Here is a 55,524-nt window from a genome sequence, read left to right as displayed (position 1 = left end):
CGGGTGCCGAACGTGAAGAACAGCCCGTCCGACTCCAACGAGAACCCCCACAGCATGGTCGTCGCCGTAGCGAGCAGCCATGGCACCACGACCACCCAGACGACCAGCGGAAGCACCACACGCCTGACCGGCATCTCAGCACACCCCCGAACAGCATTGACACGAAACTCACGCTACCGTCGGCCCCCGACCCGGCTCCCTCCCCGCCACCACGCCAGGGCCCCGGAAGCGGCCGCCTACGGGCCACTGGCCGTTCGTGTCCGACTCGGCGCCCCCCCCATGCGACCCGGCCGGCACGTCATGGCGGACGAGGGTGCGAGCGGTCGGGTTCGTCGACGAGGGGCGGCACCACCGCGGTGATCGATGGTGCCGCCCTGCACCGGCCGGACGTATCGCGCCCGCCGCGCCATCGCCGGCCTTGATCCACGAGCCGGAAGCTACCTGTACGTGCCGTAGTAGCCGGTCTGGATCAGGCACGCAGGGGGTGCGGACCAGGGCTTCCCAAGGGTGACTGTTCCTTGCCTCACAGTCGCCGCTTGTCTCTGAGGTAGGGCACCACAAGGAAACGCGGCCTGTTGAAGATCCCGATCAGGGTGATCAGCAGCCAGCAGAGGATCACCCCGCCGCCTGCCACCAGCGAAATCGCCCACCAAGGCTCAGCCGGTTTCTTCGTCTGCGTGACCGCGGTTCCCAGCGCGATCACCGCGATGGCCATCAAAACGAAGTGGGCCGCCACGACCACGATGCCCCGTGTGATGACCCACCCTGGCGCCCCTCTCACACTGAACGACCGCGCGGCTTCGGAAGCACGCTCGGGATGCCTCCAGAGCCGGACGGCCACCACGACGTACCGGACAGCCAGCGCCACGAGCACGGCTAGCGCAATCAGGCCCCCGATCACTTGCCAACTCCGCTCATCGTCCCCCTGCACACGGCTCGCTTGAGGATAGATCGACACCTCACCGGCGGGACAGCCGTGTGCTCGTGATTGCCTCCGGCAGCAACCACCCCCGGCTCCCATCCCGTCCGCCGTCGACCCACATACCGTGGAGCGGGCGTGGTCCATGGCGTCCAGGTGGAGCGCGCCACTGTACGAACGACCTGCCTCCGCCGTGATTCGCTTCGACGGCCCCGACGGACCCGACGATCCGCCCCCGGCCCGGGCCACCCTCGACCTGCTCACCGACGCCATCCATGCCGCTGCCGCACGTGTCGCGGTCGACGTCCCTCCGGCCCGGTATCAGGGGGACCCCGATCAACCGGCACGAACTGAGCCCGGGCGCACGCTCCGCTGGGGCATTCAGCTCGACGTGCAGCCGATCGGCGCCTTCGGCCACGGTGAGGAGATCACCGAACAGGCCGTCGCCTCCTATGTCGCCAAGTACGCCACCAAGGCCGCCGAGACCACCGGCACCGTAGACCGCCGCATCAGCAACAAGAGGCCCTGGCCCTCCTCGAGGTGCCCGAGCACCCGGCCCGGCTCATCGCCGCATGCCTCGACCTCCACCCGCTCTACCCGGACCGGAAGTTACGCGACGATCAAGATCGACGGCGCTCGCCGCATCCCCGCCGACGCCCTCCAGGACTTCGTCCTCGGCCAGCTCGAGGAGGCTGCCTGATGGCCAGTGAGCGCAAGCGCAACCCGAACGGCGCGGGCACCATCACCAAGCGCAAGGACGGCCGCAACCCGTGCGCGGTGTACGTGCTCCAGCCCGACGGCACCCGTGCCCGTAAGTTCGCCTATGGCAAGACGTGGGCCGAGTGCGACATCAAGCGCCGGGAGACCAGGGCGTGCCCGTGCCGACCCGGTCGGCCAAGTTCACCGAGTGGCTGCCGTATTGGCTGGAGCAACTTCATCAAGCCGAACCGCAAGCGGACGATAGCAAGTACGCGATGCATGTGCGCCTCTACCTCGTGCCGCTGCTCGGCTCCAGCAGCCTGGAGGCACTGGGTCGCCGCCATGTGCGGACGTTCGTCGCCGACATGTCTCCCAGCGCCTCCCCGGCCACGGCCAAAGAGGCACACCGCGTGCTGAGGACCGCCCTTACCGCAGCCTGCCGTGAGGATCGTTCTTCCGCATCACCGACGCCGCCGGCCTTCGGCGCATCCGTCTGCACGACGCCCGGCACGGCTGCGCCACGCTCCTCACCGCGGCCGGTGTCGCGCCCCGCGTCGTGATGGAGATCCTGGGCTACAGCCAGATCAGCATCACGATGGACGTCTACACGCACGTGACGTCGGACACGCAGCGCGAGCCCATCAGCCATATGGACCGCCTGCTCAGGCGCCGTGTCGACCGTGAGTGACCGCCCGCGTTGATGTCACCCGTGGATGTCGAACGCCCCGGACCGATCATCGGCCGGGGCGTTCGCGCTGTTCAACCCAAGAGCCCCCTGTCGGATTCGAACCGACGACCTTCGCTTTACAAGAGCGGCGCTCTGACCAGCTGAGCTAAGGAGGCCTGCACGGGCGCGTGGCGCGTGGGTGCGTGTGCAGTGTACCCACGTCCCGGCCGGGCCCTGTCGAGAATTTCGGCGAAGTTCACACGGGTCCAGGTGCTGACAGGGCGAGTGAACGCCAGGTACCGTCTCGATCCAGTTCGCTCACGTGGACTACACCAACCACCTTCCTACAACGGATCGTCCGGCACGTTCCTGCCGGTAGAAGGGGGCCCATTCACCATGGCCACTGTCACGTTCGACAAGGCGACCCGGATCTACCCGGGTTCCACCAAGCCCGCCGTCGACGGCCTCGACATCGCGATCGAGGACGGCGAGTTCCTCGTCCTGGTCGGACCGTCGGGCTGCGGCAAGTCCACCTCCCTGCGGATGCTCGCGGGCCTGGAGGACGTCAACGGCGGCGCCATCCGCATCGGCGACCGCGACGTCACGCACCTGCCGCCCAAGGACCGGGACATCGCCATGGTGTTCCAGAACTACGCCCTGTACCCGCACATGACGGTCGCCGACAACATGGGCTTCGCGCTCAAGATCGCCGGCGTCAACAAGGCGGAGATCCGGCAGAAGGTCGAGGAGGCCGCCAAGATCCTCGACCTCACCGAGTACCTGGACCGCAAGCCCAAGGCGCTCTCCGGCGGCCAGCGCCAGCGTGTCGCGATGGGCCGCGCGATCGTCCGTGAGCCGCAGGTGTTCCTCATGGACGAGCCGCTGTCCAACCTCGACGCCAAGCTGCGCGTGAGCACCCGCACGCAGATCGCCTCGCTGCAGCGCCGCCTCGGCATCACCACCGTCTACGTCACCCACGACCAGGTCGAGGCCATGACGATGGGCGACCGCGTGGCGGTCCTGAAGGACGGCCTGCTGCAGCAGGTCGACTCGCCGCGGAACATGTACGACAAGCCCGCGAACCTCTTCGTCGCCGGCTTCATCGGCTCCCCCGCCATGAACCTGGTCGAGGTGCCGATCACCGACGGCGGCGTGAAGTTCGGCAACAGCGTGGTGCCGGTGAACCGGGACGCGCTGGCGGCCGCCGCCGACCGGGGCGACCGCACCGTGACCGTCGGTGTGCGGCCCGAGCACTTCGACGTGGTCGAGCACAACGGCACCGTCGCCGCGTCCCTGTCGAAGGACAGCGCCGACGCCCCGGCCGGTCTCGCCGTCTCCGTGAACGTCGTCGAGGAGCTGGGCGCCGACGGTTACGTCTACGGCACCGCCGAGGTCGGCGGCGAGGTCAAGGACCTGGTCGTCCGGGTCAACGGGCGCCAGGTGCCGGAGAAGGGCTCCACGCTGCACGTGGTGCCGCGGCCGGGCGAGATCCACGTGTTCTCGACGTCCACGGGCGAGCGGCTCTCCGACTGACCGGACCGGGGCGACCGGGCCCAGGCCGGCCGAATCGGCCGACCGGGCCGGGCCGACGGACCAGCCGACCGGGCCGGCGGGATCAGCCGACCGGACGGGGCCGACCCGTCCGAGCTGCGCTTCGGCGCCCACGTTGACGAAAGGGGCCCCGCGGACCACCGCGGGGCCCCTTTCGCCGTGGCCGTATACCCCGGCACAGCGATCATTTCGGGCGGGGTGCGTCAACCCTCTACCCAGAAAGAGACGCCGTCTCATCCCCCGAAAGGGTGACTAAATGTCGCCAAATCATCACCCCGCGCTACTCTCACACGCGTGAAGCACTCCACCAACCCTCAGACGCGACGCGGCCACCGGGGCGGCCCTGCCCGCCGGATCGGCCGCACTCTCGCCCTCGTCCTGCCCGTCGTCCTGGTGCTCTCCGGAACCCTCGCGGTCACCCGGGTCAACTGGACGGGGAGCTCCTCCGGCTCGTTGCTGGCCGCCTCGGACGTCTCCCCGGCGGAGGTCTCCTCCAGGGCGGTCTCCCGCGCCCCGCAGGACGTGCTCCGCGACCAGCTGATGGACGAACTGCAGGAGAAGAGCCCGGGGGTGGTCCTCACCCACCTCCAGCAGGCCGTCAACGGACACCCGTCGCTGGCCCGGCACTGCTCCTCCATCGCCCGTGCCCTCGGCAAGGCCGCGGTGCGCATCTACGGCGCCCCGCGCGCGCAGTCGTACGCCCGCCCGGTGTGCGACACGGCCTTCGCCTCGGGCGTGCTGGCCGCGCACAGCTGAGCCCCGGCTCCGCCGGCGCCCGCCCCTTCCCGGCCGGGCGCCGGCCGTGGTGGCGGTGACGGCTCCTCCGGGAGAGAGCACGTCGCCGTGGGCGGGGAGCACGTCGCCGGGGACGGGGAGTACGTTGCCGGCGACGAACGACGGTGGGGCGCCACGTACAGTGCGGGCATGACCCATCCGAACGCCGCGTCGCGCCCCACTCAAGCCGTGGTCCTGGCCGGTGGCCAGGGCTCCCGGCTGCGTCCGTACACCGACGACCGACCCAAGCCGATGGTGGAGATCCCCGGCACGGGCACTCCGATCATCGGCCACCAGCTGGCCTGGCTCGCCGAGGAGGGCGTGACGGACGTCGTGGTCTCCTGCGGCCACCTCGCCGACGTCCTGCAGAAGTGGCTGGACTCGGCCGACCTGCCCGTCTCCGTCACCACCGTCGTGGAGACCGAGCCCCTCGGCCGCGGCGGTGGCCTCAAGTACGCCGCCGCGCATCTGCCCGACCCCGACGGCCCCTGGTACGCCACCAACGGCGACATCTGGACCCGCTTCTCGCTGCGGGACATGGCCGACTTCCACGCCGAGCGGGACGCCATGGCGACCCTGGCGCTGGCCCGTCCGCGTATCCCCTGGGGCGCGGTGAAGACCGACGGGTTCGGGCACATCACCGACTTCATCGAGGCCCCGCCGTCGACGTTCGAGATCAACGCGGGCGTCTACGTGTTCTCGCCGGGGTTCTCCGAGCTGCTGCCGGAGCGGGGGGACCACGAGCGTACGACGTTCCCCCGGCTGGCCCGGGAGAAGAAGCTCGCCGGTTTCTCCCTTCCGCAGGGGGCGTACTGGCGGGCCATCGACACGGCGAAGGACCTGACCGAAGCGGCCAAGGAACTGGCGGCACCGGGCCGCTGAGACACCGGGTACCGACGGAGCACCACAGCACCCGGCCGCTGAGACACCCGGTACCGCCCGAGCACCACAGCACCCGGCCGCTGAGACACCGGGTACCGCCCGAGCACCACAGCACCCGGCCGCTGAGACACCCGGCACCGCCCGAGCACCACAGCACCCGGCCGCTGAGACACCCGGCACCGCCCGAGGACCACAGCACCGCCAGCACCGGGACTCCGAGGTGCTGTGAGCGCTGACGGCGCTGACGGCTGACGGCGCGCACGAACGCCCACGCGCCGAGCGCCTCGCGGAACGGTCGCGCGGAGAAGGCCAGGCGCCCGGGCCCGCGCCGTACGGCTGCGCCGAGAAGGTCCGGCCGTACCGGCCGAACGGAGAAGGGCCCCGTACCTGTGGCGGTACGGGGCCCTTCCTGGTCTCCGGCCGGTCCGGGGCGTCAGCCCAGCAGGCCGCCCACCAGGCCCGGCTGGCCCGTGGAGGAGGAGCTGGTGCCACCGCCCGTGGACGAGCCGCCGCCCGTCGTCGAGCCGCCGGTGCTGGTGCCGCCCGAGCTGGTCGGTCCGGCCGTCGTGCTCGGGACGCCGCCCACCGGGGAGCTCGGGCGGGACGGGGTCCGGCCCATGGTGCCCTGGGTCTGGCTCGGCGTGGTGGTCGTACCGCCCGCGCTCCGGGTGGCGCCCGGGGTGGTCGCCGCGCCGGAGGGGCTCGCGCCGGCCGTGGCCCCGCCGGACGGCGAGGTGGAGGCGGCCGGGTTCTTCTGATGGCGCTTGCCCGGTTCCTGGGGGAGCGGAGCCCCGGGCAGGTTGTTGCGGGGGGCCTCGCCGGGGCCGGGGACGACGACCCGGCTGGAGTCGCGGACCGCGCCGCCCAGCAGGGAGCCGGTGAGCAGGGTCAGGCCGACGGTGACGGCCGTGACCAGCGCGCCGCGGCGCAGGACGAAGCGGCGCAGCTCCCAGATGTCGGAGCGGGGGCCCAGGCGCCGCCACGCGCTGCCCGCGAGGCGGCCGTCGATGGAGTAGACGGGGGCGCCTGCGATGATCAGCGGGGACCATGCGGCGAGGTAGATGATGTCGGGGGCGTCGTAGGCCGAGACCGTCTTCCAGCTGACCGTGACGATGAGGGCGGCCGAGAGCAGCGCGCCCACCACCGCGGCCACGCGCTGCCAGCAGCCGAGCATGGTCAGGACGCCGACGACCACCTGAAGGAAGGCGATGACCAGACCGGAGCCGACCGGGTGGTGCAGGGCGAACTGGCGAAGCGGTTCGGCCACGTCCCACGGGTGCAGGGTGTTGAGCCACTTGACCATGGAGCCGCGCTTGCCGCCGTCGAAGTAGACGGGGTCGCACAGCTTGCCCATGCCGGCGTAGACGGAGATGAAGCCGAGGAAGATGCGCAGCGGGAGCAGGACGACGCCGAGGTTCATCCTGCGGCCGGGGTAGTAGGCGTGCCGGGCCGGGTCGTCGCCGTGGCGCCTGGCGGAGTGCGGGCTGTCGCCGCGGCTGCCGGACGGCTCCGCGTAGGCCTCGTACGGCTCGAAGTCACCGCCCTCGTAAGAGGGTTCGTCGTAGGCGCCGCTCACCGTGCGCATGTGCGGGAGCAGGCGGGTGCCGTCGGCGTCGGGGGCGGTGCGCTGGTGGCCGACGAGGGGTGTCTCGACGGTCTGGTCGAGTACGTCGTAGGCGTCCGCGTAGCCGGTCCCGAGACGCGGGATGACCTGGGTGGCCCCGGCCTCGGGCTCTTCGGCGTGGCGGACGCTGCCCCGCACGGCCTGGAGGAGCCGGTGGGCGCCGGTGTCGTCGGGGGCGGACTTGCCGCTCCACACGACGGGGCGGCGGCGTCCGGCCGCGGCGGACCGGCCCGCGGCGCTCGCGGCCGGTACCCGGGCGGTGTCCTGGGTGGCGCTCAGGTGCCGGTCGATCCGCGGGGATTGGCTGCGCTTCGCCGACGCGCCCAGCTGCACGCGGAAGCTGGCGTGATTGACGATGACCTGCGCCGGATCGCTCGGCACCTTCACCATGCTCAGCGCGGGAGCGTCGTCGAATCCCGACGAGCGGTCCCCCGTGGGTGTGCGGGGTGTTCTGGTGTCCACACTCATCTAACCGAGTGACATGGAGTTAGGACACTGCTTTGACCGCCCGGATGTGTCCGGACCGCGTCAAAGCCGCCTATGCCACCCCAGGGGCACCGGATTCACCCCGCACGGGTGAGCCATCGGACGGGCGTTCAGGCCCGCCGGCGCGCCGCCTCGTACAGCACGATGCCCGCCGCCACACCGGCGTTCAGCGACTCGGCGCCGCCCGGCATCGGGATGCGGACGCGGTGGTCGCACGTCTCGCCCACGAGACGGGACAGACCCTTGCCCTCGCTGCCGACGACGATGACGACCGGGCCGTCCAGCGCTGCCAGTTCGCCCACTTCGGCCTCGCCGTCCGCGGCCAGGCCGATGACCGTGATGCCGGCCTTCTTGTAGGCCTCGAGGACGCGGGTGAGGTTGGTGGCGCGGGCGACCGGGGTGCGGGCGGCCGCACCGGCGGAGGTCTTCCAGGCGCCCGCGGTCATGCCGGCCGAGCGGCGCTCGGGTACGACCACGCCGTGGCCGCCGAAGGCGGAGACCGAGCGGACGACGGCGCCGAGGTTGCGCGGGTCGGTGACGCCGTCCAGGGCGACGATCAGCGGGTCGGCGCCCTCGTCGTAGGCGGCCGCGGTGAGGTCCTCGGGGTGCGCGTACTCGTACGGCGGGACCTGCAGGACCAGGCCCTGGTGGTTGAGGCCGTTGGTCATGCGGTCCAGCTCGGGGCGCGGCGCCTCCATGAGGTTGATGCCGCCGCGGTCGGCGACGAGCTGCAGGGCCTCGCGGACGCGCTCGTCGTTGTCGATGAACTGCTGGACGTACAGGGTCGAGGCGGGGACGCCCTCGCGCAGTGCCTCGACGACCGGGTTGCGGCCCACGACCAGCTCGGAGGAGGACTTGCCGCCGCGGCCCCGGGGCGCGGGGCGGCGCACGGCCTGCTTCGCCTTGGCGTTGGCGACGCGGTTCTTCTTGTGGCCCTTGCGCATCTCGGCCGGCGGGGTCGGTCCCCTGCCCTCCAGACCCTTGCGCCGCTGGCCGCCACTGCCGACCTGCGCGCCCTTCTTGCCGGACATGCGACGGTTGTTCGCGGCCATGACCTACCTGTCTCTGTGGTGCGTGCGGATGCGTACGTCTATGCAGTGTGCCGCCCGGAGGGCCGGGCGGCACAATCGATCATCGGATCGTCGGACGGCTCAGCGTGAGCCGAGGCTCCAGCGGGGGCCCTGCGGGCCGTCCTCGATGGTGAGGCCCGACTGGTTGAGCTGGTCGCGGATGGCGTCGGCGGTGGCCCAGTCCTTGCGGGCGCGGGCGGCCTCGCGCTGGTCCAGCACGAGCCGGACGAGGCTGTCGACCACGCCGTGCAGGTCCTCGCCCCGGTCCGCCTCGCCGGCCCAGTGCGGGTCGAGCGGGTCGAGACCGAGGACGCCGAGCATGGCCCGCACCTCGGCGAGCCGGGCCACGGCCGCCTCCTTGTCGTCGGCGGCCAGCGCGCTGTTGCCCTGCCGGACCGTGGTGTGCACGACGGCGAGGGCCTGCGGGACGCCCATGTCGTCGTCCATGGCCTCGGCGAAGGCGGGCGGGACCTCGGCGGCGGGCTCGACCACTCCCCCGGCCTTCTCCACCACGCGCTGCACGAAGCCCTCGATCCGCGCGAACGCGGACTCGGCCTCGCGCAGGGACTCCTCGCTGTACTCGATCATCGAGCGGTAGTGCGGGGTGCCCAGGTAGTAGCGCAGCACGATCGGGCGCCACCGCTTGACCATCTCGCCGACCAGGACGCTGTTGCCGAGCGACTTGGACATCTTGTCGCCGGCCATGGTGACCCAGGCGTTGTGCACCCAGTACTGGGCGAAGTCGTCGCCGAAGGCCTTGGCCTGGGCGATCTCGTTCTCGTGGTGCGGGAAGATCAGGTCGAGGCCGCCGCCGTGGATGTCGAAGGCGCTGCCCAGGTACTTGTGGGCCATGGCGGAGCACTCCAGGTGCCAGCCGGGACGGCCCGGCCCCCACGGCGTCGGCCAGGTCGGCTCGCCGGGCTTGGCGGACTTCCACAGGGCGAAGTCGCGCGGGTCCCGCTTGCCGGTCTCGCCCTCGCCGGACGGCTGGAGCAGGTTGTCCAGCTCCTGCCGGGACAGCTCCAGGTACCGGGGGAAGGACCGCACGTCGAAGTAGACGTTGCCGTCCGCGGCGTAGGCGTGCCCGCGCTCGATGAGGACCTGCATCATCTCGATCATCTCGGTGATGTGGCCGGTCGCGCGGGGCTCGTAGGTCGGCGGGAGGCAGCCGAGGGCGGCGTAGCCGTCGTTGAAGGCGCGCTCGTTCTCGTAGCCGATCGACCACCAGGGCCGGTTCTGCTCGTGGGCCTTGGCGATGATCTTGTCGTCGATGTCGGTGACGTTGCGGATGAACGTGACCTCGTGGCCGCGGTACTCGAACCAGCGGCGCATGATGTCGAAGTTGAGGTAGGAGCGCACATGCCCGATGTGGGGTGCCGCCTGCACGGTGGCACCACAGAGGTAGATCGAGACACAGCCCGGCCTGAGCGGGGTGAAGTCACGGATCTGCCGGGCGTTGGTGTCGTACAGGCGAATAGTCACGCCACCAGGGTAGTGGGCGCCGGGCACTGCCTCACGCCCCTTCTCCCCGAAGCCGCGGTCACAGGTTCCCGACGACCTTGCGCGGGTGGATCCGTACGACCACCCGCTCGGCGTCCTGGGCCGAGGACGGGTTGAAGTCGGCGTACTTCTTGCCCGTGTACTTGACGCTCAGCTCGTCGATGAGGTCCTGCCCGCCCTCGGTCGTGAGCTCGGCGGTGCCGCGGATCTCCGCGTACTCGTAGGGCTGCTCCGGGTTCATGACGACGACCGTCACCCGGGGGTCGCGCCGCAGGTTCTGTTCCTTGCGGCGGCCGACCGTGGTGGAGAAGAGGATGTCGTCGCCGTCCCGTTTCACCCAGACCGGGGACATCTGCGGGCTGCCGTCGGGCTGAATGGTGCCCACGACGATGAACACCTTGTCGTCGAGCACCGACTTGAGCTTGTCGGACAGGGCTACGGACACGGGTACCTCCAGGAGACCTCGGTCGAGGGTGACTGTGCGGGTACCCTCGCACGCTCTCCGCTCACTCGCAGCACAGGACACGGCGGCCGACGTCAGCCCGTGCGGACCACCAGCGCGGTCGCCACCGCCATCAGGCCCTCGTCGCGGCCCGGGAAGCCGAGCCCGTCGGTGGTCGCCCCCGAGACCGACACCGGGGCGCCGGCCGCCTCGGAGAGGATCTTCTGGGCCTCGTCCCGGCGCTTGCCGATCTTCGGGCGGGGGCCGACCACCTGGACGGCGATGTTGCCGATGGTGAAGCCCGCGTCGCGGACGATCCGCGCGGCCTCCGTGAGCAGGGTGACCCCGGCGGCGCCGGACCACTCGGGGCGCCCGGTGCCGAAGTGCTGCCCCAGGTCACCGAGCCCGGCGGCGGAGAAGAGGGCGTTGCAGGCGGCATGCGCGACGACGTCCGCGTCGGAGTGGCCGGCCAGCCCGGGCCCCTCGCCCTCCCACTTCAGGCCGGCGCACCACAGCTCGCGGCCCTCCTCGAAGGCGTGGACGTCGGTGCCGATGCCGACCCGGGGAAGCAGGGGTGCCTCAGAAGCCATGGGTGAGCCTCCTGCGGGCCAGGACCGCCTCGGCGAGGACCAGGTCGAGGGGTCGGGTGACCTTGAAGGCCTCCTCGTGACCGGGTACGGCCACGACCGTCAGCCCCAGCTGCTCCACCATGCTCGCGTCGTCGGTGACGTTCCCGGTGACGGTCTCGTGGGCCCGGACCAGGGTCGTCCGCTCGAAGCCCTGGGGCGTCTGCACCGCGCGCAGCCGGGCGCGGTCGGGGGTGGCGACGACCGGCTCCGGCCGGCCGGGCCCGGTCGCGGGCTCGACCTCCTTGACGGTGTCGGCGAGCGGGAGGGCGGGGACGACGGCCGGGGCGCCGTCGCGTACGGCCTCGATGACCGCGTCGACCGTGTCGACCGGGACGAGCGGGCGGGCCGCGTCGTGGACGAGGACCACGCCGTACTCGGGGGGCAGGGCGGCCAGGCCGAGCCGGACCGACTCCTGGCGGGACTCCCCGCCCGGCACCACCGCGAAGTCGGTGCGCTCGGGGAGGGCGTGCGCGTCGAGCAGGGACTTGACCTCGGCGGCGCCGTCCGGCGGAGCAACGACGATCACCAGGGAGACCTGGCGGGACGCGGCCAGGGCGCGGACCGCGTGGATGAGCATGGGCGTGCCGTTCAGCGCGCGCAGCGCCTTGGGGGCGCCCGGACCGAGGCGTACGCCGCGCCCGGCGGCGGGAATCACGGCGGCGACGGGGGTCTGCGCGGGCGAAGGGCGCGATTGGTCAGACATCGGTTCCTGTCAGGTTTGTGTGCTCGACCCAGGTGGGTATGGCCTGGAGGAGTGCCGGGCGCTAGGCCTTGACCGGACCCTTCCGTGACCCTGGTCGAGCCGTTCGCCCGGGCCCGGCACGTCAAGTATCGGGGGGCATACCCCGAGGTGTGCGGCAGGCTCCGCCCGCGGGTGCACGGCGGGTCGCCGGAGTCGACGGCAGATGCCTCGGGGACGAACATGCCGCAGCGCCCGGCGACAGGGTCGTCATCGGGCACCGCGGCATTTCAGTGTGCTGAGCGCGCTGCGGGCGGAGGATCGCCGCCGCGCCGCGCGTCAGGAGACGTGCGTCTCGTCGGGCCGCGTCAGGACGCGAGCACCTCGTCGAGCAGGGCCTCGGCCTTGTCCTCGTTCGTGTTCTCCGCGAGGGCCAGCTCGCTCACCAGGATCTGGCGCGCCTTGGCGAGCATGCGCTTCTCACCGGCGGAGAGTCCGCGCTCGCGCTCACGACGCCACAGGTCACGCACGACTTCCGCGACCTTGATGACATCGCCGGAGGCGAGCTTCTCCAGGTTTGCCTTGTAACGACGGGACCAGTTCGTGGGCTCCTCGGCGTACGGCGCGCGCAGCACCTCGAAGACTCGGTCCAGCCCGTCCTGACCGACCACATCCCGCACGCCGACGAACTCCGCATTGTCCGCTGGCACACGTACCGTCAGGTCGCCTTGGGCGACCTTCAGCACCAAGTAGGTCTTGTCCACGCCTTTGATCTGGCGAGTTTCGATAGCCTCGATCAGCGCGGCCCCGTGATGGGGATAGACCACGGTGTCGCCAACCTTGAACGTCATGTGACAGGTACCCCTTCCGTGGCTATCCAGGGTAACACGGATACGGCGTCTTCTGAATGGCGTTTTCGCAGGTCAGGGCATATCTCGGGGCTTGACAACAGCAACCGGAACGTGCTGCGCGCGGCCTGCGGAAGCGGGTATTCGCAGGTCGGAGGGGCTCTTCGGGCGGGACGAAACGCCTGCGTCACACAGCTCACGGGTCCGCCCCAAGTGGCGGAACATCCCGATTTGTCTGGTTCCAAGCGTACGACTTCCGCTACTCCGTTCGGTGACCGGAGGCGGATGTGAGCCGAATCCGGAATTGATCAACGGCGGTCGGCGTGGTGCCCCGTGATCAATATCCGGAGCGGCCGCATATTCCTGCACAGAAAATGTGCGGGCGGGTTCAGGGCTCAGTCGCGGACGATGTCGCGCGCCGCGTTACGCGCGTGCCGGGGTCGCCTTGAGGGGCGCGGAGGAGGGCCTTGCGAGATGCCGTCGGCGTGTTTTCCGAATGCCGGACGGGCGCGCGCAATGTGACCACCGAGTCACCTGTGCCTCCTGGAGTACCCCCACCCGGAGGGAACGCCGGTGCTTGGGGGAGGGTCGGGTGCGGTCGCCCGGGAACGGCTCGGTAACCTAAGGCCGCTGACAGACACTTAGGGTGGCTTTACAAGAGAGTCGCCCGTGCGTTCAAGGAGTTGCCGCCGCCGTGAGCAGCAGCCTTCGACGCGGCGCCCTCGCCGCCTCCGCCATCGTCTTCTCGATCGCCTCGCTCGCCGCCTGTGGCGCCGGCAACAACGCCCAGACCCTGGAGATCAAGCCGGACAACGCGGCGACCAGTGTCGGCGACATCAAGATCCAGAACGCTCTGGTGATCACCCAGCCGGACCGGAAGGCCACGGGTCCGGCGGTGATCTCCGCGACCGTGTTCAACACGGGCAACACCGACCAGACGCTGCAGTCGGCCTCGGTCGAGGGCTCCCGTGAGCCCGTGAAGCTGTCGCCCGCCAAGGGCCAGAGCCTGACCGTCCCGGCCCACGGGTCCCTGATCCTCGGCGGCAAGGGCAACGCCTCGGCCGAGATCCCCGGTGGCCGTGAGGCCGTCCAGGACGGCAACGTCCAGAAGGTCACCTTCACCTTCAGCAAGACCGGCGCGGTGAGCGTGCTCGCCTTCGTGGTGCCGGCCACCAGCTACTTCGACAAGTGGGGCCCGAGCAACATCCCGTCCGCCTCGGCCTCCGCCTCCTCTTCCGCCTCCGCCTCGGCCTCCGGAGCCCCGGGCGCGAACGCCTCCGGCAGCGGCAAGCCGGGCAAGGGCGGCAAGGCGTCCTCGTCCGCCGGCGCCACGGCGTCGGGGTCCCCCGCGACCGGGGCCACCCCGAGCGACTCGGCCTCCCAGTCGGCCGCCGGCCACTGACCGCCTCGTTCGTGACGGAGGGCGGCACCCCGGCCGGGGGGCCGCCCGCCCGCACGAAACGCGCGGCCGCGGCCCGGGTCCCCGGCGCGCCCGGCGCCGCCGCCCCCTCCCCCCCTGGTTCGCGACGGGGGGCCCCCCCCCGGCCGGGGTGCCGCCCTCCGTCACGAACCGCGCGTCCTGAGCCCTGGACCGCGTCGCGGCCTGCGCCTGCGCCCTGCGTCAGAACCGGTGTGCACCACGCGACGGACCGCAGTGGTCCCGGCCGGTGTGCCCCCGCGACGGGCTGGAGTGAGTGCCCCCTCGACGGTCCGGTGTGACCCACGCGACGGGCCGGAGTGGCCCCCCGACGGTCCGGTGTGACCCACGCGACGGGCCGGCCGGTGTGGCCTACGGCTCGAACTTGTAGCCCAGGCCGCGGACCGTCACCAGGTAGCGGGGCGCGCCCGGGTCCGGCTCGATCTTGGCGCGCAGGCGCTTGACGTGGACGTCGAGGGTCTTGGTGTCGCCCACGTAGTCGGCGCCCCAGACCCGGTCGATGAGCTGCATCCGGGTCAGGACGCGGCCCGCGTTGCGCAGGAGCATCTCCAGCAGGTCGAACTCCTTCAGCGGCAGGTCGACCTTCGAGCCGGCCACCGTCACCACGTGGCGGTCGACGTCCATGCGGACCGGACCCGCCTCCAGCGCGGCCGGGGTGACCTCCTCCGGCTCGCCGCGGCGCCGCAGCACCGCGCGGATGCGGGCGACCAGCTCGCGGGAGGAGAAGGGCTTGGTGACGTAGTCGTCGGCTCCTATCTCGAGACCGACCACCTTGTCGATCTCGCTGTCCTTCGCGGTCACCATGATCACGGGGACGTTCGAGCGGCCGCGCAGCTGGCGGCACACCTCGGTGCCGGGCAGCCCCGGCAGCATCAGGTCGAGGAGCACGAGGTCGGCGCCGTTGCGCTCGAACTCGTCGAGTCCGTCGGGGCCGGTGGCCGCGACGGCGACCTCGAAGCCCTCCTTGCGGAGCATGTACGACAGGGCGTCGGAGAAGGACTCCTCGTCCTCGACGACGAGCACTCGGGTCACGGAAGGACCTCCGGGGCGGGAAGCGGTTCGTACGGGGATGACTCGCTGGTCCCGGCCTCGTCGTCGAGGTCGGGGTGTTGTTGCGCGCGGTCGCGGGCCGCGCCCGCCTCCGGCAGCCTGAGAGTGAAGGTGGAGCCCTGGCCTTCGGCGCTCCACACCGTGACCTCCCCGCCGTGCGAGGCGACCACGTGTTTGACGATCGCGAGACCCAGACCGGTGCCACCGGTGGCCCGCGAGCGGGCCGGATCGACGCGGTAGAAGCGCTCGAACACGCGCTCCTTGTCCTTCTCCGAGATGCCGATGCCCTGGTCCGTGACGGCGAGTTCGATCATGTCGCCGCCGAGTGCGGTGACATGGCGGGCGGCTATGCCGACGCGGGTGCGGGCCGGGGAGTAGTTCACGGCGTTCTCGACGAGGTTGCCGAGAGCGGCGGCCAGCTGGCCCCGGTTCCCCCAGACGTGCAGATCCGCCGTACCGCCGGCGGCCATGGTGATCTGCTTGGCGCCCGCCTGGTGGCGGCAGCGGTCGATGGCCTCGGCGACCAGCTCCTCCACCCGGACGGGCTCGGCGTCCTCGAGGGGATCGTCGTTCTGGATCCGGGAGAGGTCGATCAGCTCCTGGACCAGGTTGGTCAGCCGGGTCGCCTCGATCTGCATGCGGCCCGCGAAGCGCTCTACGGCCTCGGGGTCGTCCGAGGCGTCCATGACGGCCTCGGACAGCAGGGACAGCGCGCCGACGGGCGTCTTCAGCTCGTGACTCACATTGGCCACGAAGTCACGTCGTACGGCCTCGATACGGCGGGCCTCGGTCAGGTCCTCGACCAGCAGCAGGACCAGCCGGGAGCCGAGCGGGGCCACCCGCGCGGAGACGGCGAGGGCCTCGCCCCGTCCGGTGCCGCGCCGCGGCAGGTCCAGCTCGACCTGGCGTATCTCACCGTCCCGTCTGGTGTCACGGGCCATCTGGAGCATCGGCTCCACGGCGAGCTTGCCGCCGCGGACCAGACCGAGGGCGTAGGCGGCCGAGCTGGCCTTGACGACGGCGTCGGCCTCGTCGAGGACGACGGCCGAGGAACGGAGCACGGACAACACGGTGTCCACGCCCGGCGGAAGTACGGGATCGGTGTGCAAGGAAGTCCTGGTGGGTCGCTTCTGGTCGCGTTCGCTCCAGCGGAACGCCAGCATGGCGATGACGCCGGTCAGCACCCCGGCGATCGCTGCCGCTGCGGCGACCGCCGCGTTCACGTCCATGCCTCAAGGTTAGGCACGGGCTCCGACATGGCTACACCCGTCCGGGGGCGACCTCGAACACTCGTCGCCCAGAGTTCACCTTGGAGCCAGTGGTGGTTCATTTGCGGTGGCAGAAACGGACGCGTACGAGGCCGACCGTGGGAGCGTGGGGGGAACGTGGGGTCCGCGCCCCGCGATTTTCGGCCACGGAGCAGGGCGAGAGGTGTCACAGCCCTTACTCCCTGAAGACACGTACGAGAGGGAATCCTGATGCGGGACGCGTACCACGAGGAACTGGACTCGATCGGCGACGGACTGGTGGAGATGGCCCGGCTGGTCGGGTCGGCGATCGGGCGCGCCACGACCGCGATCCTCGACGCCGACCTGAAGCTCGCCGAGAGCGTCATCGAGGCCGACAAGAAGGTCGACGAACTCCAGCACGACCTCGAAGCCCGTGCGATAGCCCTGCTCGCCCGCCAGCAGCCGGTCGCGACGGACCTGCGCATCGTCGTCACCTCGCTGCGTATGTCCGCCGACCTGGAGCGGTCCGGTGACCTCGCCCAGCACGTGGCGAAGCTCGCCCGGCTGCGCTTCCCGGCCCGGGCGGTCCCGCAGGACCTGCACGCCACCATCCTGGAAATGGGCCAGCTCGCCCAGCGCCTGATGGCCAAGGCGGCCGAGGTGATCATCACGAAGGACGTCGACCTCGCGCTCCAGCTGGAGCAGGACGACGACGAGATGGACCTGCTGCACCGCACCCTCTTCCAGCACCTGATCGACGACCGCTGGAAGCACGGCATCGAGACCGCCGTCGACGTCACGCTGCTCGGCCGCTACTACGAGCGGTACGCCGACCACGCCGTGGCCGTCGCCAAGCGCGTCGTCTACCTGGTCACGGGTGAGCACGCGGACGAGCTCCAGGCGGACCTCCACGCGAAGGGCGTCGACGGCGCGTGACCCCCGCGGGGTCCGGCCGCCGGCGGGTCCCACCGTGGTGGGGCTCGCGGATCGCCGGGTACGGCGCATGGACGCCCCCGTGCGCCGTTGATGCGCCCAGCAGAACGGGCATGGAATGGGCGAGGGCATCCCTGCCCCAGCGTCTAGGAGGGACCCATGGCCGAATCCCCCGGCACCACACCCGACCCCACGCAGGAGCGCGAGACCGAGCAGCAAGCCGACATCAGAAGCCTTCCGCTGTTCGGCGCGTGCGGCTGCGGCTCGGGTTGCGGTTGCGGATGCCAGTCGGGCAACCCCTGCCAGTGCGGCTGACGGCGCGACCGCTCGCCGGCTGACCTGACGACAGCCCACCGAAGGGCCGGTGCGCACCACCTGTGCACCGGCCCTTCGGCGTACCCGGCAGGGGTGTGGCCCGGCTGGGTGCGGTGGGCGCACACCATGCCCTGCGGACGGTCGGCCCGGCCCGGGATGGGCGTGCACCGCACGGAGCGCTGCAAACGGCGAGGGTCGCGGCCCGCGCGGGTTCGTCGAGGTCCGGTGCGGTCGCCACGTCGTCCACCGTGACCCGTTCACCGCCGGCGGCGTGACCGCAGACCGCGCCGGTGGTGCCGTCGGTCACCGCGAAGAAACGTACGAAGGCGGCGGAGAAGCCGCAGCGGGGCGCCGGCCGGAGCGTGTGCCCGTCGGCGTCCATCGGCTGCACGCCGGCCATGTCCGCGCGCGTGAACCCCGCACACCGCGTCGCGCAGCGCGGCGAGGAAGACGGACAGCACCGACGAGCGGTCACGTGGCGCGGCGATGCCGTCACGACCGTCACTGCCGTCGACCCCGTCACGACCGTCGATGCCGTCACTGCCGTCACTGCCGTCGATGCCGTCGATGCCGTCGATGCCGAGAACGCCGGAGCCGTCCTCGCTCTCCGACTCCGGGCGGAACCGGGTTTTCCGGGCCAGGACCTCGCGGGCCAGCTGGCTGACCGTACGGCCATCCGCGTAGGCGCGGCCCCGCAGCCGGTCCAGTGCCTGCTCCGGATCCACGTCCAGCTGCACCATCACCATGCCGACCGCCTGGTAGACCTCGGTGTGATCGGCCTCCGAAGCCGCTACCCAGGCCGCCACCTCGCCCTCCGGGTCTTCCTCGGAGTAGGCGGGGGCGGCGGCCTGGAGGTTCATCAGCGCGTAGGTGACCGCGTCGCGCACCCACAGCGCGGTCCGCAGATCCTGCTCCCCCAGTCCGCCCGCGCACTCGCTGTAGAGGTCGAGGGTGCCGATCACGGCGCCGCTGACGCCGAGCGGCAGGGAGAACACGGCACGGACCCCGAGGCCGACGGCCTCGTGCGCGAAGATCGGCCAGCGGCGGGCGTCGAAGCCCCCGGTCAGGTCGGCGGCGATGACCGGCGCGTCCTGTTCCAGGGCGGTCTGGCAGGGGCCGTCGCCCACGGTGTACTGCAGTTCGGCCAGCCGGGCGGCCACCCGGTCACTGGCGCACCACGTGATGCGGACGCCGTTGCCACCGGAGATCGACACGGAGGAACCGGTGATCGGCAGCAGCCGTGCGCAGGCCTCGCAGAGCGCGCCCGGCACCCGCCGGGGGTCGTCGTCGGCGCCTCGCGCGGCGGCGGCCAGCGTCTCGTGGACCCGCAGTCGCACCTCGGCGTCGGGCGACGGATTGCCGCCGGCCCTCTGGGACTCCTCGGGAGGCACGGTCAGCACCCCCGTCGCCATGCGCGATCAACAGACATGATCCACCAGCATCCCGCGGCTCGCCGAGCCCGACCGTTCCGCATACCGGGTTCCCCGCCTGAGCGAAGCAAGCACCGTCTCCCGCCGCCGGCTCCCGCCGTGGCCCGGTGCCCCGGGGCGCCAGGCCTCCGCTTCGGGCCTCCGGCTGCGGTGCCGCCTGCTCCGGTGCCACCCACAGCAGGCCGCCTGCTCCCGGCGCCGCCTGCTTCAGGCCTCCCGCTGTGGTGCCGCCTGCTCCGGTGCCACCCACAGCAGGCCGCCTGCTCCCGGCGCCGCCTGCTCCGGTCCCCACGCCCGCTCCGGACCCTGCTCCGGTCCCCGCGCCCGCTTCGGACCCTGCTCAGGGCACCGCCCGCTCGGTCCCCGCCCGCTGCGTACTGCCCGCTCCGGACCCCGCTACTTCAGGTGGTCGCGTACGACGTCGAGGAAGATCTTGCGGCTGGGGCGGATGCACGCCCAGATCTTCTCGTCCCGCGGCTCACCCGGGTCCTCGGGACCTTTCCTGATCACGTCCTGAACGGCGTAGGCCAGCTCGCGGGCCGCATCGTTCACCTCGGGCGCGCACAGCATGTGGATCGTCTTCTGGGCCACCCACATCCGGTCGACGGACTGTTTCGACTGGGCCTGCCACTGCTCGTCGGTCTGACCGTGGTGGTGGCGCTCCACGGCGATCCGTTCGGCCTCCTGCACCGCGGCCAGGAAGGCGACGAGGTGGGTGACGCGTTCGTTGCGGCGCGCCTCGGCACGCTCACGAGCGCTCCGCCGCACTTCCACCCGCTCGGACGCGCGTCCCAGGAAGTACTGGGTCAATGTCGACACGAGGCCGCCCAGCACAACCCCGAGGAACGGCACGAACGTTGACGATGTCACGCCCCCACCGTGGCACCGGCGAGCCTGCCGTCCCCACTTTTTCCGATATTTCAGATACAGCCCGTTCTCATGGTGTATCCACCACACCCCCTGGTGGATTCACCCCGTCACGAACGGCGACGGCACGGGACGCACCCGTGGGAGCTAGGCCGCCTCGGGTCGCGTGGCATGCATGCCCGAGGCGGGCTCCTGTGCGTCCTCGAACAGGAAGTTCTCGTCCTCCCCGAAGTCCGGGGCCTGGAAGGGGTTCGTCACCGGAGGCGGCGATGCCGCGGCGGAGCAGCGGGTCTGCCCTTCCGGGGCGGAGAACAGCGAGGTCAGATCGATGGGAGTCTCTCTTTCGGTACAGGCCCCCGAAGGGACCTGGTGTGTGCCGTGGCGGGCACAGCGGTCCTACAGCTTGGTCATCTTGGCGTACGGGCTCAGAATCCGTATCTGCGCGGAGCCGAAATCGACCAGGGCGGCGATTCCCTCCTCGATACCGATAACGCGGCCGAGGCCGTACATGTCGTGGGTGACCTTGTCGCCCACGGCGAACTGCTTGGGAGCAGCCGTGACCGGGGCCTTGAAGGGGCTGGTGGGCAGATGGCGCTTCGGCGCGGCAGGCTTTGTCATCGTCACCAGTATGCGCCTACCCGGGCCCATCCCGGTCGCCCTGTCCGCCCCGGCATTGCCCGGCACCGACCCGAACGGGACGCACCACCGGTCCTACCTGGGCCTTACCGAGCGGGCGACGAGAATCCGATCGCGCACTGAACGCGGAAAAGCCGGTACCGCGGCGGCCGCGTCCCGCCTTCGCCGGGGCCCCGGGGCAGCACGCGTCCCGGTCGCCGGGGTCGCCACACCCCCGGGTCGCCGGGGCCGCCGTACAGGACGGTCCGCCGGGGCCGCCGTACAGGACGGTCCACCGGGGCCGCCGCACAGGGCGGTCCGGCGGGGCGCCGCACAGGGCGGTCCGCCGGGGTCGCCGTACAGGGCGGTCCGCCGAGGTCGCCGTACAGGACGGTCCGCCGGCGTTCCCCCTCCCCGCCGGCGGGTCCGTATGCGGACACGCGGAAGCTGGCCCTCCGCCCCCCGTCCAAGCCTCCTGAGCGGGAGGCCGGCGGACCGGCAGACCGGCAGGCCGACAGACCGGCAGGCGGCGTCCAGGGCGGGGCAGAGAACGCGTCGATCGTGCTCTGCCCCGCGGCTCCCGGGCCGCCGTCGCGGAACACGACGAGAGCCGCGGGTTCCCTCAGCGCACCGTGACCGATGCGGTGGTGGCCGATCCGTTGGTCCAGCCGTAGCGGTGCGCGGTCACCGTCACGCTGATCTTCTGGCCCTTGTCGGCTTTCGCGAGCAGATAGGTGGACTTGGTGGCCCCGGTGACGGCCTTCCCGTTGCGCTTCCAGGAGTAGGTGTACGAGGTGGCCGACGGCGACCAGGTCCCGTGTGCGGCGGTCAGCCGGTAACCGACCTTCGCGGTGCCGCTGAGGGAGACCGCCTTGGTGACTTTCAGGGACGGGCCGACGCCGACCGCGACGGCCGGCGCCGTGGAGGTGACCGAACCGGCTCCGTTGGTGACCGTGACCTTGCAGGCGACCTTGTGGGTGTAGTCGTCCGAGGTCAGGGTGCGGGTCGTGCCGGTGGCGCCGGAGATGGTCTTGCCGTCACGCGACCACGACCATGCGGCGGTCGCGTTGTAGCCGGACCAGGCGGCGGAGCACGTCAGTCGCGAACCGGTGCGGGCTGTCCCGGTCAGCGTGGCCTTCCTGGTGATGTCCGGCTTGGTCAGCAGCGTCTGCGACCGGCTCCAGACCTGGGAGGTGTAGCGGTCGGGGGTACCGGGGGCGTACCGGGCCGTGCGTCCCAGCACGGTGGCCCGGCCGTCCGGTCCTGCCGCGACCTCGGCCGTCAGGGCGTCCATGTCGGGGACGTCCGCGACGGGCGTGGCGTCGAGCGCGGTGGCCTTGCTCCAGGTGCCGCCGGTGCGCACGGCCCACTCCAGGTAGTGGTCGTCGCCGTTGTCGATGCCGGGTGTCTGCGGCCACACCACCTGTACGGTCCCGTCCGCCCCGATGGACGCGTCGACCTGCCAGTCGACGTAGCCGGTGGACAGCGTCTTCGGCGCGGACCAGGTGCCCGTGCTCGCGCTCCGGGTGACGGCCTGGACGATCGGCATGCCCGCGCTGCCGGTCCAGCCCGCCCACACATAGGTGACGTCACCGTTGGGAGCGGTGAGCGGGCCGCTGTCGTCGTTGTCCTGGAGGACCGGCACGGCGGTCTGGACGGCTCCCCAGGTACCGGTCGGGGACGGCCTGCTGCGGGACTTCAGCGTCTCGATCCCGTTGGTGGCGCTCTGCCACAACACGGTGGTGGCGCCGTTGGCCGCCATCGACACCTGCACGTCGCTGGACTTGGCGTCCGTGCCCGGCAGGGCGGCCGGACTGCTCCAGTCCCCGCCGGCAGCGGCCCGGGTCACGATGGAGTCGACATTGGAGTCGCTGCTCCTGTCCCAGGCGTCCCAGACCGTCGTGGCCGCTCCGTCCGGAGCCACCGCGAGCGAGAACTGCTCGATGTAGCCGTCGGAGAAGGATCCCAGGCGGTGAGCCGCCGACCAGGCCGTCGCGCCGGGTGCGAGCGTGGCGGTCATCGCCTCGTAGTTCCAGTATCCGTCGCCCTGGACCCATACGGCGGTGACGGTGCCGTCGGCCGCCGCGGCCAGCTGCGGCATCGACAGGTCCAGTCCGGCGTAGGTCGTGAGCGTGATCGGTTCCGACCACCGGCCCGTCGCCGGGTCCCAGCCGGCCGAGACGGCGGCCAGCGAGCCGTCGTTGTAGCTGCCGGTCGTCCAGGCCGCCTGGGCGTGCCCGTCGGCGGTGACCGTCAGCACGGCGGGGGCGGTCGCGTTGTCGCTCGCGAACAGCAGGTGGGGCGCCGACCATGTGCCGCTGCCCGCAGGCCTGACGGCGGCCTGGATGTCCCACGTGGTGGCACCGGCGGCCTTGTCGCGCCACAGGGCGAACGCGGTGCCGTCCCCCGCCACCTTCACGTCGATCAGGCTCTGCTGGCCGCCGGTGCCGGTCAGGGCGACCGCGGGGCCGAACGGGCCGGCCGACGCCGCGTATCCCCCGGCGGCGGCGGGCACGGCGGCGCTCACCGCGAGGGCCACCGCCGTTGCAACCGCGCACGCGGCAACGGCGGTGCGCGGTCTGGGTATCTTCAGTGCCACTACAGCTCCTGTCTCGGACGGGCATGCCTCTGACGCCCGACAGTGCGTCTGGACCTTGCTGCGGGGGCCGCGAACGAGCGGAACCACGTCCGGACAAGGCCCGGCGCCGAAGCACTGCAGGCCGCCCCCGCCGCATCGCGCCGCCGCAGTGTCCGCGCCGTTGGACGCGAGGGACGACGATAACCAGCCACGCCTCGCACTTCCCTCTGCCGACGGGCTAAGAATGATCAAATTTTCTGCCGCCAAGGGGAGTTCGGCAGGACGCCGGAACACCGCGCACGGGCACGGCGGCCGAACCGACCGGCCGAACCGGGGCCGCTGGGATACGCGCGGCGGACGTACGGACACGGCGAGCGAACCGACCGGCCGAACCGGATCCGCAGGGGTACACGCGGCGGACGTACGGACACGGCGAGCGAACCGACCGGCCGAACCGGATCCGCTGCGGTACACGCGGCGGACGTACGGACACGGCGGGCGAACCGACCGGCCGAACCGGATCCGCTGCGGTACACGCGGCGGACGTACGGACACGGCGGGCGAACCGACCGGCCGAACCGGGTCACTGGCACCCCGCGGCCTGCCCCGCCCGTCAGCCCGTCACCGGCCCAGCCCCCGCAATGGCCGGTGCTGAAGGCCATTCGGGCAAGATAAACGCAACTTCGACATGGCCCCCGGAGGCAGCTACCTTCACCTGCACCTCGGCGGTCACACAGGGGTTTGTTCACCTGAGCCGCCCGCGAGGGGACGACTTGGTCGCGCCCACGAGTCCTCGCCCCCGTGCGCGGGCCACCGAGATCGGGTCCACGCCAGGCAGCCCCCACCAGGGAGAGACGCATGCCCCATCTTGCTCTGTACACATTCGGCGTCCTGAAGTCACCTCTCGCCGATCCCGGACCCCTGACGCGCGAGTTCTACGACACCGGCGAGGCCGTCTACCGGAAGATCAGTCGGCATCCCGGGTACCTTGCGCGTGCTGAAGCGGCGGACGGTGACCGGGGCATGTTCTTCGGGGCGGACTGGGGTGCGTGGGGAGAGTTCGCCGTACCGGCCTGGTACGACAAGGGCCAGACGGTGGAAACCACCGCCCTGGCCACGACCCTCTCGCTCTGGACCGACCTGGGCCCCGCCTTCGACGCCGTCTACACCGATCTGCACCGTGAGGCGCTGAACAGGCGTTACGACTGGTTCGAGAGGACAGCACACCCGAATCACGTCTTCTGGTGGGTCCCCGACGGCGTGACACCCACCTGGCAGGACGGGGTTTCCAGGCTGGAGCACCTCGACGACCACGGCCCCGCGCCGCACGCGTTCACCTTCCACCACCCGTTCGCCCCGGACGGTACTCCGACCAGCGTGAAAGGCATCGGCCCGAAGAACGGCCAGGTGCGCTGACGACGAAGCCCGAGCGGCCAGGTGCGCTGACGAGGAAGCCCGAGCGCCCCGGTTCACCGTCGAACGCCTCGATCGAATGACGGCGAACAGATGCGTCCGCGCTTCGGCGGATCCGCCGGTACCCGGGGCTTCGCCCTCTGCCGCGCGGGCACCGACCAGTACCACGCCGCTCGGTACCACGCCATTCGCCCACCAGCGGCTTCACCGGCACGCCCGAGACGCCCTCGACTGCGCCCCCGACTGCGCCTGCGGCCTCTGTCTCACCGAGCCCTTCCGACGGGTCGCCCCACCGACCCCGCACCCGCCAGCACTGTCACCCGAATGGCCCAACAGGACGTGCCACCCACATGGGTGAAGATCAGGCTGGCTAGTGCCCCAACCGAGGCAATCCGTGAAAGGGAAACCACATGCGTATTCGACGTACCCTCGCCGCCGTCATCGCCACGGCAGCCCTCGCCGGACTCGGCCTCACAGGCGCCGCCTCCGCCGTCGCCGCCGCACAGGGTGCCCCGTCCTACGTCACCCCATCCCAGTGCAGGCAGGGCGGCGGAACAGCCGATCTCATGGACAATCTCTGCAAGGGCGGTATGCACGACGGGGAGAGGATCGACTGACCCCCACAAGGCGCCCCGCTGCCATGCGCCGCGGGGCGCCCTGACGGTCGGCACAGTCCCCGCGCCGCGTACTCTCCCGACCACGCTCACGCCGGAGGGCCCAGGCCGCGAGAACACCCCGGAGTCGCACCGTCCGCGCGGCTCAGGGGCACGGGCGCCGGCCGGGCCCGCTGTCGCCAGGGCTCGTCCGGCGGATCACGGGCCGAGCCGGGGCCGGACCGAGCGAGGGCCGGCCAGTGCCCTAATCGGGAATCGGGTTGACCGCCCCCGGCAGGCGGTGCTGGAGTCGGCACGTGGAGAGCATCCCCGCCAACCGGCGGCTCTGGAACCAGATCAGCAGCGACTACCAGCACAAGCACGACCCGCGAATCGGCGCCACACCCCGGCTGTGGGGCATGTACTCCCTCCCCGACGCGCACCTGCACGCCCTGGGCGACGTCACCGGCAAGCGCGTCCTCGAACTGGGCTGCGGCGCCGGCCAGTGGTCCAGGGCGCTCGCCGCGGAGGGCGCCACCGTGGTCGGGCTCGACCTGTCGGAAGCCCAACTCGCCGCGGCGGCCCGCGCGATGGGAGCGGCCCGCTACCCGCTGGTGCAAGGCGCCGCCGAACAACTCCCCTTCGCCGCCGACAGCTTCGACCTGGTGTTCTGCGACTTCGGTGGGCTCAGCTGGGCGCCCCCGCACCTGGCCGTCCCGCAGGCCGCACGCGTCCTGGGCCGAGGCGGGCGCCTGGTGTTCAACGTCGCCAGCCCATGGTTCGAAGCTTGCTACGACGAAGCCGCCGGCCGCGTGACCACGACGCTGCAGAAGGACTACTTCGGGCTGAACACCATCGCCGAAGATGACGGCGCGACCAGCTATCAGCTCACCTACGGCGACTGGGTCAAGGTCCTGCGCGGCGCGGGTCTCGTCATCGACGACCTCATCGAGCCGCGGCCCGAACCCGGAACACCCAACGGCTACAACGAGACCGACCCACCCGACTGGGCACACCGCTGGCCGGCGGAACTGCTCTGGGTAACCCACAAACCGTGAGTTCGGCTGACGCTCAAGCTGTACGCGCACCTCATGCCGAGCAGCCGGGACCGGCACGGACGGTTCTCGGCCGGCCACTCCGGACCCAGCCCACTCGGGCTGAGGTCCCAGGGAGGTTCCAGGGCACGAAAATGCCTCCCGCCCGCGCCGTCTGCGCAGGTGGGAGGCACGACCACAAAACCTACTTCTTCTTGCCCTGGTTCTTGACCGCCTCGATCGCTGCCGCGGCCGCCTCGGGGTCGAGGTACTTGCCGCCGGGGGTGATCGGCTTGAAGTCGGCGTCGAGCTCGTAGTACAGCGGGATGCCCGTCGGGATGTTCACGCCCGCGATGTCGGCGTCCGAGATGCCGTCGAGGTGCTTGACGAGGGCGCGCAGGCTGTTGCCGTGGGCCGCGACCAGGACCGTGCGGCCGGTCAGCAGGTCGGGGACGATGGCGTCGTACCAGTACGGCAGCATGCGGTGGACGACGTCCTTCAGGCACTCCGTCCTCGGTCGCAGCTCCGGCGGGATCGTCGCGTACCGGGGGTCGTGCGCCTGGGAGAACTCGGAGTCGTCCGGCAGCGGGGGCGGCGGGGTGTCGTAGGAGCGGCGCCAGAGCATGAACTGCTCCTCGCCGTACTCCGCGAGCGTCGCCGCCTTGTCCTTGCCCTGGAGGGCGCCGTAGTGGCGCTCGTTCAGGCGCCAGCTGCGGCGGACCGGGATCCAGTGGCGGTCGGCGGCCTCCAGCCCGAGCTGGGCGGTGCGGATCGCGCGCTTCTGGAGCGACGTGTGGACCACGTCGGGCAGCAGGCCGGCGTCCTTGAGCAGCTCACCGCCGCGGACCGCCTCCTTCTCGCCCTTCTCGTTGAGGTTGACGTCCACCCAGCCGGTGAACAGGTTCTTCGCGTTCCACTCGCTCTCGCCGTGGCGGAGGAGGATCAGCTTGTACGGTGCGTCGGCCATGGCCTCGAGCCTACCTAAGCCGCCTGGGGGGTGCGGCTCGGCCGGGAGCGTACGGCGCCGCCGCCCCGATCGACGTCTCGCGCTAAACGACTGGCGCCCCGGTGGCCCCCCTTTGTAAGTTGTGGAAGCCGTTCGAGCCACTTACAGCTATGGGGGATCACCGATGCCGTCAGCCGCGTTGAGACGCGCCGCCCGAGAAACCGTCTCCGGGCTCCCCCGCGAGTTCTGGTGGCTGTGGACCAGCACCCTCGTCAACCGGCTCGGCGCCTTCGTGGCCACCTTCATGGCCCTCTATCTCACCCTGGACCGCGGGTACTCGGCCTCGTACGCCGGTCTCGTCGCCTCTCTGCACGGCCTCGGCGGTGTCGTCTCCTCGCTGGGCGGCGGGGTGATGGCGGACCGGCTGGGCCGCCGGCCGACCCTGCTGATCGCCCAGACCTCGACCGCCGCCGCCGTGGCACTCCTCGGCTTCATGACCGACCCGGTCGCCATCGCCGGTGTCGCCTTCCTCGTCGGCATGGCCTCCAACGCCTCCCGGCCGGCCGCGCAGGCGATGATGGCCGACATCGTCCGCCCCGAGGACCGCGTCCGCGCCTTCTCCCTGAACTACTGGGCCATCAACCTCGGGTTCGCCGTCTCGTCCGCGGCCGCCGGGTTCATCGCCGAGTTCAGCTACCTCGCCGGCTTCCTCATCGAGGCCGGCATGACCCTGGCCTGCGCCCTGGTCGTCTTCGTCAAGGTGCCCGAGTCCCGGCCGGCCGCCGCGGACACCAAGGGGACGCAGGACGCCGTCAGCCTGCGGACCGTGCTGCGCGACGGCCGGTACATGGCCGTCGTCGGGCTGTCCTTCCTCATCGCGCTGGTCTTCCAGCAGGGGTCGGTCGGACTTCCGGTCGCGATGGGCCGTGCCGGGTTCTCGCCCGCCGACTACGGCCTCGCCATCGCCGTCAACGGCGTCCTGATCGTCGCCCTGCAGATCCCCGTCACCCGGTTCATCGAGCACCGTGACCCGCGCGCCCTGCTCATCGCCTCCTCGCTCCTGGCCGGGTACGGCTTCGGGCTCACCGCCTTCGCCGGGTCGGTCGGCGCCTTCGTGCTCACCGTGTGCGTGTGGACCCTCGCCGAGATCGTCAACGCGCCCACCCAGACCGGCCTCGTCGTCCGGCTGTCGCCGGTCCACGGACGCGGGCGCTACCAGGGCATGTACACCCTGTCCTGGTCCGTCGCCGCCCTGGTCGCGCCCCTGATGTCCGGCGCGGTCATCGACCGGTTCGGCGCCCGGTGGCTGTGGGGGATGTGCGCCGTCGTGGGAACCGTGGCGGGACTGGGCTACGGCGTGCTGATGCGGAACCTCAGCGAGGAAGAAGCCGGAGCCGGAGTCGAGGTCGCCGCCGGAGTCGAGGTGACCGCCGGCCCCGAACTCGCCGCCGGGGTCCAGGTCACCGCCGACGCGGAAGCCGCACGGGCGGAAGCGGCCGCCGGCGCGGAAGTCGCACGGGCGGAAGCGGCCGCCGGCGCGGAAGCCGCACGGGCGGAAGCCGGTGCCGGCGCTGCCACCCGGGCGGAAGCCGCCGGTGGCACTGCCGCCCGGGCGGGAGCCGCCGCCGGGCCGGATGCCGCATCCGGGCCCCGAGCCGTGACCGTGCCGAACCCGGGGCCGGCCCCGAGGCCGGCCCCGCGGCAGAGCCCGCCTCGACCCCAGTGATCACAACGAACGCCCAAGCCGTCCGGGCCGGCGCGGACATCCAGGTCGTCCGGGCCGTCGCCGACGTCCAGGCCGTCGTCGCCCAAGCCGCCCAAGCCCTCCGGGCCGCCGCAGACATCCGGACCGTCCGGGCCGGCGCGGACGTCTAGGCCGTCGGCGCCCAAACCGTCCGGGCCGCCGCAGACGTCCAGACCGTCCGGGCCATCCGGGCCGGCGCGGACATCCAGGCCATCCGGGCCGGCAAGGACACGCCCCCCACGCCCGGCCAGGGCGCGGCCCGGCGAGGGGCACGGTCCCAGGTCCGGTGAAGGTGCCGTCACGGATGCATCCGCGCTCCCTTCAGCACCTTGTCCACCGCGTTCCGCGGCCCGTACACCGAGAGCCCCACCAGATCCAGGTCCGCCGTGGGCACCGCCCGGACCGCCGCGCGGTTGTCGCGGTCGTTGCCCGTCGTGAACAGGTCCGCCGTGAACACCGCGCGGGGCAGAGCCCGGCTCAGCGCCTTGCCGTGCGCACCCTTGAGGATCTCCTTCGTGCCCTCGAAGACCAGCACCGGCTGCCGGAACATCGGCAGGTACGCCACCGCGCCGGCGTCCTCGTACGGCTCCCCGACCACCTCGGGGATCGTCGCGCCCAGGCCGCTGACCAGGAAGGCGGTGACATTGAGGCGCTGCCAGGGCTCGAGGTCCTCCCGCAGCAGCACGGCGATCTTCGTGTCGAATCGGATGGGTTCAGCGCTCATGGAACGAGACTGCCGACCGCCTCCCGACGGCGTCTTGTACGTTTCTTGCATGGCCGCCCGGCAGGAAGTCACCGCATGGCGCCCCCGTGTCCCGGGCGTCACCGAGGTCTTCCACGCCCACTTCACCGAGTACGCGTACCCGATGCACGTGCATGACGCCTGGACGCTGCTCATCGTGGACGACGGCGCCGTGCGCTACGACCTCGACCGGCACGAGCACGGCACCCCGCACGACACCGTCTCGCTGCTGCCGCCGCACGTGCCGCACAACGGTTCGCCCGCCACCCCGGACGGCTTCCGCAAGCGGGTGGTGTACCTGGACAGCAGCCGGCTGGGAGAAGAGCTGATCGGGGCGGCCGTGGACGGGCCCGACCTGCGGGACCCGGGCCTGCGGCGGCACGTCGGCCGGCTGCACTCCGCCCTCGCCCGGCCCGGCGACGAGCTGGAGGCGGAGAGCCGGCTCACCGTCGTCGGCGAGCGGCTGCGCGACCACCTGCGGCACCGGACGGACCCGCCGGGCGCGCGCCGGGATCCCGCGCTCCCCCGCCGGCTGCGGGAGTTGCTGGACGCGCGGCTCGTCGAGGGCGTCTCGCTGGAGGAGGCCGCGCGGCTGCTGCACGCCCATCCCGCCCATCTGGTGCGGGCGTTCAGCGGCGCGTATGGCATCGCCCCGCACCAGTACCTGATGTCCCGGCGGGTCGGCCGGGCCCGCCGGCTGCTGCTGGACGGGCTGCCGCCCGGCGAGGTGGCCCAGGTGGCCGGGTTCTACGACCAGGCCCATCTCACCCGGCACTTCAAGAAGCTGGTCGGGGTGACGCCGGGGCGCTACCGCAGCGCGCGCTGAGCCTCGTACAGGTTGCGCGGGCGCACGGCGTCCGTGGTGCCGTACAGCTCCAGGCGGGAGTGCAGGTCGCCGGTGAAGTCGGGGACGTCGATCTGGCCGAACTCGGTGACCGCGTTGATGCCGACCGTGGCCGAGTAGGGCGCCAGCCCGTCGATCTTCATCAGGCCCGCGCGGCCGTTGACGACCCGGATGTTCCAGTGGGTGAAGCGGGCGCCGAAGAGCGGTCCGGCGCTGGCGTCGCCGCCGTGCCGGCCGTCGTTGTTCACGGTGATGTCGGTGCGGACGTTGGCGAACGGCAGTCCGCGGTGGCTGTCGAAGGTGCCCATCCGCATGTCGCCGCGCGACCAGACGTTGTGGGAGGACAGGCCCTCGACGTTGATGCCGTGCAGCTGCGTGCCGGCGGGGGCGGGAACCGTGCGCTCCTCGATCGTGAAGTCCTCGATCAGGTTGTCGTGGGAGCCCTCGCGGCAGAAGTACGGGTGGTGCGAGCCGCGGCCGGCGACCCGGGTGCGGCTCAGGGTGCACGCGGAGGCCGCGACCAGTCCGAAGCCGTTGTCGACGTGGCGCACGGTGACGTCGTCCACCCAGCAGTCGTAGGCGCACTGCAGGACGACACCGTTGTAGCCCTTGTCGAGGAGGTGGGGCGACTGCGGGGTCTGCACCGCCTCCAGGGTCAGGCCCTGGACGCCGGAGCCGGTCAGTTCGGGCACGTGGGTGGTCAGCCTGGGGTCCCACTCCGGGCGTACGTCGAGCGGGAGCGGGCGTTCGAGGGTCACGCGGTGGCCGTGGACGCGGGTGATGCGCACGGGCCACTCGTAGGGCACGTACGACGTCAGTTTCGTCTTGTCGTCCCAGGAGTAGGCGGCCGGTCCGGGGCCGCCGCCCGCCATGTGCTGGAGGAGGGTGTGGGCCGGGTCGTCGGCGAGGCGGAGCAGGACGAGCCGGCCGGGGCGCAGGCGGGCGGGGTCGGCGACGGTGAGCGTCCCCTCGCCCCGGCGGGCCGGTGCCACGGTGGTCAGGGTCGTCCACTCGTCGCGCCTGTTGCCGGTCCAGCCCTCGAACGGCCAGGCCCGGTCCTTGATCGCGGCGACCAGGGCGTCCCAGCGGGCCCTGGGGGCGAGCCAGAGGAGGCCGCCCGCCCAGGACCAGGAGGACTTGTCCCCGCCGTAGCGGGAGCCGTAGACACCGATCAGCTCGGTGAGGCTCTTCGTCGCGTACAGGGTCGTACGGCCGCTGCCCGCGCCGCGCAGGACGACGCCGGAGTCGCCGATGCGGATGACGTCGTCGATGCGGAAGGTGCCGGGCGGGATGGTGACCGTGCCACCGCCGGCCCTTCCGGCGGCGGCGACGGCACGGTTGATCGCGGGTGCGCAGTCGGTGCTGCCGTCGGGTACGGCGCCGAAGTCGGTGACGTCGGCGACGACCCGGGGGCGGGGGAAGCGGGTGGCGCCGCCGCGGTATCCGGCGCGGCCGACGTAGGGGATCTGCGGGTGGGTGACCGGTGAGCGGCGGAACTCCTCCCACAGCGTGGGGACTTCGGCCGCCCGGGCGGTGCCGGTCGCGGCGCCCACGGCCACCGCGGTCGCGCCGGCGAGCAGGGTCCGTCTGGTGAGGTGCGCGTTGCTCATGTCGACCCGCCTCTTGATTCACGAATATGAACGCTGTTCAGGAATGCGTTGGGGCTGAGCATGCCATCGGAGTCCCCCGGCGGGGAAGAGTCGTGCGGAAGCCCTCCGTCCGAGGATTCGGGCGGGCTAACGTCCCCTCCATGGATGACATACAGAAGGAACAGGAAGCACAGGCTCCTCGCGATCCATCCATCAAGTCCCGTCCACTGCCGCTGAGACGGCTCACGACCGCCGTCGCGGCCGGCGTGGCCCTCGTCGGCCTGAGCGTCGGTGCGGCCCTGGCGGCGACCTCGGGCGACGGTCCCGGCGTCCGGCACGGTGTCACGAGCACCGTCCCGCCGGACGGGGGCTCCGGGGGTACGACCGACGGCGGCGGCAGCGTCGGAGTGAGCGATGGGGGCGGCAGCGGCGGCGGCGACACGGGCGTCAGCGACGGCGGCGGCGACACGGGCGGCAGCGTCGGCGTGAGCGACGGGGGCAGCAGCGGCGGCGACACCACCATCGGAGGAGGCGGCACCGACGGCGGCGCCGAGCCGAGCCCGACGCCCACCTCTCCCGGTGACCTCGCCGAACTCGACCGGCGCATCACGGAGCTCGACAAGAAGGTCGACCAGCTGCCGACCAGGAAGGAACTGGCCGACGCCCTGCGGGCCTTCGCCGACGAACTCGACAAGAGCGGCGGCCCGCGGCCCGAGCCGGACCCTTCCTGAGCGTCCCCTCGTCCGGGGTCAGTCGGCCGGACGCCGAGTCAGATGCGCGAACGCGTCCAGGTTCCGCGTCGACTCGCCCCGGGACACCCGCCACTCGTACTCCCGGCGGATCGAGGAGGCGAAGCCCAGTTCCAGGAGCGTGTTGAAGGCTCCGTCGGCCGCCTCCAGGACCTGGCCCAGAAGGCGGTCGATCTCGTCGGGGGTGACGGAGGCGAGCGGGAGGCGGGCGGTGACGTAGACGTCACCGAGGTGGTCGACGGCGTAACTCACGCCGTACAGCTTGAGATTGCGCTCCAGGAGCCAGCGGTGGACGCCGGACTCGTTCTCGTCGGGGTGCCTGATGACGAAGGCGTTGATCGACAGGGAATGACGGCCGACGAGGAGGGAGACGGTCGTGGAGAGCTTGCGCGTGCCGGGGAGCTTGACCACGTAGTTCCCGGGCTCGGCGCTCTCCCACTCCAGTTCGGCCTCTTCCAGGGCGGCCTGCAGGACCTGCCCGGTCTTCTCCACATCACCCATGGTGGGAGCGTACGCGACGGCGGTGGGACTGGGTCGCGGCCGTGTAGACCTCGGCGGTGGCGGCGGCCGCCGTGTCCCAGCCGAAGCTCTGGGCGTGCCGGGCGGCGGCCTGCCCCATGCGTGCCGTGAGGGACGGCTCGTCGGCGAACCGGCCCAGCACGCGCGCGTACTCGGCGGGGTGGTGCCCGCTCGCGAGGAAGCCGGTCTCGCCGTCGCGCACGGCCACCGGCAACCCGCCGACGGACGCCGCGAGCACCGGGGTGCCGGCGGCCTGCGCCTCTATGGCGACCAGGCCGAAGGACTCGCTGTAGGACGGCATGACGAGGACGGAGGCGGCCCGGAACCAGTCCGCGAGCTGTTCCTGGCCGACCGGCGGCCGGAACCGTACGACGTCCGCGATGCCGAGCCTGGCGGCCAGCTTCTGCAGCCCCTCCGGCTTGGCGAGCCCGCTGCCGCTGGGGCCGCCGACCACGGGGACGACGATGCGGGAGCGCAGCTCGGGGCGTTCGTCGAGCAGTACGGCCACCGCGCGCAGGAGGACGTCCGGGGCCTTCAGGGGCTGTATGCGGCCCGCGAACAGGGGGATCAGGGCGTCCTGCGGCAGGCCGAGGCGGGCCCGGGCGGCGGCGCGGCCGTCGGCGGGCCGGAAGCGGTCGAGGTTGACCCCGGGGTGCACGACGGCGACGCGGTCCGGGTCGGCGGCGTAGTGCCGGACGAGTTCGCCCGCCTCCTCGTCGGTGTTGGCGATCAGCCGGTCGGCGGCGGCCACGATCTGCGTCTCGCCGATCACGCGGGCGGCGGGCTCGGGGGTGTCGCCGTCGGCCAGGTTGGCGTTCTTGACCTTGGCCATGGTGTGCATGGCGTGCACCAGGGGGACGCCCCAGCGCTGGGCGGCGAGCCAGCCGACGTGGCCGGAGAGCCAGTAGTGCGAGTGCACGAGGTCGTAGTAGCCGGGGCGGTGACCGGCCCAGGCCTGCATCACGCCGTGCGTGAAGGCGCACAGCTGGGCCGGCAGCTCCTCCTTGGCGAGGCCTTCGTAGGGGCCCGCGTCGACGTGCCGGACCAGGACGCCGGGGGCCAGCTCGACCGTGGGCGGCAGGTCCCCGGCCGTGGCCCGGGTGAAGATCTCCACCTCGATGTTGATCGCGGCGAGCCGCTGGGCCAGCTCCACGATGTAGACGTTCATGCCGCCGGCGTCGCCGGTGCCGGGCTGGTGGAGCGGGGAGGTGTGCACGGAGAGCATGGCGACGCGGCGGGGCCTGCGGTGCAGCCGGAGGCGGGCGGCGGCCGCCGGGGAGCGCCGCCCGAGCCTGCTGACGTACTGGCTCACGTGGCGTTCCTCCTCGTCGCGGGCATGCCTGCCGGAGGGTCCACCTCGCCCTCCCAGGAACACAACAGCGAGCGGGTGCCCCCCATTTCCCGATCAATCGACTTTGCCCAATCATTACCTGGACCGGGAGTGCGTCTCGGGCGCGCTTACCCTCGTACGCATGAAAGCCCGCGCAGCGACCCGCCCCGTGGGAACGGTGACGCGCGGGACGACCAACCCCAACCGGCTGCGCCGGATGGACCGCTGGATCGCGGCCGTGCACGGCGGTGAGCTGCGGCGCGCCGAGGATCCGGTGGCGATCGACCTCGGTTACGGCGCGGCCCCCTGGACCGCCGTCGAACTGCTCGGCCGGCTGCGCGCGGCCGCTCCGCGCGCGCGTGTGGTCGGCGTCGAGATCGAGCCGGAGCGCGTGGCGGCGGCCAGGCCCTACGAACGCGACGGGCTGGCCTTCCGGCACGGCGGCTTCGAGATCCCGGTTCCCGGCCGCCCGATGCTCATCCGGGCGGCCAACGTGCTGCGGCAGTACGACGAGGCCGCGGTCGCCGCCGTGTGGGAGCGGCTGTGCGCGCGCCTCGCCCCGGCCGGCGGCGCCTCGCGCGGCGGGCTGCTGGTCGAGGGGACGTGCGACGAGATCGGGCGGCGGCACGTCTGGGTGGCGCTCGGCCCCGAAGGCCCGCGCACGGTCACCTTCGCCACCCGTCTCGGCTCCCTCGACCGCCCCTCCGACCTCGCCGAACGGCTGCCGAAGGCGCTGATCCACCGCAACGTCCCCGGCGAACCCGTGCACGCCTTCCTCCGCGACTTCGACCGCGCCTGGGACGCCGCGGCGCCCTACGCCTCCTACGGCGTCCGCCAGCGCTGGATCCGCGCGGTCCGGGACCTCGGCGCCGACTGGCCGGTGACGGATTCCGCGGCGCGCTGGCGGCAGGGCGAAGTGACGGTGACGTGGGCGGCGTTGGCGCCCGGCACCTGACAACTCCCCTACCGCCGAGCGGAGACGGAACGATCTCGGTGCGTCGTTCGTCACACGTGCAGGGAGATCGCCATAACGGGCGGCAGGCGGGGGAAATACGACTTCCGACGACCTCTGTCACTTTGCGCGCGGCCGTGGCACGATCCCTCAGGCGACCGTAAGTTACTGACGGTAAATCAGTTTGGGGGAAGACGTATGGGTACGGGAAAGCGCGGTCTGCTCACGGCCGCCCTGACCGTGGTCTGCGCGGTGACCGCCCTCGCGGCACCCGGCACGGCGTTCGCGGAGGCCGCCCGCACCCCCGCTCCGACGCCGAGCGGATCCCCCGCCGCCCCGACTCCCCCGCCGAACAAGGACCTTGAGAAGGTCCGCGAGCAGCTCGACGGCCTCTACCACGACGCGGCCGTCGCCACCGACGCCTACAACGCGGCCGAGGAGAAGGCGAAGCAGCAGTCCGCCGAGATCGTCTCGCTGGCCAAGAAGATCGTCGAGGGCCAGGAGAGGCTGAAGACGCTCAAGAACCAGGCGGGCGCCGCCGCCCGGTCCCAGTACCGCACCGGCGGACTGCCGCCCACCGCCCAGTTCCTGCTCAGCGCCGACCCCGGGCAGTTCCTGGACGGGGCCGGGCTGGTCCTGCAGGGCCAGCAGGCCACGAAGAAGCTGCTCGGCGAAATGACCCGCACCCAGCAGGAGTTGCGGGAGTACGCCGACGACGCCTCCGCCCAGTGGAAGAAGCTGGAGGCGGGCCGCAAGGCCAAGGCCGCCGCCAAGAAGAGGATCGAGCGGCAGATCGACGCGGCCGAGAAGCTCGAGTCGAAGCTGAAGGAGAAGGAGAAGGAGCGGCTCGCCAAGCTGGAGGAGACGGCCGCTCTCAAGGCCCAGACCGCCTGGCTGGACACCGGCGTCCTGAAGGACACCGCCGGCAAGGCCTCCACCCGGGGCGAGAAGGCCGTGCGGTTCGCCACCGCCCAGCTCGGCAAGCCCTACGTGTGGGGGGCGGAGGGACCCGACTCCTTCGACTGCTCGGGTCTGACCTCGCAGGCCTGGGCGGCGGCCGGCCATCCCGTGCCGCGCACCTCGCAGGAGCAGTGGAGGCAACTGGCGCACGTCGACGTCAAGGACATGCGCCCCGGCGACCTCATCATCTACTTCGCCGACGCCAGCCATGTCGCGATGTACGTGGGGGACGGCGCGATCATCCACGCCCCGCGCCCCGGCCGGACGGTGACGGTCGCGGGCGCCGGCTCGATGCCCATCCTGGGTGTCGTACGCCCGGACGCGTGAGGCACGTCGCATGGCGTCATGTCCCCGGTGACGCAGGTCATGTGACCCACCGCACCCCCCGCCCGGGCCCGAGTGAGCTTCGTCATCCCCGCCGGGGTGTCGGCCTGTCCAACTGCGGTACGGAAAGCGGCATATGACGGGGGTCTGCACGGGAGCGACGCGGCTCACACCATTCCATCGGGGCGGGCTATGCCGCTATGGTCACCCGTCGGTGGGTCGAGACCCCTCGACGCCGCCGTGCCCTCGGGGGGAGGGAAGGAACCCGACAAGATGCCCGTACCCGTACCGCGGCAGAGAGCGATCCCGGCCGTGGAGTGTGGTCAGGCGCAGGCCGCCCCCGCAGTCGGCGGCCCCCTCAAGGAAGAGGCCCACCGCGACGCCACGCCCACGAACAACACCGGCACCCCTCTGACCCTGCTGCTGATCGAGAACGACCCGGCCGGTTCGCCGATCGTGCCCGCCATGCTCGACTCGGCCGGCAAGCCCATCCGCGTCCGCACCGCCCGCAACCTCACCGAGGCCGAGCGGCTGCTCACCGACGACGTCCACTGCATCCTGCTGGACCTCGCGCTCCCGGCCCCGGGAGGCACCGGCACGGACGACGAGCTGGCCGTGCTCAAGCACGTGCTGCGGCTCGCGCCCCGGCACGCCGTGCTCGCGCTGACCGCCTCCGCGGACGCCGAGCGCGGCGCCGAAGCCGTGCGCGTCGGCGCGCAGGACTACCTCTTCCGGGACGAGCTGGACGGCCGTCTGCTCAGCCGCGCCATCCGCTACGCGGTGGAGCGGAAGCGATCCGACTCCGCCGAGCGACGGCTGGCCGAGGGCCGGCTGCGCGCGCAGGAGAACCGCCGTCTGGAGCGCGGCCTGCTGCCCACCCCGCTGCTGGAGGGCTCCTCGCTGCGCTTCGCCGCGCGCTACCGCCCCGGCCGCTCCCGGGCCCTGCTCGGCGGCGACTTCTACGACGCCGTCCGCACCCCGGACGGCACGGTGCACGCCATGATCGGCGACGTCTGCGGCCACGGCCCCGACGAGGCCGCGCTCGGCGTGGAGCTGCGCATCGCCTGGCGGGCGCTGACCCTGGCCGGGCTGTGCGGGGACGAGCTGCTGAGCACGCTGCAGGAGGTGCTGGAGCACGAGCGCGCCGACGAGGAGATCTTCGCGACGCTGTGCACGGTGGACATAGCACCCGACGGCCGCCGCGCGGGCCTGTGCCTGGCCGGCCATCCGGCGCCGCTGATCGCCCGCCCCGGGCGGCCCGCGCGCCTGCTGCCGTACGACAACAACGGCCCCGCCCTCGGTCTGCTGCCGGGCGCCCGCTGGCCGCGCATGCAGGTGGAGCTGGGCGCCGAGTGGAGCCTGATGCTCTACACCGACGGTCTGATCGAAGGCCGGGTCGGTGCGGGCGGGGAGCGGCTCGGCCAGGACGGCATGGTGGAGATGATCCGCCGCCAGCTGTCCGAGGGGCTGCGGGGCGAGGCGCTGCTGCGGTCCGCGGTGCACGAGGTACGCGACCTCAACGGCGGTGAGCTGACCGACGACGTGGCGGTCGTCCTGCTGGACCGGACACCGTAGGGCCGCACGGCGCCCTTCGCGGCACGGGGCCCCCTCGCCGACATCGGGTGCGGGGCCGTCCCGGCGGCGCGGGGCCGCCTCGCGTGGAGCCGCCTCGCCGACGCCGGGTGCGGGGCCGTCCCGGCGGCGCGGGGCCGCCTCGCGTGGAGCCGTCTCGCCGACGCCGGGTGCGGGACCGTCTGGCGCGCGGGGCCGCCTCGCCGACATTAGGTGCGGGGCCATCGTGGCGGCGTGGAGCCGCCTCGCGTGGAGCCGCCTCGCCGACGCCGGGTGCGGGACCGTCCCGGCGGCGCGGGCCCCCTCGCCGACATCGGGTGCGGGGCCGTCCCGGCGGCGCGGGCCCCCTCGCCGACATCGGGTGCGGGGCCGTCCTGGCGGCGTGGAGCCGTCTCGCCGACGCCGGGTGCGGGGCCGTCGTGGCCGCTCGCGCAGTTTCCCGCGCCCCTGCCGGGCGCTTACCCGGCAGGTCCTCCCAGGGGGTCAGCGGCCGCCGTTGTACGGGCCGTACGGCCCGTCGCTGCTGCTCCCGCCGCGACGGCGGCCCCAGCCGCGGCCGCCGGAGACCTGCTGGAGCGCGGGGCGGACGTCCACGAAGAAGACGATCGTGGCCACCAAGCCCGCCAGCTGCAGGAACAGCATCGGCACAAACAGGTTCACCGCGACCGCGATCCCCAGGATGATCAGCCAGAAGCCCTTGTTCTGCTTGTCGGCGGCGCGGTACGCGTCCTCGCGGAACAGGGCGGCCATCACGAACGCCACCACGGCCATGGCCAGCATGGCGGTGAAGATCAGCCACATCACGCCGCCGAATGCCGTCATCAGCACTATGCCCACCACCTGGGTCGAGTCGTCAGTACAGCCACCGTACCCGGACAACGGGCCGGGCATCCCGAAGGTGCCCGGCCCGTTCAGGCCTCTCGGCCGTGGCCTCTCGGCCGCGATCACTCGCCCGTCATCACTCGGTCATGGTCGCCGGCCGTGATCACTCGGCCGATGGTCACTTGGCCGGCGGGGGCGTCTTCTTCGTGGTGGCGCTCTTGCGCGGAGCCGGCGCCTTCTTCGCCTCGGCCTTCCCCTCCGCGGCGGCCTCGGCCGTGGCCGGCTTCGGCTCGTCCCGGACCTGAACCGGCTCGGGCTTGCCCTCGACGGCGATGGCCAGGTCCTCGATCTCCTCGGCGGCCTCGCCGCGCCAGGTCTTCACGGCCTGCTCGCCGTGCTCGGCGACCTTCTCGTAGGCCTCACGGGCCCGGACGGCGTACTCGGCGGCCACGCCGACCCCGCGCAGGGCGAGGTCCTGGGCGCTCTCGCCGAGCTTCTTCAGGTCCACGTCGAGGGTGCCGATGAACTCGTTGACCTTGGTCTGCAGGTTCTCCTGCGCCTCCTTGGCCCGGGCCGCGGCCTTCTCCTGCACGGCCTTGGGGTCGGTGTTGCGCACGGCCTCGATGCGGGCCGGGGCCTCCGTGCGCAGCTGGTCGACCAGGCCGGGCACCTTCTTGGCCTGCTGGATCGCCAGGTCGGCGGTGCCGGCGGCGAAGTAGAGCGGCTTCGGGTCGCTGAGGGTCTTGCGCAGGTCGTCGGTGATGGCCATGGTGATGGTCCTCCCGGATTCGCGTTCGGCTGAGGTGGTGTGGTCCGCGGTGTGACGTCCGTAAGCCCTGTCCGGCGTCACCCGGCCGTCCGCCGCGGACCGGCGTCATCGCTCGCGTCGGCCGTGCGGGTGCCGCGCACGGCGGTGTCGCCCGGGCCCATGTCCGTGATCCCCGCGCCGTTCTCGTCCTCGTATGCGGAGCTCTCGCCGGTCCCGAAGCCGATCCCGAGTCCGTTCTCTTTCCTGAAGGACTCGTAGATCTGCAGCAGCACCTGCTTCTGGCGCTCGTTGAGCGAGGGGTCGGCGAGGATGACGGCGCGCGTCTCCACGTCGTCGCGGTCCCGCTCGGCGTCGAGGATCCCGGCGCGGACGTACAACGTCTCGGCGGAGATGCGCAGGGCCTTGGCGACCTGCTGGAGCACCTCCGCGCTGGGCTTGCGCAGCCCGCGCTCGATCTGGCTCAGGTACGGATTGGACACCCCGGCGGCATCGGCGAGCTGCCGCAGCGACAGCTGGGCGTTCCGCCGCTGTTCGCGCAGGTACTCACCGAGATTGCCGACGTTCAGCGATGCCATGCCTCCACCTTGCCCCACTCTCGCTAACAATTGCAAGCACCTGCTTGCAATAGTGTGTCGAAGCGGAACGCGAGGCACGGGGATCCGGCCAGGTGTCTGTCCGTTCTCAGTAGATGTGGCGAGTCCCAGCGCTTCTGGCGAACGACTTGGCGGAGTCTGTCGGGTTCTCTTTGCGTAGCGCTCTGAGCGGCTGTCCGCTCTCGTTCCAGTGGCTGGTCAGAGCCCCTGTGGATCAAAATCCAAGTGCGTATGAGCTGGTTCGCACTCGTATACTCGTGCGAGCTCATGGAGGGGGAGGTGGAGACAGTGAAGCTTGCCGAGGCACTGGCAGAACGTGCGGAAGCGACGCGCCGTGTAGAACAGCTGCGAGCGCGCGTCGTCAGCAGTGCGCGGTACCAGGAGGGGGAGACGCCCGCCGAGGATGCCGCCCAGTTGCTGGCTGAGGCCGGTGAGGTGCTGAACGCTCTGGAAACGTTGATCCGGCGGATCAACCGGACCAATGCCACCGTGGAGATGGGTTCGGACGGCACGCTCACCGATGCCCTCGCACGCCGGGACGTCCTGCGGTTGCGTCACTCCGTGGTCACCGCGGCGGCGGACGCGGCGGCGGGTAGCGGCGAGCGGGGATACGGCCGACAGCTTCGGTCCGAGCTGATGATGCTTTCCGCGCTTCCGGTGGCGGAACTGCGCGGTCAGGCGGATGTTCTCGCGCGGGAGATCCGCGAGGTCGATATACGGATCCAGCGTACGAACTGGGAGGCGGATCTGCTGGACTGAGTAGTCCAGCAGGCGGGGACGATGTGGAGCAGGTAGCAGCTTCGGAGGCGTGCACACACCGAGGGCCGGCGGTTTTCCAGCCCACTCCTGGCGCGTGAAGAGCAACGCGGGGGTTCGACTCCCCATCAACAGTGCAGCTCAGCACGGCGTACAGGTAAAGGTGCACATCGCACAGCACATCACCACGTGCAGATCCGAAGCGGTGAGGGCGGGTTCGGGGCTTTCCACATCGCAACACCATGGACAACGGCGATCCGAGCGCAACGGGGGCGTGCGAATGGCTGATCCGTACATCACTCTCAACGAGCTCGCCCAGGAGCTTCGGCCGATGTCACAGGGCATCGAGTGGTTCGAGAGCCTCTCCGCTGAAGAGCAGTCCAACACCTTGCGCCTCCTGTCACATTTCTGCATTCAGGCCCGCGCCACCGCAGAGGACGGCCCGGAAAGTATCCGACGCGCCGGACTTCGCGCCACGCACACACCGGCAGTTCTGATCACACGAGGGCGGATCGATCAGCAACTCGGAAAGATCGCCAGTCTCACCCCGCACGACGAGCGCCTCAAGTCATTCCGGCTACTGATCGCGGTGCTGGCCGTCGCCGACGAACGCCGCCGAGAGCGCTTCTGCTCCGACGGTTGCGGCCACGCGTGGCATCGCCTGTCTGTCCACACCCCCGAAGCCTCGGCCTGATCCCTCGCGCTTTCGCGCCTACCGGACCAGTGGCCGGAGGGGAAACATCGCGCTCAGTCTCGGCAGTTTGCGCATCGCCTCGTCTTCGCATCGCACGTCCCACTGCTCGCCGCGCGGCCCTCGATTGCCGCCTACAGCGCCCTCCGCGGCTTCGACGGCTTCATAGAATGCGTCGCCGCAGTCGTCATCCGCGCGGGTGAGTAGTCCATACGCCTCCATGGCGACGTAGTCGAGAGACTCCCACTCCGGCCAGTCGTCGTTCCAGAGCTCCCGAGGGCGACCCACCAGGCACTGAACCTCTGGGGTGTCGGCCAGAGAGTCGGGATCGATCACTGCCCGCACGAAGGCTTCCCGACCGATCCCCACCATCCACAGGCCGAAGTAGCAGAATCCGTCGTCCGAACACCAGCCGCCGAAGATCCGCTCCGCAGCAGCCCAGAGATCCCAGGTGAAGGCTTCGTGCGTCACTTCGTCCAGGCGAACCTGGAATTGCACGATCTCTGTCAGCGGCCTCCGCGACAACTCGTCACGCAACCACGTCAGCCGTTCGTCCCGGCCCCGCGTCTGCCGTCGGCACTCTTCGATGAGCTTCCAGAAGGAATCGGTGTCCACGGCGGCACTGTGCCAGGCACCTCTGACACCGCAGGGGCGGCGAACTATGTTCGAGCAGTGGAGAACACTGAGCTCATCATCAAGCTCACCTCTGATGAAGCGCTGGTCCTGTCGGACCGGCTGGAGCGAGTGCAGATGACGGACCTCAGCCGTCTCGTCGACGACGAGGCGGTCTGGGCGCCCATTCATAGGCTGGCCGGAACGCTCGACAAGTCCCTGCCTGGGATCTTCGCAGCTGACTATGGCGAACGTCTGGACGCGGCGCGTCGCAGGCTTCGACCCGCCTCAGACGATCTCGCCAGTGATCATGAAGACTCTGACTGAGCTGGCTCGCAGCATCACTCACATGAGGGGTTTCAGCCCAAAACTTCTGGTGGATTCCCATTGATTCTGGACAGTGAAGTCCATGGGGTTGGGTGGGACGAGTGATACGGCACCGCTGGACGTGGGCGGATTCGAGGTCGGTTGGCGGGATGCCAAAGGTGAACTCAGCTCGCCGCGCCCTCACCCGACTGTCGGCCCGCGCTCTGCGGGGAGACCGCCGCGCCGGACGGTGCCTCCCCGCCGGTGGACAGGGTGCGTACCTGCGGCGAGAGCAGGGCCGCCGCGGTGGCCAGGACGATCAGGGCGGCACAGCCGGCCAGGGCCACGCCGGTACCCACGGCCGCGGCGATCGGGCCTGCGACAACCAGCCCGAGCGGGGCGAAGGCCAGGGAACCGAACCAGTCGTACGCACTCACGCGGGACAGGACCCGCTCCGGGATCTCCCGCTGGATGGTGGTGGCCCACAGCACGCCGAAGACGTCACTCGCGATCCCGGCCCCGAACATGGCTGCGGCGGTCAGCCACACGGGGGCCTCGGCGCTCAGCAGAGCGATCGGCACGGCGGCCGGAAACGTGCACAGCACGGCCACCAGAACGGGACGGTTCACCCGCACACGGGCGGCCAGTCCCGCACCGGCGACGGTCCCCACAGCCTGTGCCGCCACGATGACCGACCACGCCCGCGCCCCGCCGAGGTGCTGCTCGGCCGTCAGGGGCCCGAGCACCCCGGCGTTGGCGTTGAGCGCGGCCACGACGACCGCGTACTGGGCGACGACGACCCACAGCCACTGCCGGGAAGCGAACTCCCGCCACCCCTCTCGCAGGTCGGTCCAACCCGACGCCTTCTCGCGCGGCCGCGCGGCCACCCGCAGTCGGGCCGTCAGCGCCGCGCTGACGACGAAGGACGCCGCGTTGAGCGCGAGTGCCCAGCCGGCGCCCACCAGCGCCACGGTGACCCCGGACAGCGCCAGGCCGAGCAGCAGGGAGCTGTTGGTGCCGACCCTCAGCAGCCCGTTGGCCCGCTGCAAGCGGTCCGCAGGCACGATCAGGGGTACGAGGCCGTCCATCGCGGGGGCGAACAGAGCCGTCGCCGTTCCGGCCGCCACCGCGGACAGGCACATCGCCGCCAGCGGTGCATGGCCGGTCAGCACCATGGCGGCCAGCCCCGCGTAGGACCCGGCCCCCAGCACATCGGCCAGGACCATCAGTCCCGACCGTGGGATGCGGTCCGCGATCACCCCGCCCACCAGGACGAACACCAGCTGAGGCAACGCCTGGCAGGCCAGCACCAGGGACAACCGGCCCGCATCGGCTCCCGGCAGAGCAAGCACGGCGAACGCCAGCGCCACCCGCGCAAAGCCGTTGCCCAGAACGGAGACGACCCGTGCGCAGACCAGCAGGACGAACTGCCCATCGCGCCACAGCGGCGCTCCGACCGAAGAAGCCGTCACTGTCCGGCACCCTACGGCGGCCCGGGTCGACGTACAGCCTGAACCGGCCACTCGGGACGAAGCTCTTCCGCACGCCGAACCCCGCCCCCGGCGGGACTCGTCCCGGGCGAGGCATCGATCAGCGCGTGATGCAGAAGGGATGCCCGGCGGGGTCGGTGAGGACCCGCGCCTTGTCCCCGCGCGGCTGGTGATCCGGCTTGCCCGCACCCAGTTCCAGCAGCCGGGCCTCGGCCTCGTCCAGGCTCTCCGTGACCTTGAAGCAGAGGTGAAGCTGCTGGGGAACGGTCTGGCCGGGCCAACTCGGAGCCCGGTAGTCCTCGACCCGCTGGAAGCCGATGAAGAGTCCGTCCTCGCGGTGGAGACCGGCGAACTCGCCGTCCGACTTCGGGTGTGGTGCGAAGCCGGCGGCCTGCTGATAGAACGCCGCCAGAGCCAGCGGATCTGGGCAATCGAGGGTGATCGCGACAAGTTCCATCCGCAGGGGCATGAGATCTCCGACCGATCAGTGTCTTCCGTGCACGCCGTGGAGGCGGCTGCCCGCCGTCGAGCGGGGCGGGGAGGGCCCCTTCGTTCCGCTCAGCCGTAAGCACAGCAGGTCAGCACCCCGCCATGCCAACGGTTATCCGGGAGAGGACGACGGGGATCCGGTCAGGATTCGAGAAGCACCGGTGGCGGCGCAGCGGTTAGCGTGCTCGGAGCCGGACCCCGGAGATGGAGAGACGATGACCACGACCACGCGGACGGACGCGCCGGCGTCCACCCCGCACCGCGCCGACAGTCACGACCTGATCCGCGTGCACGGCGCCCGCGAGAACAATCTCAAGGACGTCAGCGTCGATATCCCCAAGCGCCGGCTGACGGTGTTCACCGGGGTCTCCGGCTCGGGCAAGAGCTCGCTCGTGTTCGACACCATCGCCGCGGAGTCGCAGCGGCTGATCAACGAGACCTACAGCGCCTTCGTCCAGGGCTTCATGCCCACGGTGGGGCGACCCGACGTCGACGTCCTGGAGGGGCTCACCACCGCGATCCTCGTGGACCAGCAGCGGATGGGCGCCGACCCCCGCTCCACCGTCGGCACCGCCACCGACGCCAACGCGATGCTGCGCATCCTCTTCAGCCGCCTCGGCACGCCGCACATCGGCTCGCCCAAGGCGTTCTCCTTCAACGTCGCCTCGATCAGCGGCGCGGGCGCGGTCACCGTGCAACGCGGCGGGCAGACGGTGAAGGAGCGGCGCGAGTTCAGCATCACCGGCGGCATGTGCCCGCGCTGCGAGGGGCGGGGCGCGGTCACCGACATCGACCTCACCCAGCTCTTCGACGACTCCAAGTCCCTCAACGAGGGCGCGCTCACCATCCCCGGCTACAAGTCCGGCGGCTGGAACCACCGCCTCTACACCGAGTCGGGCCTGTACGACCCGGACAAGCCGATCCGCTCGTACACCAAGAGGCAGCTGCACGACTTCCTGCACCGCGAGCCGACCAGGATGAAGATCGCGGGCATCAACATGACCTACGAGGGTCTCGTCCCGCGGATCCAGAAGTCGATGCTCGCCAAGGACCGGGAGGCGATGCAGCCGCACATCCGGGAGTTCGTGGACCGGGCGGTCACCTTCACCACCTGTCCCGAGTGCGCGGGCACCCGGCTGAGCGAGGCGGCCCGCTCGTCCAAGATCGACGGGCTCAGCATCGCCGACGCGTGCGCCATGCAGATCAGCGATCTGGCGGAGTGGGTGCGCGGGCTGGCCGAGCCGTCGGTGGCGCCGCTGCTGAAGGCGCTGGGCGAGACCCTCGACTCCTTCGTCGAGATCGGCCTCGGCTACCTCTCGCTGGACCGGCCCGCGGGCACCCTCTCGGGCGGCGAGGCCCAGCGCACCAAGATGATCCGCCACCTCGGCTCCTCGCTGACCGACGTCACCTACGTCTTCGACGAGCCCACCACCGGCCTGCACCCGCACGACATCCGGCGGATGAACGACCTGCTGCTGCGGCTGCGGGACAAGGGCAACACGGTGCTCGTCGTGGAGCACAAGCCGGAGGTCATCGCGATCGCCGACCACGTCGTCGACCTCGGCCCCCGCGCCGGCACGGAGGGCGGCACCGTCTGCTTCGAGGGCAGCGTCGAGGGGCTGCGGGCCGGCGGCACCCTCACCGGCCGCCATCTGGACGACCGGGCCGCCCTCAAGGAGACGGTACGGGCGCCGGCCGGCGCGCTGGAGATCCGCGGCGCGACGACGCACAACCTCCAGGGCGTCGACGTCGACATCCCGCTCGGCGTGCTCGTCGTCCTCACCGGCGTGGCCGGCTCCGGCAAGAGTTCGCTGGTCCACGGGTCGATCCCGGCCGGCGAGGGCGTGGTGTCCATCGACCAGACCCCGATCCGCGGCTCGCGCCGCAGCAACCCGGCGACGTACACCGGACTGCTGGAGCCGATCCGCAAGGCCTTCGCCAAGGCCAACGGCGTCAAGCCGGCGCTGTTCAGCGCCAACTCCGAGGGCGCCTGCCCCACCTGCAACGGCGCCGGTGTCGTCTACACCGACCTGGCGATGATGGCCGGCGTCGCCACCACGTGCGAGGAGTGCGAGGGCAAGCGGTTCGAGGCCTCGGTGCTGGAGTACCGCCTCGGCGGCCGGGACATCAGCGAGGTGCTGGCGATGCCGGTGTCCGAGGCCGAGGAGTTCTTCGGCGGCGGCGAGGCGCGCACCCCGGCCGCCCACCGGATCCTGCGGAACATGGCCGACGTGGGCCTCGGCTACCTCACCCTCGGCCAGCCGCTCACCACGCTGTCCGGCGGCGAGCGCCAGCGGCTGAAGCTGGCCACGCACATGGCCGAGAAGAGCGGTGTCTACGTCCTCGACGAGCCGACCACCGGCCTCCACCTCGCCGACGTCGAACAGCTGCTCGGCCTGCTCGACCGGCTCGTGGACTCCGGCAAGTCGGTGATCGTCGTCGAGCACCACCAGGCTGTCATGGCCCACGCCGACTGGATCATCGACCTCGGCCCCGGCGCCGGCCACGACGGCGGCCGGGTCGTCTTCGAGGGCACCCCCGCCGACCTCGTCGCCGCCCGCTCCACCCTCACCGGCGAACACCTCGCGGACTACGTCGGCGCCTGACGCCGCGGCGGGCTCAGCGGCCCGCCGCCGTCAGCCACTCCCGCAGCACCTCGAAGTCGGCCTCCGTGAGCCCGTACCGGTGGTCGACCCGGTGCAGCAGGGCCGGCCCGTGGTGGTGGACGGCGGTCCAGGCACGGTCGGCCTCGGTGATCTCGTCGTCCACCCAGACGAAGGGGCGGTCCGCCGCCCAGGCGACCAGCGGCCGGGTCTTCCAGTGCAGCAGGCCGGGCGGCTCGTCCTCGTCCGGCCACTGCACGACCGGCAGCCGCGGCAGGCCGAGCCAGGGCCCCAGGCAGGAGTTGGCGTCGTCCATCCAGGTGGTGGCCCACACCAGTTCGCAGCCCAGCGCGGCGAGCCGGGGGCCGAGCGCGGGGTCGACGCGGCTCAGCAGCGGGTGCGTGGCCGTGGCGGCCGGCGGCCCCGCGAACTCCGGGTAGGCGCGGTCCGCCGCCCCGTACGGGATGAGCGGGCCGTCGACGTCGAGGAAGAGCAGCATCACCGACCAGGATCGGCCATGGAGGACGTTCCCGTCGATGCGCGGTGCGGGTCCACCCCGGCCGGGTCCCGGGGCCCCCGGCCTGCCGGCGGCCGAGGAGAGCGGCCGAGGAGGACCGCCGCGGCGCGAGGTCAGAACGGCAGGGGGCGGGCGTGTACGACGTCCAGCCGGGACACCGCCCGGGTCAGCACGACGTACAGGCGGTGGGCGCCGCGCTGCTCGGCCTCGGCGACGGCGGCCGGTTCCACGGCGATCACGTGGTCGTACTCCAGGCCCTTGACCAGGCTCGCCGGGACGACGGTCAGACGGGCGCCGGCGGTGTCCGGGCCGGCCGCCTCGATGCCGGCCGCGGCGAGCGCCTCCCGTACGCCGGCCACGTCCGCGTCCGCCGCGACGACCCCGACCGACCCCTCCCCGGTGAGGGCGTGCAGCACGGCGGTCACGGTCGTGCCGAGGACGTCGCCGGTCGGACGGAGGGTCAACTCCCCGTCGGTGCGCAGCGACCGGGCCGCGGGGACGGTCACGCCGAGGCGGGCGAGCAGCCGGTTCGCCGGTTCGAGGACCGCCGCCGGCACCCGGAACCCGGTGGTCAGCAGAACCACCGCCGCGTCCGGCTTGCCGAGGTGGCGCAACTGGACGGCCCAGTCCCGGGCGGCCCACGGGGTGGTGCCCTGGGCCAGGTCGCCGAGGACGGTCAGCGAGCCGAAGACGGCCCGGCGGGCGATCGCCCGGCACTCCATCGGCGACAGGTCCTGCGCCTCGTCGACCACGATGTGGCCGTAGCCCTCGGGATGTTCGATCAGTCCGGACAGCTCGTCGAGGAGGACGAGGTCGGCGGGCGACCAGCGGGCGGACCTGTGGGAGCGCGGCGGACGCGGCCACAGCAGCGCGGCCCGCTCGTCCGGGTCGAGCAGTCCGTCGGCCGCCCGGTCCAGCACCGTGCCGTCGGTGAGGAGTTCGGCCAGCACCTCCTCGGGGCGGACCTTCGGCCACACGGCGTCGAGTCGCGCGGTGAGCGGCCGGGACCGCTCGACGCGGCGGACCCAGGAGGCCGGCCGGAGCCCGGAGCGCCGCTCGGCCTGCTCCCGTAGCCGCCGTACCACCCGGGTGCGCACCCGCTCGCGGCCGACGGCGTACGGCGGCTCCTCTGCGCGCACCCGCTCGACGATGCGGGCCAGTTCACCGGCGGTCACGCGCCACCGGTAGGACCCCTCCGGCACGGCGAGGTCGGCCACGCCTTCGGCGCTCACGCGCGCGTACAGCGCCCGGCGCAGCACCTCGGCCATCCGGGCGTCGTGCTTGACGGCCGCCGTGGGGGCGGGGTCGGCGCCGGTGGCCGGCCCGCGGGCGACCTCGCCCAGGAGGGTGGTCTGGCGGACGCCCGACTCGCCGAGGGCGGGGAGCACCTCGGCGATGTGGCCGAGGAAGGTCCGGTTGGGGCCGAGGATGAGCAGGCCGGAGCGCTGGAGCCGCTTGGGGTGGGTGTAGAGCAGGTAGGCGGCGCGGTGCAGGCCGACGGCGGACTTGCCGGTGCCGGGGGCGCCCTGCACACAGAGGGAGTCGGTGAGGTCCGCCCGCACCAGGTCGTCCTGTTCGGGCTGGATGGTGGCGGCGATGTCCCGCATGGGCCCGACCCGGGGCCGCTCGATCTCGCGGGCGACGATGTCGCTGGTCCGCGACTCGCCCCGGCCCAGGTGCTCGTCCTCGAGGCCGGTGAGGTCGGCCGAGTCGCCCCGGCTGCCCGGCGCCCAGCCGAACCGGCGCCGGGTGGCGACGCCCTGCGGGTCGCGGGCGCTCGCCTGGTAGAAGGCGCGGGAGACCGGGGCCCGCCAGTCGACCACGAGGGGCGGGGCGGTCGGTTCCTCGGTGATCCGCATCCGCCCGACGTGGTAGTGCTGCCCGCCGTGCCCGGGGGCGTCGGCGGCGAAGTCGAGGCGGCCGAAGAACAGCGGTCCGGGCGGCAGTTCGCGCATGGCCTTGGCCCGGCTGCGCAACCGGTACCCCAGGACCTCGGCGTCGGCACCGGACGCGGAGACGTCCTCGCCGGCGACGATCTGTTCGGCGGCGCCCTCGACCATGGCGGCGAGGGCGGCGCGGCACCTGTCGTGGTGGACGCGCTCGGCGTGCAGGGTCTCCTCGGGGGCGGGGTGGAGTGACGTCATGGGCCCACCCTACGGGAAAACATGTAACCGAGTTAAGTTTTTAACCGAGCCTCACTCGCGTGATCCGCCGCCGAGCCGGTCCGGAAGCGTCGCCGCCAGCCGCGCGAACGCCCGCTCCGCCGCCCGCTCGGCGTCCGGCGCCACCTCGCCGACACCCTCCCCCGCCGCGATCCGCCGCCAGTTGTCCTCGGCGAGGATCCGCTGGACGGCGATGATCTGCCCCGCCGCCAGCCGGGCTTCGAGGTCTCCGCCCAGCGCCGCCGCCAGCGCCGCCTCCGAGCGCCGCAGATGGCCGTACGCCCGCGCCACCAGGGACGGGGTGCCGTAGAGCAGGGTGTGGAAGGCGAGCACCTGGGGGTGGTCGTTCAGCCCGGTGACCGGATCGCGCCGGCGCAGGCCGTCGAGGAAGTTCCGGCGCAGCGCGTCCACGGGGTCGTCCGCCGCCGCGGCCACCCGCGCGGCCTCCGTCTCGTGGTCGGCGATCCGGTGCAGGACGAGGTCCTCCTTGGCCGGGAAGTACCGGAAGAGGGTCGGCTTGGAGATCCCCGCCGCGGCGGCGACCTCCGCGACCGACACCGCGTCGAAGCCCCGCTCCAGGAACAGCCGCACGGCGATGTCCGACACGTCCTGGTACATCCGCTGTCTCTTGCGCTCGCGCAGCCCCATCTCTTCCATGGGGGGAGCCTACGCAGCGCCCCGCGGCACCTCAGTCACCGGCATGCGGCGCGGGAACCGGATCGGGCAGGGGGCGGGCGAGTTCCCACAGGGTGTGGAAGAGCTCACGGCGGTCGCTGACGGTGTCCGCCGCCCTCTGCCCGTCGTCCGAGTGCCACCGGGTGAGCAGCCGCCGGTCGTCCATCACCAGGTCCAGCACCTTCCTGGGCACCGTGGTCCGGTTCTGCCGGTCCGCGGTCTTCTTCGCCGCGTAGGGAGCCTCGACGAGGCGGTCGTCGTTGATCAGGTAGAGATTGAGCACTGGGGACATGTGGAGCACGCGGACCTCGAATTCCAGCCTGCCGAGACCATCGGCCGCCATCGTGATCTTCGCGTCCTGCAGGTGGTTCCGGGAGTTGACGACCTTGCGCTTCAGGACGGCACGGAACGCGGGCGCATCGGCGGCCTTGCCGTCCAGCACCCGTCCGGGCAGCTCGATCTGCCGGTCGAGGTCGGGCACGAGGTAGCGGACGGTCACCACGCGCCGGGTGCTGGCCGGCAGCTCCTCCAGGGCCTTCTTGAGCCGGAACGCCGTGTTCTCCCCGGTGAACCCCATGACATACAGCTTGACCTCGTCCTTGCCCTCCAGCTCCCTCTTGATCTCCGCCAGCAGCTGTTCCCTGGTGATGTGCGCGCCGGACGCCGCACGCTGCGCCGAACCCAGCTCCGCGATCCGCTCCCCGAGCACCCTGATGCCGTCCCGCAGGTGCTCCGTGACCTCCCGCTGGGTCTCGTGGGCCGCGTTCAGCCGCTGCACCTCGGCGTACAGCAGGAAACCGACCAGGCTCAGCAAAGCCCCGCCGACATAGACGTTGTCCTGCAGCGCGTCGCCCACCGGCCGCACGAACTGGGCGACGACGTTCAAGCCGAACACGGCCAGCAGTACGGTCTTCGACACCGTGCCCTCGGCCCGCGCCCAGCCGGCCGCCACCCTGCTTCTCAGCGTTCTTTCCGCCACCGAATTCCCCCCGTTGGCAGGCGCGTTGCACCGGTACCGTTCATGGTGCCCGGTCACGGTCCGCTCAGGAAGAGGGGCGCACCGGCCCGGCTCGGCGCGGGATCCGCTCCAGCAGCCGGTCGTACGACGCGAGCACGACCTTCGCGCCGGCGTCGCGCATGCGCTGCCGCTTCGTCGGGTTGCGTCCGATGCCGACGAAGCGGACGCCAGCCCGCTCCGCCGCCAGGGCGTCCATGGGGGTGTCCCCGATCATCACCGCCTCCTCGGCCGGCAGGCCTAGGTCCCACAGGGCACGGTGGAGGACGTCGGGGTGCGGCTTCATCAGGTCGGGGTCTGCGGCGCGGCCGTGCACGGCCTCGAAACTGTCGCGCAGGTCCCTGTCGCGCAGGTAGTCGTCCGCCGCCGCGGCAGCGTTGTTCGTGACGACGGCGAGCCGGGTGCCCCGCCCGGCCAGCCACGTCACGAACTCCGCCGCGCCGGGTGTGGGCACCGCGTACCGTGCGGCGTCCCGCTCACCCTCGGTGAGCTGCTTGTCCAACTGCGCCACCAGGTCGCCCACGTCGCGGTCCCGGCGGGCGCGGTGCACGGCACGCAGCACCACGTGCGGATCCTTGTCGGTCCGTTCGTCCGCGGCGAGGGCGTCCAGCAGGCCGGCGGCCTCCACGGTGGCGCGCAGGGCGACGGCCAGCGGCTTGGAGCTGTCGTCGGGGAACAGCCGACACAGCGGGCCGTCGAAGTCGAACAACGCGCAGCGCGGGCCCGCCCCTGCGCCCAGCAGCTCCCACGCCTCCTCGACGTCGGCGTCGTCGTACTCAGCAGTCATGCCGTTCCACCCGCTCCTCGGATCGGTCACCCGCGCCGGGGACCCCGGACCAGCCTCGGCGGCTCGGGTGACCGGGGCAAGGTCCGACACACCGGCCGGCCGCCTAGGGCCTACCGTACGTGCCGCCAGGACGGCGGAGCAGTGCCAGCAGCGGCTCCAGGGACCGTACGACGTATTCGGCGCCCGCAGCACGCAGACGCTTTTCCTGGCTCTCGTTCCGCGCGTACCCCAAGAACGGCACTCCGGCCTCCCGGGCAGCGGCCATGTCCGAGACGGCGTCACCGATCGCCAGAGCCGCGGCGGGGGCGGCCCTCATGGCGGCCAGAGCCCGGTTGAGGCAGTGGGGGTGCGGCTTGAGGTGATGCAGGTGCTCGGTACGGCCGTACAGGTGGGGGGCGAAGCAGCCGGTGAGGCCCCGGGTCTCCAGGTAGCTGCGGGCTGCCCGGGGCGAGTTGTTGGTGGTGACGGCGAGCTGGGCGCCGACGGCGGTCCAGGTGCGGATCAGCGGGTCGGCGTAGGCGGTGGGCAGTGCGGAGGCGACGGCCCGCAGTTCCTCCTGGGTGAGCCGTTCCTCCAGCTCGGTGACGAGGTCGCTGCCCGGGTGGCGGCGCCCCACGGCGCGCAGGACCACCTGCGGGTCCAGCGTCTCGCGCTCGGTGTCGGTGAGCAGTCCCCGCAGCCCGCGCAGCTCCAGCCACTCCACCAGCTCCGCTGCCACCCGTTCCGCCTTGTGTCCGGCGAAGAGGCGGCAGATCGGCCCGTCGAAGTCCCACAGCACGACCCGGGCACGGGTGATCAGTTCCCGTATCTCCTCGATCTCTTCGGCGTCGGGGGTCGCATCAGAAGTCGCATCAGAAGTCACTAGGAGAGTGTCAGGTCCGTGGTGATGGTTTCCCAGAGGGCATCGAACCACTTCTGCGATTGCTCCACGAACGCGGCGTCACGCTGCCCGGCCCGCCGCTCGAAGGAGAAGAGGAGGGATTCGGAGCCGAGGGTGTCGTACATCTCCAGCACGCCGCTCTCGGTGGGCTCCTCGCGGCGCGTGACCATGTAGTACGCGTACAGCGCCTCCACCCCGTTGAGCAGGTACAGCTTGGCCGGCGGGGTGAACGGCAGGGCCCGGAAGGTGACGTGGACGTCGATGTCGTGGGTGCCGCGCAGCGCCTGGAGGTTGTACTGGAGCACCTGGCCCTGGGCGTTGCGCATCGCCAGCCAGCGCTGGTGCACGGCGTCGTCGTCGCTCCCGGCGTCCACCGAGACCGGGAAGGCGAGGTTGATGTCCCGGGACGGCAGCAGGATGCGCGCGTCGATCCGTTCGGGGCGGATGCGCCCCTCGTGGATGAGGCGCAGCGGCTCACCGAGGGCGGGCATCAGGCTCTGCGCGGTCAGGCAGACCGCGTCGATGCGCACGTGCGGCGCGGAGAAGGCCTCCGTCAGCCGGGGGGCGAGCGCCACCATCGTCGGCTGGGGCTCCTCGTGGGCGGGCTGCGGCCCGGCGACCCGTGGCGGACTGCCCTTGCTGACGTCGCTCAGCAGCCCGTCCTGCTGAAGCTCCCGCAGGGCCTGGCGTACGGCGCCGCGCTCCACGCCGAACTCCTCGGCCAGCTCGGCCTGGGTGGGCAGCCGGTCGCCCGCCCGCAGGGCACCGGTGCGGATGCGTGCGCGCAGGGTGTCGGCGATCTCCCGGGGCGTGAGCCTGCCGCCGCCGTTCGCTGCCACGTTCTCCTGGGTCACGACCAAACGCTACAACTTTGATCTATCTAGCGGGAGTTGCTCGCAAGTTGTTTATGCATGGAGACCAAGTAGGGACAACTCAGGTGTAGTTGGTTGCCAACTTCCCCAAGTTGGCCGAGCCTTTGCTTCCCCGCACGTCCTACCGGCAGACCGAAGGGGGATCACCGTGCCTGCCCTCGCCCTCCTCTCCGCCCTGTTCGTGATCGGCTTCGAGCAACTCGTCCAGTGGAGATACGGCGCCGCCGGCATCGTCGGCATGCTGCTGCTCTCCGTGGGCATCAAGGCCAAGAGCCCGGCGGTCAGCTCCGCCGGCGCCCTGCTGCTCGCCGGGCCCGCCCTATGACGCCAGGACCAGGTCCGAGCTGATCGTCTCCCACAGCGCGTCGAACCACAGCCGCGACTGCTCCACGAACGCCGCGTCCCGCTGCCCGGCCCGCCGCTCGAAGGCGAACAGCATCGACCGGGTGCCGTCGGCGTCGTACAGCTCCACGTGCTCGTGCTCGATCTCCCGTTCGCGGCGCCCGAGCGTGTAGTACGCGAACAGCGCCTCGGCCCCGTTGAGCAGGTACAGCTTGACGGGCGGGGTGAACGGCAGGGCCCGGAAGAGGACCCGTACGTCGATGCCGTGCGTGGTCCGCAGCGCCAGCAGGTTCTGCCGCAGCACCAGGCCCTGGGCGTTGCGCTGGGCCAGCCAGCGCCGGTGCAGCAGGCCGCCGTCGGCCGCGTCCACCGGCGTCGGGAACGCCAGTTCGATGTCCCGGCTCGGCAGCAGGACCCGCACGTCGATCTTGGCCGGTTTCAACTGCCCGGCATGGACCTGCCGCAGCGGCTCACCGATGGCCAGAGTGAGCGAGACGGAGGTCAGGCACAGCGCGTCGATGCGCACGTGCGGGGCGGCGAAGGAGGCCGCGATGCGCGGCGCGAGACCCGCCGTGGTGGGCTGCGGCGGCGCCGCGGGACCGGCCAG

Annotated in this window: 55 protein-coding genes, 1 tRNA gene and 2 pseudogenes (2 of these 58 cut by a window edge); 23 read left to right on the top strand and 35 right to left on the bottom strand. The window is 71.8% G+C overall.

The features are described 5' to 3' along the window. A protein-coding gene (locus ABVB68_RS00580) for a hypothetical protein (protein WP_353598803.1) crosses the window boundary here: on the bottom strand, positions 1-134 show its 5' end (the start). Its footprint begins 136 nt before the window's first position; the window shows 134 of its 270 coding nt (coding positions 1-134); its start codon is at positions 132-134; its stop codon lies beyond the left edge, outside the window. Positions 135-523: 389 nt separating this feature from the next. Continuing rightward, positions 524-901, bottom strand: a complete 378-nt coding sequence (locus ABVB68_RS00575) for a hypothetical protein (protein ID WP_353598802.1) — start codon at positions 899-901, stop codon at positions 524-526. A gap of 208 nt (positions 902-1,109) precedes the next feature. On the opposite strand from ABVB68_RS00575, the pseudogene ABVB68_RS00570 reads away from it, so the two are divergent. Further along, positions 1,110-1,537 (top strand): annotated as a pseudogene (locus ABVB68_RS00570) (replication initiator); the annotation flags it as partial. Between the two features lie 81 nt (positions 1,538-1,618). Continuing rightward, positions 1,619-2,306: pseudogene (locus tag ABVB68_RS00565) on the top strand (tyrosine-type recombinase/integrase). A gap of 81 nt (positions 2,307-2,387) precedes the next feature. Here ABVB68_RS00565 and ABVB68_RS00560 read toward each other — a convergent pair. Then, positions 2,388-2,461 (bottom strand) — tRNA-Thr (locus tag ABVB68_RS00560). A gap of 220 nt (positions 2,462-2,681) precedes the next feature. Here ABVB68_RS00560 and ABVB68_RS00555 point away from each other — a divergent pair. The 3 genes from ABVB68_RS00555 to ABVB68_RS00545 all read left to right on the top strand — a co-directional run bounded on the left by ABVB68_RS00555 (position 2,682) and on the right by ABVB68_RS00545 (position 5,492). Further along, complete coding sequence (locus tag ABVB68_RS00555; protein ID WP_353598801.1) at positions 2,682-3,818, top strand: ABC transporter ATP-binding protein; 1,137 nt, start codon at positions 2,682-2,684, stop codon at positions 3,816-3,818. A 312-nt stretch (positions 3,819-4,130) separates the two neighbouring features. Further along, positions 4,131-4,592: a hypothetical protein gene (locus ABVB68_RS00550; RefSeq protein ID WP_353598800.1), complete on the top strand. Its 462-nt coding sequence runs from the start codon at positions 4,131-4,133 to the stop codon at positions 4,590-4,592. A gap of 168 nt (positions 4,593-4,760) precedes the next feature. After that, positions 4,761-5,492 carry a nucleotidyltransferase family protein gene (locus ABVB68_RS00545; RefSeq protein ID WP_353598799.1) on the top strand — a complete coding sequence of 244 codons (732 nt, stop codon included), beginning with the start codon at positions 4,761-4,763 and terminating at the stop codon, positions 5,490-5,492. Between the two features lie 433 nt (positions 5,493-5,925). Here ABVB68_RS00545 and ABVB68_RS00540 read toward each other — a convergent pair whose 3' ends face one another. The 7 genes from ABVB68_RS00540 to ABVB68_RS00510 all read right to left on the bottom strand — a co-directional run bounded on the left by ABVB68_RS00540 (position 5,926) and on the right by ABVB68_RS00510 (position 12,773). After that, complete coding sequence (locus tag ABVB68_RS00540) at positions 5,926-7,584, bottom strand: DoxX family protein (protein WP_353598798.1); 1,659 nt, start codon at positions 7,582-7,584, stop codon at positions 5,926-5,928. Between the two features lie 128 nt (positions 7,585-7,712). Continuing rightward, positions 7,713-8,654 carry a 23S rRNA (guanosine(2251)-2'-O)-methyltransferase RlmB gene (gene rlmB / locus ABVB68_RS00535; RefSeq protein WP_353598797.1) on the bottom strand — a complete coding sequence of 314 codons (942 nt, stop codon included), beginning with the start codon at positions 8,652-8,654 and terminating at the stop codon, positions 7,713-7,715. A gap of 99 nt (positions 8,655-8,753) precedes the next feature. Next, positions 8,754-10,154 carry a cysteine--tRNA ligase gene (cysS, locus tag ABVB68_RS00530; RefSeq protein ID WP_353598796.1) on the bottom strand — a complete coding sequence of 467 codons (1,401 nt, stop codon included), beginning with the start codon at positions 10,152-10,154 and terminating at the stop codon, positions 8,754-8,756. A gap of 58 nt (positions 10,155-10,212) precedes the next feature. Then, positions 10,213-10,617, bottom strand: coding sequence for a PPOX class F420-dependent oxidoreductase (locus tag ABVB68_RS00525; protein WP_353598795.1), 405 nt, complete (start codon positions 10,615-10,617; stop codon positions 10,213-10,215). 92 nt (positions 10,618-10,709) lie between these two features. After that, positions 10,710-11,204: a 2-C-methyl-D-erythritol 2,4-cyclodiphosphate synthase gene (gene ispF / locus ABVB68_RS00520; protein ID WP_353598794.1), complete on the bottom strand. Its 495-nt coding sequence runs from the start codon at positions 11,202-11,204 to the stop codon at positions 10,710-10,712. Beyond that, complete coding sequence (gene ispD, locus ABVB68_RS00515) at positions 11,194-11,946, bottom strand: 2-C-methyl-D-erythritol 4-phosphate cytidylyltransferase (RefSeq protein WP_353598793.1); 753 nt, start codon at positions 11,944-11,946, stop codon at positions 11,194-11,196. The genes ispF and ispD overlap by 11 nt, the downstream gene beginning before the upstream one ends. A gap of 344 nt (positions 11,947-12,290) precedes the next feature. Next, positions 12,291-12,773 carry a CarD family transcriptional regulator gene (locus ABVB68_RS00510; RefSeq protein ID WP_003953493.1) on the bottom strand — a complete coding sequence of 161 codons (483 nt, stop codon included), beginning with the start codon at positions 12,771-12,773 and terminating at the stop codon, positions 12,291-12,293. Positions 12,774-13,464: 691 nt separating this feature from the next. On the opposite strand from ABVB68_RS00510, the gene ABVB68_RS00505 reads away from it, so the two are divergent. Next, positions 13,465-14,172 carry a copper chaperone PCu(A)C domain-containing protein gene (locus ABVB68_RS00505; protein WP_353598792.1) on the top strand — a complete coding sequence of 236 codons (708 nt, stop codon included), beginning with the start codon at positions 13,465-13,467 and terminating at the stop codon, positions 14,170-14,172. 387 nt (positions 14,173-14,559) lie between these two features. Here the strand turns inward: ABVB68_RS00505 and phoP are convergent, their stop codons facing one another. Together phoP and phoR are read right to left on the bottom strand one after the other, a co-directional pair. Beyond that, the gene (gene phoP, locus ABVB68_RS00500) at positions 14,560-15,231 is read right to left on the bottom strand and encodes a two-component system response regulator PhoP (RefSeq protein ID WP_466437636.1); all 672 of its coding nucleotides are present in this window, start codon (positions 15,229-15,231) and stop codon (positions 14,560-14,562) included. 5 nt (positions 15,232-15,236) lie between these two features. Then, positions 15,237-16,487: a two-component system sensor histidine kinase PhoR gene (phoR, locus tag ABVB68_RS00495; RefSeq protein ID WP_353598791.1), complete on the bottom strand. Its 1,251-nt coding sequence runs from the start codon at positions 16,485-16,487 to the stop codon at positions 15,237-15,239. 249 nt (positions 16,488-16,736) lie between these two features. Between phoR and phoU the strand changes: the two genes are divergently transcribed. Together phoU and ABVB68_RS00485 are read left to right on the top strand one after the other, a co-directional pair. Then, positions 16,737-17,423, top strand: a complete 687-nt coding sequence (gene phoU / locus ABVB68_RS00490; protein WP_353598790.1) for a phosphate signaling complex protein PhoU — start codon at positions 16,737-16,739, stop codon at positions 17,421-17,423. 156 nt (positions 17,424-17,579) lie between these two features. After that, complete coding sequence (locus ABVB68_RS00485) at positions 17,580-17,735, top strand: hypothetical protein (RefSeq protein ID WP_353598789.1); 156 nt, start codon at positions 17,580-17,582, stop codon at positions 17,733-17,735. A gap of 257 nt (positions 17,736-17,992) precedes the next feature. Here ABVB68_RS00485 and ABVB68_RS00480 read toward each other — a convergent pair whose 3' ends face one another. The 4 genes from ABVB68_RS00480 to ABVB68_RS00465 all read right to left on the bottom strand — a co-directional run bounded on the left by ABVB68_RS00480 (position 17,993) and on the right by ABVB68_RS00465 (position 23,246). Then, entirely contained in the window at positions 17,993-19,147 is a 1,155-nt protein-coding gene (locus ABVB68_RS00480; protein WP_353598788.1) for a GAF and ANTAR domain-containing protein, read from the bottom strand. Positions 19,148-19,561: 414 nt separating this feature from the next. Continuing rightward, complete coding sequence (locus tag ABVB68_RS00475) at positions 19,562-20,035, bottom strand: hypothetical protein (RefSeq protein ID WP_353598787.1); 474 nt, start codon at positions 20,033-20,035, stop codon at positions 19,562-19,564. Positions 20,036-20,428: 393 nt separating this feature from the next. Further along, the gene (locus tag ABVB68_RS00470) at positions 20,429-20,650 is read right to left on the bottom strand and encodes a CarD family transcriptional regulator (RefSeq protein ID WP_353598786.1); all 222 of its coding nucleotides are present in this window, start codon (positions 20,648-20,650) and stop codon (positions 20,429-20,431) included. A 619-nt stretch (positions 20,651-21,269) separates the two neighbouring features. Continuing rightward, complete coding sequence (locus ABVB68_RS00465; protein ID WP_353598785.1) at positions 21,270-23,246, bottom strand: hypothetical protein; 1,977 nt, start codon at positions 23,244-23,246, stop codon at positions 21,270-21,272. Between the two features lie 837 nt (positions 23,247-24,083). Between ABVB68_RS00465 and ABVB68_RS00460 the strand changes: the two genes are divergently transcribed. The 3 genes from ABVB68_RS00460 to ABVB68_RS00450 all read left to right on the top strand — a co-directional run bounded on the left by ABVB68_RS00460 (position 24,084) and on the right by ABVB68_RS00450 (position 26,289). After that, on the top strand, positions 24,084-24,641 hold the full coding sequence (locus tag ABVB68_RS00460) for a DUF3291 domain-containing protein (protein ID WP_353598784.1): 558 nt from the start codon (positions 24,084-24,086) through the stop codon (positions 24,639-24,641). 407 nt (positions 24,642-25,048) lie between these two features. Beyond that, positions 25,049-25,255 (top strand): hypothetical protein, encoded by a 207-nt coding sequence (locus ABVB68_RS00455; RefSeq protein ID WP_353598783.1) that lies wholly within the window; start codon positions 25,049-25,051, stop codon positions 25,253-25,255. A 293-nt stretch (positions 25,256-25,548) separates the two neighbouring features. After that, complete coding sequence (locus ABVB68_RS00450) at positions 25,549-26,289, top strand: class I SAM-dependent methyltransferase (RefSeq protein WP_353598782.1); 741 nt, start codon at positions 25,549-25,551, stop codon at positions 26,287-26,289. 181 nt (positions 26,290-26,470) lie between these two features. Here ABVB68_RS00450 and ABVB68_RS00445 read toward each other — a convergent pair whose 3' ends face one another. Then, positions 26,471-27,232, bottom strand: coding sequence for a phosphoglyceromutase (locus ABVB68_RS00445; protein WP_353598781.1), 762 nt, complete (start codon positions 27,230-27,232; stop codon positions 26,471-26,473). Positions 27,233-27,395: 163 nt separating this feature from the next. Between ABVB68_RS00445 and ABVB68_RS00440 the strand changes: the two genes are divergently transcribed. Continuing rightward, the gene (locus tag ABVB68_RS00440; RefSeq protein WP_353598780.1) at positions 27,396-28,937 is read left to right on the top strand and encodes an MDR family MFS transporter; all 1,542 of its coding nucleotides are present in this window, start codon (positions 27,396-27,398) and stop codon (positions 28,935-28,937) included. Further along, positions 28,934-29,086, top strand: coding sequence for a hypothetical protein (locus ABVB68_RS00435; protein WP_353598779.1), 153 nt, complete (start codon positions 28,934-28,936; stop codon positions 29,084-29,086). Before ABVB68_RS00440 ends, ABVB68_RS00435 begins: the two co-directional genes overlap by 4 nt. 167 nt (positions 29,087-29,253) lie before the next feature. On the opposite strand, the gene ABVB68_RS00430 is transcribed toward ABVB68_RS00435, so the two are convergent. Further along, positions 29,254-29,679, bottom strand: coding sequence for a DUF2000 family protein (locus ABVB68_RS00430; protein WP_353598778.1), 426 nt, complete (start codon positions 29,677-29,679; stop codon positions 29,254-29,256). A gap of 49 nt (positions 29,680-29,728) precedes the next feature. Between ABVB68_RS00430 and ABVB68_RS00425 the strand changes: the two genes are divergently transcribed. Next, complete coding sequence (locus tag ABVB68_RS00425; RefSeq protein ID WP_353598777.1) at positions 29,729-30,523, top strand: helix-turn-helix transcriptional regulator; 795 nt, start codon at positions 29,729-29,731, stop codon at positions 30,521-30,523. Here ABVB68_RS00425 and ABVB68_RS00420 read toward each other — a convergent pair. After that, positions 30,505-32,151 carry a glycosyl hydrolase family 28-related protein gene (locus tag ABVB68_RS00420; RefSeq protein WP_353598776.1) on the bottom strand — a complete coding sequence of 549 codons (1,647 nt, stop codon included), beginning with the start codon at positions 32,149-32,151 and terminating at the stop codon, positions 30,505-30,507. The genes ABVB68_RS00425 and ABVB68_RS00420 overlap by 19 nt on opposite strands. Positions 32,152-32,291: 140 nt before the next feature. Here ABVB68_RS00420 and ABVB68_RS00415 point away from each other — a divergent pair, with 140 nt between their 5' ends. Further along, on the top strand, positions 32,292-32,861 hold the full coding sequence (locus ABVB68_RS00415; protein ID WP_353598775.1) for a hypothetical protein: 570 nt from the start codon (positions 32,292-32,294) through the stop codon (positions 32,859-32,861). An 18-nt stretch (positions 32,862-32,879) separates the two neighbouring features. On the opposite strand, the gene ABVB68_RS00410 is transcribed toward ABVB68_RS00415, so the two are convergent. Both ABVB68_RS00410 and mshA read right to left on the bottom strand, forming a co-directional pair. Then, complete coding sequence (locus ABVB68_RS00410) at positions 32,880-33,380, bottom strand: type III secretion system chaperone family protein (protein ID WP_353598774.1); 501 nt, start codon at positions 33,378-33,380, stop codon at positions 32,880-32,882. Beyond that, positions 33,373-34,710 (bottom strand): D-inositol-3-phosphate glycosyltransferase, encoded by a 1,338-nt coding sequence (mshA, locus tag ABVB68_RS00405; protein WP_353598773.1) that lies wholly within the window; start codon positions 34,708-34,710, stop codon positions 33,373-33,375. The genes ABVB68_RS00410 and mshA overlap by 8 nt, the downstream gene beginning before the upstream one ends. A 160-nt stretch (positions 34,711-34,870) precedes the next feature. Between mshA and ABVB68_RS00400 the strand changes: the two genes are divergently transcribed. The 3 genes from ABVB68_RS00400 to ABVB68_RS00390 all read left to right on the top strand — a co-directional run bounded on the left by ABVB68_RS00400 (position 34,871) and on the right by ABVB68_RS00390 (position 38,539). Continuing rightward, entirely contained in the window at positions 34,871-35,683 is an 813-nt protein-coding gene (locus tag ABVB68_RS00400; protein ID WP_353598772.1) for a class I SAM-dependent methyltransferase, read from the top strand. A gap of 195 nt (positions 35,684-35,878) precedes the next feature. Beyond that, positions 35,879-36,967 (top strand): C40 family peptidase, encoded by a 1,089-nt coding sequence (locus ABVB68_RS00395; RefSeq protein WP_353598771.1) that lies wholly within the window; start codon positions 35,879-35,881, stop codon positions 36,965-36,967. A 270-nt stretch (positions 36,968-37,237) separates the two neighbouring features. Next, the gene (locus ABVB68_RS00390) at positions 37,238-38,539 is read left to right on the top strand and encodes a PP2C family protein-serine/threonine phosphatase (RefSeq protein ID WP_353598770.1); all 1,302 of its coding nucleotides are present in this window, start codon (positions 37,238-37,240) and stop codon (positions 38,537-38,539) included. A 480-nt stretch (positions 38,540-39,019) separates the two neighbouring features. Here ABVB68_RS00390 and ABVB68_RS00385 read toward each other — a convergent pair whose 3' ends face one another. From ABVB68_RS00385 to ABVB68_RS00375, 3 genes are all read right to left on the bottom strand, one after another. Continuing rightward, entirely contained in the window at positions 39,020-39,358 is a 339-nt protein-coding gene (locus tag ABVB68_RS00385; RefSeq protein WP_503005997.1) for a DUF2516 family protein, read from the bottom strand. 178 nt (positions 39,359-39,536) lie between these two features. Continuing rightward, positions 39,537-40,127, bottom strand: coding sequence for a hypothetical protein (locus tag ABVB68_RS00380; protein ID WP_353598768.1), 591 nt, complete (start codon positions 40,125-40,127; stop codon positions 39,537-39,539). Between the two features lie 77 nt (positions 40,128-40,204). Then, on the bottom strand, positions 40,205-40,702 hold the full coding sequence (locus tag ABVB68_RS00375; protein WP_353598767.1) for a helix-turn-helix domain-containing protein: 498 nt from the start codon (positions 40,700-40,702) through the stop codon (positions 40,205-40,207). A 306-nt stretch (positions 40,703-41,008) separates the two neighbouring features. Here ABVB68_RS00375 and ABVB68_RS00370 point away from each other — a divergent pair, with 306 nt between their 5' ends. Further along, on the top strand, positions 41,009-41,479 hold the full coding sequence (locus ABVB68_RS00370; protein ID WP_353599128.1) for a DIP1984 family protein: 471 nt from the start codon (positions 41,009-41,011) through the stop codon (positions 41,477-41,479). 277 nt (positions 41,480-41,756) lie between these two features. Next, entirely contained in the window at positions 41,757-42,170 is a 414-nt protein-coding gene (locus tag ABVB68_RS00365; RefSeq protein ID WP_353598766.1) for a DUF5958 family protein, read from the top strand. A gap of 18 nt (positions 42,171-42,188) precedes the next feature. Here ABVB68_RS00365 and ABVB68_RS00360 read toward each other — a convergent pair whose 3' ends face one another. Next, positions 42,189-42,782 (bottom strand): DUF4240 domain-containing protein, encoded by a 594-nt coding sequence (locus tag ABVB68_RS00360; RefSeq protein WP_353598765.1) that lies wholly within the window; start codon positions 42,780-42,782, stop codon positions 42,189-42,191. A 57-nt stretch (positions 42,783-42,839) separates the two neighbouring features. On the opposite strand from ABVB68_RS00360, the gene ABVB68_RS00355 reads away from it, so the two are divergent. After that, positions 42,840-43,106, top strand: a complete 267-nt coding sequence (locus ABVB68_RS00355) for a hypothetical protein (RefSeq protein ID WP_353598764.1) — start codon at positions 42,840-42,842, stop codon at positions 43,104-43,106. A gap of 164 nt (positions 43,107-43,270) precedes the next feature. Here the strand turns inward: ABVB68_RS00355 and ABVB68_RS00350 are convergent, their stop codons facing one another. Both ABVB68_RS00350 and ABVB68_RS00345 read right to left on the bottom strand, forming a co-directional pair. Further along, complete coding sequence (locus ABVB68_RS00350) at positions 43,271-44,557, bottom strand: MFS transporter (protein ID WP_353598763.1); 1,287 nt, start codon at positions 44,555-44,557, stop codon at positions 43,271-43,273. Positions 44,558-44,675: 118 nt separating this feature from the next. Continuing rightward, entirely contained in the window at positions 44,676-45,044 is a 369-nt protein-coding gene (locus ABVB68_RS00345) for a VOC family protein (protein WP_353598762.1), read from the bottom strand. Between the two features lie 235 nt (positions 45,045-45,279). Here ABVB68_RS00345 and ABVB68_RS00340 point away from each other — a divergent pair, with 235 nt between their 5' ends. Then, entirely contained in the window at positions 45,280-47,670 is a 2,391-nt protein-coding gene (locus ABVB68_RS00340) for an ATP-binding cassette domain-containing protein (protein ID WP_353598761.1), read from the top strand. Positions 47,671-47,683: 13 nt separating this feature from the next. On the opposite strand, the gene ABVB68_RS00335 is transcribed toward ABVB68_RS00340, so the two are convergent. The 7 genes from ABVB68_RS00335 to ABVB68_RS00305 all read right to left on the bottom strand — a co-directional run bounded on the left by ABVB68_RS00335 (position 47,684) and on the right by ABVB68_RS00305 (position 54,563). Further along, entirely contained in the window at positions 47,684-48,166 is a 483-nt protein-coding gene (locus ABVB68_RS00335) for an HAD domain-containing protein (RefSeq protein WP_353598760.1), read from the bottom strand. 131 nt (positions 48,167-48,297) lie between these two features. After that, positions 48,298-50,328: a HelD family protein gene (locus tag ABVB68_RS00330; protein WP_353598759.1), complete on the bottom strand. Its 2,031-nt coding sequence runs from the start codon at positions 50,326-50,328 to the stop codon at positions 48,298-48,300. 51 nt (positions 50,329-50,379) lie between these two features. Further along, a complete protein-coding gene (locus ABVB68_RS00325; RefSeq protein ID WP_353598758.1) occupies positions 50,380-51,003 on the bottom strand; it encodes a TetR/AcrR family transcriptional regulator in 624 nt (207 codons plus the stop codon). 31 nt (positions 51,004-51,034) lie between these two features. Continuing rightward, complete coding sequence (locus ABVB68_RS00320) at positions 51,035-52,000, bottom strand: ATP/GTP-binding protein (RefSeq protein WP_353598757.1); 966 nt, start codon at positions 51,998-52,000, stop codon at positions 51,035-51,037. A gap of 64 nt (positions 52,001-52,064) precedes the next feature. Beyond that, positions 52,065-52,823, bottom strand: coding sequence for an HAD family hydrolase (locus ABVB68_RS00315; protein WP_353598756.1), 759 nt, complete (start codon positions 52,821-52,823; stop codon positions 52,065-52,067). Positions 52,824-52,926: 103 nt separating this feature from the next. After that, positions 52,927-53,685 (bottom strand): HAD family hydrolase, encoded by a 759-nt coding sequence (locus ABVB68_RS00310; protein WP_353598755.1) that lies wholly within the window; start codon positions 53,683-53,685, stop codon positions 52,927-52,929. Continuing rightward, positions 53,685-54,563: a winged helix-turn-helix domain-containing protein gene (locus tag ABVB68_RS00305; RefSeq protein ID WP_353598754.1), complete on the bottom strand. Its 879-nt coding sequence runs from the start codon at positions 54,561-54,563 to the stop codon at positions 53,685-53,687. The genes ABVB68_RS00310 and ABVB68_RS00305 overlap by 1 nt, the downstream gene beginning before the upstream one ends. A 160-nt stretch (positions 54,564-54,723) precedes the next feature. Between ABVB68_RS00305 and ABVB68_RS00300 the strand changes: the two genes are divergently transcribed. Further along, positions 54,724-54,900: a hypothetical protein gene (locus ABVB68_RS00300; protein WP_353598753.1), complete on the top strand. Its 177-nt coding sequence runs from the start codon at positions 54,724-54,726 to the stop codon at positions 54,898-54,900. Here ABVB68_RS00300 and ABVB68_RS00295 read toward each other — a convergent pair. After that, a protein-coding gene (locus tag ABVB68_RS00295; protein WP_353598752.1) for a winged helix-turn-helix domain-containing protein crosses the window boundary here: on the bottom strand, positions 54,895-55,524 show its 3' portion. Its footprint extends 285 nt past the window's final position; the window shows 630 of its 915 coding nt (coding positions 286-915); its start codon lies off the right edge, out of view; its stop codon occupies positions 54,895-54,897. The genes ABVB68_RS00300 and ABVB68_RS00295 overlap by 6 nt on opposite strands.

It is taken from the genome of Streptomyces sp. NPDC096012 (assembly GCF_040426375.1).
Classification (GTDB): domain Bacteria; phylum Actinomycetota; class Actinomycetes; order Streptomycetales; family Streptomycetaceae; genus Streptomyces.
The sequence above is the reverse complement of the archived record's forward strand: the minus strand, read 5'-3'. Positions and strand labels throughout refer to the sequence as shown.

Excerpts from the sequence above, each read along its gene's own strand:
- ABVB68_RS00375 (WP_353598767.1), bottom strand. The coding sequence starts at position 40,702 with ATGGCATCGCTGAACGTCGGCAATCTCGGTGAGTACCTGCGCGAACAG.
- ABVB68_RS00325 (WP_353598758.1), bottom strand. The coding sequence starts at position 51,003 with ATGGAAGAGATGGGGCTGCGCGAGCGCAAGAGACAGCGGATGTACCAG.
- ABVB68_RS00315 (WP_353598756.1), bottom strand. The coding sequence starts at position 52,823 with ATGACTGCTGAGTACGACGACGCCGACGTCGAGGAGGCGTGGGAGCTG.
- ABVB68_RS00410 (WP_353598774.1), bottom strand. The coding sequence starts at position 33,380 with ATGGGTGATGTGGAGAAGACCGGGCAGGTCCTGCAGGCCGCCCTGGAA.
- ABVB68_RS00390 (WP_353598770.1), top strand. The coding sequence starts at position 37,238 with ATGCCCGTACCCGTACCGCGGCAGAGAGCGATCCCGGCCGTGGAGTGT.
- ABVB68_RS00400 (WP_353598772.1), top strand. The coding sequence starts at position 34,871 with ATGAAAGCCCGCGCAGCGACCCGCCCCGTGGGAACGGTGACGCGCGGG.
- ABVB68_RS00440 (WP_353598780.1), top strand. The coding sequence starts at position 27,396 with ATGCCGTCAGCCGCGTTGAGACGCGCCGCCCGAGAAACCGTCTCCGGG.
- ABVB68_RS00480 (WP_353598788.1), bottom strand. The coding sequence starts at position 19,147 with ATGGCGACGGGGGTGCTGACCGTGCCTCCCGAGGAGTCCCAGAGGGCC.
- ABVB68_RS00430 (WP_353598778.1), bottom strand. The coding sequence starts at position 29,679 with ATGAGCGCTGAACCCATCCGATTCGACACGAAGATCGCCGTGCTGCTG.
- ABVB68_RS00380 (WP_353598768.1), bottom strand. The coding sequence starts at position 40,127 with ATGGCCATCACCGACGACCTGCGCAAGACCCTCAGCGACCCGAAGCCG.
- ABVB68_RS00415 (WP_353598775.1), top strand. The coding sequence starts at position 32,292 with ATGGATGACATACAGAAGGAACAGGAAGCACAGGCTCCTCGCGATCCA.
- ABVB68_RS00540 (WP_353598798.1), bottom strand. The coding sequence starts at position 7,584 with ATGAGTGTGGACACCAGAACACCCCGCACACCCACGGGGGACCGCTCG.
- ABVB68_RS00460 (WP_353598784.1), top strand. The coding sequence starts at position 24,084 with ATGCCCCATCTTGCTCTGTACACATTCGGCGTCCTGAAGTCACCTCTC.
- ABVB68_RS00455 (WP_353598783.1), top strand. The coding sequence starts at position 25,049 with ATGCGTATTCGACGTACCCTCGCCGCCGTCATCGCCACGGCAGCCCTC.
- ABVB68_RS00510 (WP_003953493.1), bottom strand. The coding sequence starts at position 12,773 with ATGACGTTCAAGGTTGGCGACACCGTGGTCTATCCCCATCACGGGGCC.
- ispD (WP_353598793.1), bottom strand. The coding sequence starts at position 11,946 with ATGTCTGACCAATCGCGCCCTTCGCCCGCGCAGACCCCCGTCGCCGCC.
- ABVB68_RS00545 (WP_353598799.1), top strand. The coding sequence starts at position 4,761 with ATGACCCATCCGAACGCCGCGTCGCGCCCCACTCAAGCCGTGGTCCTG.
- ABVB68_RS00345 (WP_353598762.1), bottom strand. The coding sequence starts at position 45,044 with ATGCCCCTGCGGATGGAACTTGTCGCGATCACCCTCGATTGCCCAGAT.
- ABVB68_RS00395 (WP_353598771.1), top strand. The coding sequence starts at position 35,879 with ATGGGTACGGGAAAGCGCGGTCTGCTCACGGCCGCCCTGACCGTGGTC.
- rlmB (WP_353598797.1), bottom strand. The coding sequence starts at position 8,654 with ATGGCCGCGAACAACCGTCGCATGTCCGGCAAGAAGGGCGCGCAGGTC.
- ABVB68_RS00425 (WP_353598777.1), top strand. The coding sequence starts at position 29,729 with ATGGCCGCCCGGCAGGAAGTCACCGCATGGCGCCCCCGTGTCCCGGGC.
- ABVB68_RS00365 (WP_353598766.1), top strand. The coding sequence starts at position 41,757 with ATGGCTGATCCGTACATCACTCTCAACGAGCTCGCCCAGGAGCTTCGG.
- phoR (WP_353598791.1), bottom strand. The coding sequence starts at position 16,487 with ATGGACGTGAACGCGGCGGTCGCCGCAGCGGCAGCGATCGCCGGGGTG.
- ispF (WP_353598794.1), bottom strand. The coding sequence starts at position 11,204 with ATGGCTTCTGAGGCACCCCTGCTTCCCCGGGTCGGCATCGGCACCGAC.
- ABVB68_RS00470 (WP_353598786.1), bottom strand. The coding sequence starts at position 20,650 with ATGACAAAGCCTGCCGCGCCGAAGCGCCATCTGCCCACCAGCCCCTTC.
- phoU (WP_353598790.1), top strand. The coding sequence starts at position 16,737 with ATGCGGGACGCGTACCACGAGGAACTGGACTCGATCGGCGACGGACTG.
- ABVB68_RS00420 (WP_353598776.1), bottom strand. The coding sequence starts at position 32,151 with ATGAGCAACGCGCACCTCACCAGACGGACCCTGCTCGCCGGCGCGACC.
- ABVB68_RS00335 (WP_353598760.1), bottom strand. The coding sequence starts at position 48,166 with ATGCTGCTCTTCCTCGACGTCGACGGCCCGCTCATCCCGTACGGGGCG.
- ABVB68_RS00385 (WP_503005997.1), bottom strand. The coding sequence starts at position 39,358 with ATGACGGCATTCGGCGGCGTGATGTGGCTGATCTTCACCGCCATGCTG.
- ABVB68_RS00485 (WP_353598789.1), top strand. The coding sequence starts at position 17,580 with ATGGCCGAATCCCCCGGCACCACACCCGACCCCACGCAGGAGCGCGAG.
- ABVB68_RS00445 (WP_353598781.1), bottom strand. The coding sequence starts at position 27,232 with ATGGCCGACGCACCGTACAAGCTGATCCTCCTCCGCCACGGCGAGAGC.
- ABVB68_RS00330 (WP_353598759.1), bottom strand. The coding sequence starts at position 50,328 with ATGACGTCACTCCACCCCGCCCCCGAGGAGACCCTGCACGCCGAGCGC.
- ABVB68_RS00555 (WP_353598801.1), top strand. The coding sequence starts at position 2,682 with ATGGCCACTGTCACGTTCGACAAGGCGACCCGGATCTACCCGGGTTCC.
- ABVB68_RS00340 (WP_353598761.1), top strand. The coding sequence starts at position 45,280 with ATGACCACGACCACGCGGACGGACGCGCCGGCGTCCACCCCGCACCGC.